This is a genomic window from Pseudomonas syringae pv. tagetis (genome assembly GCF_022557255.1).
Taxonomy (GTDB): Bacteria; Pseudomonadota; Gammaproteobacteria; order Pseudomonadales; family Pseudomonadaceae; genus Aquipseudomonas; species Aquipseudomonas caricapapayae.
The window spans coordinates 3,098,733-3,156,403 of the sequence record NZ_CP092923.1 but is presented as its reverse complement, the minus strand read 5'-3'; the positions used below and the strand labels follow the sequence as shown (position 1 = coordinate 3,156,403).

The following is a 57,671-nucleotide window of genomic DNA, read 5'->3' as shown; positions in this document are numbered from 1 at the left end:
TGCATTGGAGCTGGTCGATCAAACGCAAGCCGTTAACGGAGTGGCAGGATTCTGATGCTAGGGAGTTCATCCGCTTCATCATGCGTCCGCCAATGTCGTGGGTCTCAAGCGGTGGCTGGACACGCTATGTGATGAAAACAAAAACAGATTTCGCGATTAAACCTATTAATGACGAATGGCGGCCGATAGTTAGAAAGTACCTGTCTGAATCGTCTACCGACGCAGGCCTCAGCGCCACTCACCACCGTGACAGTCATCTCAGCCGCGGGAGGGAATTTTTTGCCTATATCATAGAGTCGAAAAGCGTGACGACACCGAATCCCTTTAACGAACTGAGGCGCAAAAATTTCGCGGTGCTGCGTCGGCAGATCAGAACGACCTTTACGCCGGCACAGCTTGAAGATGTGATGAGAACAGCTGTTTCACTGGCAGAGCGAGACGGCCAGTGGCAGCCTTTCCTATTCATGGCTGCCGTAGCGGTCTATTCCGACATCCCCCTGCGCGCATTGGGATCTACGCCTGTGTTGAAGCTTACCTTCTCTCACTTTAAAGCCACAGATGCATGCCCTGATTGGTTTGAAAGCCCCCATTACCCTGGGAAACGCTATCCGCTGAATCCCCAGTTCTGTGCCTATTTTCAGCGCTTCGCCCAGTTCCGCTACGAACGAGATCCGGAGCTGGGCCCTCATAGCTTCTTGCTGCCCCAGGCAGACGGCGCTGACGCGTATGGCGGCCATACGCTAATCGACCTTTTTGCTCGATTCGCAACCAACGTTTTAGCGCAGCTACAGCAAGGGGCTTTCGCATCGAGAAGCTACTGGAAAGGATCTGAGCAGATGCAAGCTGGCGCGGCGCTCACGTTTCTTGAACTAAGGAAGTCCGCCAAGGCTGCCGAATGGGCACCCGCTGCAATGACGTCCCTCGAGCCACTACAAGATGTAAACACATGGCCGAATATTGGGGTTAGAGACAAATTGCCAGCTTCACAATGGCTGCGCAAGCATGCAGGGACAACCTCCAACGGAGCAACACACGGTCAGTGTAACCGCACTTAAGTCGCCGCTTTTGGACGGATATTCAAGACTGCAGGCCCCTGCCCCAATCCTTGGGCTCATGAAGCTGGATCTCAGGACGGCATGATCACTCGGGATTGCAGCTGTTTAGCCTGTTCCTTGCGGCGAAGCCGTTCAACCGCCAGTTTTCTTGCCAGTCACTGGTTTCTCAAATCCTCAAAAAATGGTTGCCGGAATGGCACGCGCGCCAGCGCGCTGACTAACCCGCCTTTAGTGGGCTTCGCCGGTTCAACGAACCAGTAGCAGTGCCGCTTGGCGCGGGTGATAGCCACGTACGCCAGACGTAAAGTCTCTTGGCCCTGTGCTGTATCATAGGGTGTAGGGTCGCCGGGGTTACCTAGCTGTGCTTGCTCATATGCCATGTTCCGATGCGGCGAAGTAGTCATCTGAGCACAATCACCGACAAGGAATACTGCGTCCGCCTCCAGCCCTTTGGAGCCGTGGTAGGTCAGTAGTTTGATGCTGCTTGCTCGCTTAAGCTTTCGTGCCTTCGCCAAAATCGAGCTGAGCTTGATCCGTACTTCCTTCTTGGTGTCATTTTTGCGATACAAGACAAGGACTGTCTGTTCCTGCTCGAAATGCTTCTCCACGAGTTCAGCCAGTTGATTGTCATCGCGATCGAGTACCTTGACTGGAAAGGTAAGATCTTTGACCTTGGGATGTGCCGCGATACCGTGCTTGTCCTTATTGGTGGTGATCGTTTGCACCAGGCTTTCGGCAGCATCAATGACCATCTGTTGGGAGCGGTAATTTTCCTTCATGAGTACGTGAGTAGTACTTGGGGATGGGAAATAGGTTTCGAAATCTTCGAAGAATTTTGGAGAACTCCCCCTCCAGCCATAAATACTCTGCCAGTCATCACCCACCGCCATAAGCGATGCCGGGTAGACCGCGGTTTCTGTGGTAACGCTGAGCCCTCTATGCCGTGCCTCTCGGAAGACGGCTCGAAGCCATGAGATGGTATTGGCCCCACAGTCCTGAAACTCATCTACCAGCAGATGCAGCATAGGCATGAAGACATCATCCGGAAGCTGCTCCAGATTGGCCGCACCTCGCTCGCCGAACATTTCAAACATTTTGTTGAAGGTAAAAATGGGCGGGGATTGCCTAGCTAGGTAATCGTTGAAAGCCGGCCAGAAAATGGCGAGAGCGTGGAAGAAAATCGCATCGGTGCTTTTGGGTTGAAAGCTCATGTGTCGTACGGCATCCGTAACATCGAGCCCCAGATTTTCTAGAAATGAGGCTGCAGAATGGAACGCTTGCATTACGGGCGCCTCCCCCAGCTCCCCGTCGATCTGATAATCAAATTTTGGACACCTGCTTACATGCCCTCGTAGGACATCGAGCGTCGCGGCCGCTTCGGCGTAGTTGTCCAGAAACAAGATGCCCTTATCGCAGTAAACCTGGAAGAGCGTTTTCTTCATGGTGGTCGCGCCAGTCAGCCTCATAGATGGCATGGACTGTAGAGACAACTTTCGGTCGTTTCTACCCACGCCAAGGACGACGTAGGCGTTCAGCTCCTCACAGTAGCCATTAGCGAAAAACTCCAACCCCTTCAGCGTCAGCGGAAGCGGCCCAGGCTCGATTCCCTCTATAGGCCAGGCACCGGCAGCACGCCAGAGGCGCTCGACCGCTTCGGTCAACTCTTCATCTCGCTGGGAGCATTCGCGGATACGACCGATACGTTTCTTAGCTTCTGTCGAGTTAGCGCTTAATGAGGATGGTTCCGCCGAAGCACGTACCAGCTGGGCTATGAGTCCTTGGAAGGTTTGGTCAGTCTCATACACATGTTGGTAAGCTGCATTCATCAGGTCTAGCTGCTCGGACGAGAGGCGGATGTCGAGCGCATTCTCGACCTCGTCGCCCTCCTCCTCGCCGTCACTACTAAGCGAGAAAAACTCGAAAGCAGTCACTTTGGCGTGAGTCTGGCTCCACCGTATGAAGTCGAGAATCCTAGAGTGAAACGTCCTCACGATTTGCCCGGTAACCTCATCCGTGAGCGCTATATCCCACAGCGCAAAAACGTCGGCGAGCTTGCGCCTGAAGTCTTTGCGGGACTCACGGGTGAAGGTCACTACGGCAATTCTTTCTTTGGGTATTTCAAGATACTTATGCAACACCAGGAGGCGGAGCACCATTGTGGTGGACTTCCCGCTGCCGGCACCGGCGACGATACAGGTCGATGGATCCCTTGAAAAAATCATCTCCCATTGATCGGCGGTAGGCTCCTGCCCACTTAGGTATCGGGAAACTTTTTCCCTAACCTCCCGCTCAACCTCGGCAGTTATACGGAAGCGCCAGTTCCCGAACAGGTTCTGGTCGACCATGGGGCCTTGGGCTTTGACGGCACGCCCGGGGCGCAACTCAATGATTCGCTTTCCAGCTTCGATGCCTTCGTTCAGTCCTCGCTGATGACCTTCATGTGCCCCCGCTGCATGCCCTTTTTCAAGACCCTTTTCCAAGCCTTCCTTGTAACCGGCTTGGCTGCCGTCATTTAAGCCATTTACGTAACCGTGCCGAGATCCATGCTCCCACGATGTCTTGTCATGAGTACGCTGAGAGCGCAGGACAGCCGATGCAAGGGCCGACAGAATGCGGGCCCCAATTCCCCGCGCTGACAGGATCCCATCCGCCCCTTCTTGTGGCCTTCCTTGTTCTGCTGATCCCACGCCGTAACCCTATTAAGTGCAATTTTCTATTATACGGAGCCAAGCCATCACCTACCGGAGGCTCTAGCTCGGCGTTCGATGATGATGGTAATGGTAGAGGAAGAAATATACGACCCTAACAGCCTTTGGTGCAGCTGCCGTCATGGTGAGTACAGCAAGGCTCGTTCTCTCTTCATGACGGGCAGAACCTGAGCCACGGGAACACGCTCAGCTAGCGAGTAGATTTAAGCGCCTGTAGCCTGCCGCTGTATCAAGGCACCAATATCGCTGTAAACCAGCTCAACAACCAATTTTTGCGCCATGCATAACGTCGGGTGGACGTGTGTCCCGCTTAGAGTGGGTAATGGTGCGGGTGCGGGTGCGGGTGCAGGTGCCGAATGCGGGGCTGCTCGATCCATGGAGCAGTCATGTATCTGGCTATATCACTGGCGAAAGGCCTGGTTAACCGGAGTAGCTTGAGAAGTTTTCCAAAAGGTGGCATTTTGCCGTAATTGCTAGGGAAGCTCTCATGCCGATTCGTCAGTCCGATCTGTATACCGCCGGCTACAGCCGCTACCTCCAAGGCCAATTTTCTAAACGCAGCGGTCAGCCCACAGCTTTCCTCAGCCACAGCCATACAGACGCCGTACTTGCCTTGGGCCTCCAGGAGCTTTTGAAGAAAGCGGGCTGGGATGTCTACATTGACTGGCAAGACCGTACGATGCCAGAAACTCCCGATGCCGAAACCGCATTCAACATCAAAGTGGCCATCGTTCAAGCTGACTGGTTTCTCTTACTCGCTACTCAACACTCTACCGCCTCACGCTGGTGCCCATGGGAAATCGGTTTTGCGGACGGCAGGAAAGCTCATGACCGCATTGCGATTGTTCCTACTCAAGACAACCAGGGCAATTTCTACGGCAACGAATACCTAAACCTTTACAACAAAATTGACGTGCCTCGGATTACTGGTACCCCCGGCCTCGCGCTTTTTGATACGCGTGGCAACGGCACTTGGGTACGCGGCCTCTAACTCCACTTCTATGGTACTGCAGGAATGAAAAAGGAACATTTACGCCTCATAGACACCCTGTCTACGGAGCTGGAGGAAGGAAACCTCGCGATCTTTGCAGGCGCAGGCTTCTCCCAGGGTGCCGGCTTCGTGAACTGGAAAACGCTACTGCGGCCAGTCGCGGAAGAGCTTGACCTTGATATCGACAAGGAAACGGATTTAGTGGCGTTGGCGCAATATCACGCTAATTCCAACGCTACCAACCGATCTAAGCTAGACCAAATGCTAGTGACTGAATTCTCGGCCAAGGTTAAGCCTACCGACAATCATAAAATCCTTGCGAGGTTGCCGATCCAGACGTACTGGACGACGAACTACGACAAGCTCATCGAAACCGCGCTGGAAGACAACGAGAAGGTTCCTGACGTCAAGTACACCGTTAAGCAGCTAGCCACAACGAAGCGAAAGCGTGACGCTGTGGTTTACAAGATGCACGGAGACGTCGAGCATGCATCAGAAGCGATTTTGATTCGGGATGACTACGAACACTACCACGTCAAAATGCAGCCATTCATAACTGCGCTCAGTGGTGACTTGATCGCCAAGACATTCTTGTTCCTAGGATTTAGCTTCACCGATCCCAATCTTGACTACATCTTGAGCAGAGTACGTATCCAGTACGCGAAACATCAGCGTCAGCACTATTGCATTCTTCGTAAGGTCAGCCAGGAAGAGAATGAGGATCAGGCTGACTTTGAGTATCGCGAGAGAAAGGAGCAACTATTCAAGCAGGAATTGCTTCGCTTCGGAATAAAAGCAATCTATGTAGACGATTTTTCGCAGATCACCGTAATCCTGCACGAGATTGAGCGCCGGCATAAGCGCAAGACCATCTTCATCTCTGGAGCTGCCCATGACTACAGCCCGTGGACACAGGTGGAGTCTGAGCAGTTCGTCTACAAACTCAGCAAAGCGATCAGCGAGCTACAATACCGCGTGATCTCTGGGTTCGGCCTAGGCATCGGCAGCGCTGTGATTACAGGCGTATTAGAACAGACGATTATGAACGGGCATCGTCTGGACAGTGACCAACTGATCCTGAGACCGTTTCCGCAGAGTCAATCCGGTGAGCGCCAGCTACCTGAACTCTGGACTGAATACCGCCAGAACATGTTGGCCCATGCGGGCATTGCACTCTTCTTGTTTGGCAATAAGCTTGACAAAGAGGGCCAACTGGTTCTGTCAAACGGTATGCGCGAAGAGTTCGAGATCGCTGTAGCCAAAGGCATTTTTGTGATCCCGGTCGGCGTTACCGGCTCCATCTCCGCTGAGCTTTGGAACGAGGTCATCCAGACATTTGATGAATCGAAGTACGAGCATGGCAAAAATGTTACCCCCCTGCTACACGAACTGGGCGCTTCAAGCACCACTTTAGGACGCGCTCACGAAATTATCCTATCCCTGCTACCACTCATTTAAGGACGATAAAAATGGCAAGAAAGGTTTTCTTCAGCTTTCAGTACGAGGACGTTCAGCGTGCAATGAACGTGCGTAATAGCAATGTAATCGCATCCGACGACAAGGTAGGCTTCATCGACAAAGCTGACTTTGAAGAAGTGGAGCGTCAAGGTGATGCAGCTATCAAGAAATGGATCAACGATCAGCTTTATGGCACAAGCGTGACGGTGGTGCTTATCGGTGCAACTACTGACAAGAGCAAGTGGGTGAAATACGAGATTGAGCAGAGCGTCGCCCGTGGAAATGGAATATTCACAGTCGATGTCAGCCAGATTGCAGATCTCAAAGGCCAGACGACTACCTGTTGCTCATTACGCGTGCCTGGAGCCCCGCATTACCAGTGGAATAATGGCAAAGGTCGTGAAAACCTCGGTGCATGGATTGAGACCGCAGCCAAGGCGGCCGGAAAACCATAGCCAGTTTTCATGTGGCGCTCCGGCGCCACACTCCTAAGAAAAAGGACTCACGGATGTATTTAGGTTTTGAAATCCAGCAATTTGAATCGCTTAACGGCTACGTTGGTAATCGTATAGACCTGTACGAAGCACAGGCCAAAGGCCGGGTGGGTAATTTAGCGCAGTACATCATCGGCACTTACGCGGGTCGCCAGATACTAGATGCCGAGGCATTGTCCAACCAGATCTTTCCTGAAGCTAAATATGACGTCTTCGTGTCCCATTCCCATGCAGACCAGCGCAAAGCTATTGATCTAGCGATTGCACTAGAGAGTCGCGGCCTGAAGGTTTTCGTTGACTCAACGGTATGGGGCTTTTACCCCGAGTTGGTAAACACGATTGCTTCGGCCGTGCATCCATCTACAGGTGAGACGGCGGATCGACTTAAACTTCGCATTAGCGCGGACGTCCACATGATGTTGACCAGTGCTCTGCACCGTACGATAGCGAAGGCCGAAACTTTCATCTTTGTTCGCACTGAGAAGTCTGTACCTTTAACCTATAGCGCAACTGAAAGAACTCTGTCGCCGTGGCTGTTCTCTGAGCTCCAGTTTAGCTTCCAGGTAAGGCATGCTGCGCCGCAGAGGATTCTGAAGCGTTTGCAAGGCACCCTCCTCGACAGCGTCAAGGGGTTTAACACCATGAGCTTGGAGAGCATGCAATACCTGATGGCTTTCGAGGCCTTCAATGATCATCTGCCCACTGTTTACGGTCATGGGTTACGTGAATGGTTTGCCCAATTGCCGAGCAATGCGCGTGGCGCAGAAGTTCTGGATTCGTTGTACACCCAGTTCAGCTTAGAGAGTGACTACTATCGACGCCGTAGAGAGCTGCACGCTCTATAATTGACTGGTGGAACGAGGAGTTAGCATTAAGGTTGCGCGCATTACTATGATCCGCAGTGCGCCCTGTATGCGCCGAGCATGCTGCAGGGCCCGGGTTACATTGCGCTCATTAGCTGCCTGAAAATCTTCCTCGCAGGCGTGCTGCAAACCCGAAATGATGGAGTTACTTGAGATGTCATCATGCCTGGCCCTCCGGCGAGAATGGAACAGTGGTGCCTAACCTTAGGCTTCGCGATCTTAACGATACACTGGTGTCGGGACTCAATGATTAACTGACCAAATTGAACCAGGTCTCGCACGGCTCCTCTGCCCGCCGATCTAGGTCAAATCCGAGCATTCCTATCGCCCGGCCCGCCCCTGTAGCACTTCAACGATTCGCCCACCGTTGTGATCTGATCACCGAACAGATTCCCTTGGCGATACCTGCAGCGCGGTGCAGATGGACTTATAGATCAAGGGGGCTGACCTTCATTGCATTGATCTGGTATGTGGAAGCGTACCCGTCAATATCCGGAGACGCCTTAAACACCGCAGGCCCTAAGGCTCGCAGAGGTTCGAGCATATGTACTCGGACGCCTCCTGTGTGCAGAAACCTCACGGTTCCAATGCCATCGTGGAACGGTGTGATGCACGCGACTTCACGCCTAGGGCGTCTGCAACGCCCTCAGGCGACCTTAAGCTTCTCTTTGCACGGGAGCTGTGAGCCTTAGGTCTCACCAGACGCCGACGTCTTCTGGCTGGATGCCCAATCGAGTGGCTCACGGCTCACCACGGGACATCCTGCTTCTCTGTGTGTGGTGAGCACGGTTACGCGACCGATTTCGACACTCGCTCATCCCAAGTCTCAAGGACAAACGCCGCGATAGTGTGCGCTGCATGGACGGCAAGCCTTGCATGCCTAGGTTTGAGCTTGTAGGGGCGCTTCACCGATCCGTGTGCTGTGCTGCCGTGAGTACGTAACGCGCCTATCCCATTAACAGTGGCCATGATCCCACTGATGATCTCCTGCAGATCTCGCTCTTCGACGATAGACGCATCCAAGCCGAGGTCGATTTTAACAACCTTCCACACCGCCTGAAGATCCTGCTTGGCAGGCATACTCAGGTGGGTATGTTCCTCGATGTAGATCTTGAATACGGTTTCGAGAATGTTGCATGCAGCGGATACAGCTTCACGGGGACTCGCCGTCACATTTTTCAGTGCTCGGTCGAATTCAAAATCTATAACCTCAATGTTCCGCGCCTTGACCAGCTCTGCCAGAGATTTGGTGGCTATTCCTTGGCCCCGGTTCAATATCCCTCCTGAGCTGTAGGTGAATCCGGCCCTGGCCAAGCTGTCCCGTACCCTCTTCACCCTAGTTTTTTGAGCCTCAATGGCTTCTTCTGTCTGCCAAAAACTGGGACTCGGGTCAGCCGGTTCCATGTATTTTTCGATGATGCGTCCAATGACGGAGAGCGAACGGTCGCCGCACTCTTTATTGATGCGGCGAAGCCATTCAAGTGCCTTCACAGCCTTGCTTCCGTCAGGCGGATCACCGGGTGCCTCGGCATACATGAATAGGCTATCCAAGCTCGCATGCGTCTCTGTCTCGGACACAGCGTCAGCGACAGCAGCCAAAACGTACGCAGGTATCGGGAGCTTATCCATTAGCCAGTTATCTCGTAGGGCGTGCGTTCGATTCTACCTGAGCCGGTGAGGTCACTACCATCGGTGATCGACTGAACAGCCGCGTAGGCCCTGCAGATTGACTTACTGCGCCGTGCGCTGAGGATTCATACATTGAGAGTTGCGCTGACTTTTGCTCCATAGGCACCATGGCAAGAACAAGAATAATAAGGAGCGCATTTCATGTCACAAGCCATATTTACCTTTCGCACAATCACATCACGAAAAGGCGATCATGAAATTGCCGATTACACCCTCGAAAAAAATGAGAGCCGTCACCTCAGCAAATTCCAAGCGCTTGGCTATCTATTGTGCTGGGTCGATGCGCTCACTGAGGATGGATCGGATGCCAGTCGCTCAGTCGGCTCCATGTTTGGTTTTGATGCTGAAGTGGCGGCCTTGGGGTTCGAACCCTATGACCCCGTACACATACTCACCGCGCCCAATTGGAAAACCCGCATGCTTGCCGCCTGGACTATCATCGGCGGCGCCGAGCGAGCCATTGCCGCGCAGCTTGATTACAGCGATGTGCATAACTACTGGCCTAACGCCGACTTTTGCAAACCGGACTGGAATGAAGAGGTCAAGCATTGGGCTTCCTGCTTGAATTCTTACAACGATCCTTCTGAGTTCCTTATCTGTTCTTTGGTAGGACGCCCTCCCCGGCCCGAGTTGGTTTTCAAGCTTTAAAAGCGAACGAGGAGTAGACATCCGGTAGTAGGCGTTTAGCGCTACCGCCAGATGGAACATAGGGGCTTCATAGGGGCGACCATGTAAGCCTAGCGCTTTGATGAGCGTAGCGTGACAGCGCCAAGGTGACGTTGCGCCAGGTTCAAGCCCGAATTCGATGCGATGAGTCTTCAGCGCAACCCAAATCCCATCCGCTTCAGCTCTTCCACAAGCTCTTCCCGTCCATGCAGGCTCGAAACACTGCGAAGCCTATTGATCACCTGCTCTGACCACCCGGAAGCTTTCATCCCCTCGCGCTGATAGAACGTCCCCAAGCGCTCGTCGTATGCAGCCACCGCTTCCACATCTGCGGTCGCCGAATAGGTCTCGTGGTGAAGCACCGCACCTTGCGGCAATCTTGGCTTCACCGGTGCTGGCCGCTCTGCAGAGGGATAGCCGACGCAGAGACCGAAAACCGGATAGACCTGTGGAGGTAACCCAAGCTCCTTGGCCACGCCTTCAATATCGTTTCGGATGGCACCGATGTACACGCTACCTAACCCCAATGATTCCAGAGCCACCACGGCATTCTGGGCGGCCAAGGCAGCGTCGATCGTGCCGAGCAACAGGCTCTCAAGGTAAGGCACTGCTTCCAGTTGTATCTCTTGCTGCTCAGCCACCCGAGCAACCCGGGAGAGGTCGGCAAGCCAAACGAAAAACAGAGGCGCCTGGCGGATGTATGCCTGGTTTCCTGCCAATGCTGAGAGCCGCGACTTCCGATCACTGTCCTGAACAGCGACAACGCTCCATACCTGCAGGTTTGACGAGGTCGACGCTGATTGCGCCGCGGCGACCAAAGTCTCGATGGTGCCGTCGGGCAGTGGCTGATCAGTGAACGCGCGAACACTGCGATGATCGAGCAGTTGGCCGATCGTGTCGTTCCAAGGATTGAAGGGCGATATGTCCGCCGCGCCATAACGGGCAGCCAGTTTCGATTGGGCGTTGTCTGTCATTCGAGATCTCCAGATAGAGACCGAGGCTATCAAATCCCCAGCACCGCGGCACTCGTCCTATTGAAACTTTCATATACCATACACCCCAAGCAGATCCACACAGGGCGTTTAGTTTGTCAGCAAAACCGCTTACCGCCCGCGAGGCCTATCAAGTGCTCCGCGACATTGCCTTAGGCGTTCGCACCATGCGCCGCTTGGGTGAGAAGTCATGGACTGAGATGTACTGCGGCATGATGACTGTTGAAACCGATGGATGGGTCATCACGTTCTACAACGATTGCGAGACGCTGGATTACTGCGATAGCTGCTATTGCCCAGCCGGCCGTGCTTACACCTTTGACTCATCGCAGCAATTTGGTACTGACCCTTTAGAGCTTCTAAGCACCTGGGAGCATGCTCAGCTTGAACAATTGGTCAGCAAACTGTAATCGCCCGCCAGAGGACAACGGGGAGCGTCATCAAAAGTACCGGTGCACGTACTATCAGAAAAACACGTCGCCAATTTCGACCTAGAGACTACGTCCCTGGCTAGTTAACCTGAGTGCACCACCCACAGAGCGCATGCAGCTAGCCTGTAGCGCTCCTCTCAGGAGCTTCACCATGACTAAGAAAACCTCCGGCTCGCAGCAGTCTTCGACCCAACGTACCCAGGCGAACCATCGCTCGGATACCCTGAACGTCAACAGAGGAACGAGCGGGTCAAACATCACCAACTCTCGAGTGCATGGCAATCGGGGCAAGCAACTCAACCCTAACCAGCAATAAGCAATAGCGGCTTTCGGGGCATTATCGATGGAACGACAGTACACCTCCCCTACCCTTGGCGATGTTGCTCAATACGCCGTGGCGGCTTGCGGCGTAATGCCCCGTAAAGCCCGTAACCGAGATGACGAAACAGAGTTTGATGAAAGCACGGCAAAAACATACCAGAAGCGTATGCAGCGGCTGGCGAAGGAGGACTGCAACCTACAAGAAGCCTTTGAAGACATTGCTCAGCTGCTGACCCATTCGTTGGGGCGCTATATTCGTTGCCCCTTCTGGGCCGAGCAGATTCGAGACCTGCTCAATGAGCTGAATTGGTCATACTCGTCCATGGTCAAAAGCATGGGCACCATGATGACTAAACGGGACACCACGCGCTTCTTCCTGACTAGCTATGCCGTTGACGTTGCGGTGAGGTCGCTGGCGCGCAACTGGGTGGTATTCCAAGGCTATATCTATGCAGCTTCCCAGCCTATGGAGCCTTGCTGGTACCTTCCTTCCAACGTCGAGGGCAAGCTTTCAACTTCGTTGGATAAGGTGCTCGGCTGGGCTTACGCTTCTTGTGGTCTCGCGCTAGCCACTTTCCATGATCCAATCGGTGTGGCCGGTGATACGACGAAGCTTAAGCAGAATGAGCGGGCGGTGAGGAGTTGGAAAAACGGACAGCACCTGCCATCTGTGCCGACGCTTGTGAGCATCCTGGGGGATTCGTTCCAGGCCTTGTCGTCGATCGGGAGACCCGTCGAGCGAAGACTTCAAGACGGTATTGTGACCTGCGCCGTTATCGCAAGGATCACCACATGCGTCTCGAAAGATATCAAGGAGCAGCTGGGCACCGAATACCTCACCGATATCCTGAGCCAAACCCGACTCTATTACGGCTGGATAAGGACTGAAATCAATGAGTACATGAGCCAGCTCAACGATGAGGTCGCGTCGAGACTGGCCCATCATCTTGTGGAAGTGGGAACAGATAAAAGAGGTCAGGCCGAAGCATTTGAACGGGTAGAGCTTGGGATAAAGATGGCCCCAGATTTCTGGGCCTTTTTTGAGAGCAAACGCCACAATGCGAGCGAGCTCTTGCTGAGCCATAGAGATGACGACGGCCACCTCCCCAACGACGTCGTTCAATGGATTGAGAGTCACTACGGTGCCTACGCAGCCAGGGTTCGGTCGGATGGCATCTCTCGTTGGAGAATTGATAAGCCTGAACTGTTTGATCACTACCTGCAGCGAGCCCTGGCCATGAGAAATGGCTCAGGCGTGACCCTGTCAGCAGTAGAAACGCTACATGCAGAGATGAAGTCGGCAGGTGTCGCTGAACGTCTCCCTTGGCTAGTGCATTGGCTGAAAGGCATCGTGAGCTATCGAAAAGAGGATTATGACTCTGCATCCAGCCACTACGCTACAGCCTTCCAGCTCGCTAAGTACTCCGCCGGAGACCTGCAGTATTCGCTGGTTAACCAGTACCTGGAGGTAATCGCGAAGACCAAGCAATGGAGACGGTTCAAGCAAGGCGTGCGTTGGGCGAATTATTTAGACATTCCTGTTCGTTGGCTGCGAGATAAGGAACCAACCGAAGAGAACATCCGAAATTCCTACGGCATCCTAGGACTTGAGAAGATTCACTATTTTCTGATGTGATCGAATACACCACGACGTCGGTCGTGAATCAGGCAACCGACTTCGTCGATGTATTGGCCCTTCGGGCCCATGAGCGTGTCTGCGCGCTCCGCTTGCTTCGTTATTTCAGGTCAGGATTGCCCGGGCAGACATCATTTCATGTGTTGCGCCAACGCTCGCTCCACAAGCATCATGAAATAAAACAACAATAATAATAAAGGCAGCGCCCGTGACTTCTTCGACCATTACAATCTTTGCCATCATCCCACAGCTGAACGGAAACCCGAATATTCCGCAGTCCTGTGACAAGCAGGACAGCCAAGGGGTATCCATCTTCCAGGCGATGGGTATCTCTTATTCGATCCTAGACAGGATGATTGCACTCGACGCTGGCTGTGCAAATGCCGCGGCAGAATACTTCGTGACTACCCTCATGAAAGACGGTTGGTCATGGGACACCGCGTTTCTGTTGGTGAATGAAGCTGACTGGAAGAGCAGGATGTATCGCGCATGGCACGTTATAAATGCTCAGAACCGCGCAGACGCCGTCGGACTCGACTATGAGGTGTACCAGAACTATTGGCCTAACCTAGACTTCTGCGCGCATGGATTTGAAGCTGATACGGCATGCTGAATCGCTGATCCTCTGAATGCTCAGAGCGGTAGACAACTTACTTGGGTAGTTACTTTTGCCTCCAGCACCTATGGATGAGTTCGGGCGCCCTACTCTCCTAAGTTTTACGCTCAGGTCGACCGAGATCACTGTGTGGGATACGACCGCGTCGATCGGCCGTAAATACAGGCCCATGAGGCCTTTCAGAACGCAGCAGGGGTGTCGGCCGGATCCACCGATGCCAAGTGCTGAGTCAGCATACGAAAAACTAGCCTATCAACTTGTCTAACGTGACGACTTCGATGTCCTCGAAGGCGTTGCGAAATATCTCGAAGCAGCGCCTCTGGCATTCTCCAACTGGTTTGGTATCACCCCTTTCATTGCGCCGTTTGTTGAGTCCCTCAGTCCCCAAACCCGCCCTTAAGGTGACCGCGTCTTGACTCAATGACCAGCTGCGCGAATTGAACCAAATCCCGCACTCCCCCCCTGCCCGACCTATCCAGATGAAATCCCAACATCCCCACTGCCCTGGGCCCATCTTGATCGCACTTCAGCGAATCGCCCACCATCGCGATTTGGTCATGCTGATCGCCGAACAGGTGCCCAGGCTTCACCTGCAATGCGTTGCAGATGGACTGGTAGATCACGGCGTCCGGTTTCATCGCACCGACTTGATAGCTAAAGGCGTAACCATCGAGATCAGGAAACGCCTGAAGGACAGCTGCCCCATAAGGCTCGCAAAGGTTGGAGCATATGCCCACTCGCACGCCCTCTGCGCGCAACAAAGCAACCGCCTCGACGCCATCCTCGAACGCAGTGATCGATGCGACTTCGCGATCCAGGTCGTCCTGTAAAGCCTTCAATCGAGTTGGCGAGACAATGATTCCCAAATGATCCGCAGCATCTTGCAGCGACCATGGGTTGCTCATCAGTACCCGCACATCATCCGGGCTGGCCCTACGACCGGAAGCGATCCCCTCCTTGAGCAACTGCCGGAAGGGATGCCGTTTGCTTTGGAGGTTGAGCAGGGTGCCGAAGGCATCGAAAACAACGGCTGAGATCATGAATTCACCTGTTCGAATCGTAGAACTGAACTGCTGGAGAGCTAATTCATGGCGAGCAAATGACCGTACCATCGTAGCCAGATTTGTCCAGCGCGAATGTCCGGCAGGAGTACCCTTAGGCAACGTGAGCTTTCGTCCCTAATCCAAGCTTATGCATTCCTTCAATGCATTGATCTTGATCTAAATAGTCACCAGCCATCCGTGAATGTCAGGCCGCGGAAGACCAGCTCTTGTAGTCAACACGCCCTTCCGATAGGCGGTGTGCAGCGGTACTGACATCAGACGATAGCCTGCCAATGAAGAATCCCTACCCCGAAGCGGGAAGAGACGGCCATTCGCTTCTGCGTCATGCGGATGAGGCGCTCTATCGGGCGAAGCGTGCCGGCGGATCGCACATCAAAATCTACGAACCGGACGCCGGTGCCCATTATGCGTGAAGGGAAACACGCGGACTCGCCCCTGTAGTATGGCGAGATGGAGTGCTGGGGGTAGTAGACTTGACTAGTGGAAATGAGGCCCGCAGAAACGTTGAATGCATCAGGGCTTTCCCGCTATTGTGACATCAGAAGACGGATCGGTACTGGAGGTAGTCTGAACACCCCGTCAACCGGGGCCTCACTCAGACAATCGAAAAACATCGAGACTCGGCCCTTAAATAGGGCTTATAAATAGCGCAGTGTGACATACCTACATTCGCCTAGATTTTCGCCGCATCATTCTGGAATCCCCAACGTGCATGTAGCTGACAAAGTCGAGCTGATCCTTGCAAAGCATGGCCCTCAGCTCAGCACCGATGTTGCGCAGAAGCTGGCAGCCATTCATGGAATGTCCAGCGACGCCGCAAGACAAGCAATTAGCCGCTCCTTCACAACAGTGCGTCGGTTGAAAGGCATAGTCTTTCCTCACCGAGCCCGCTTCCTTTACCTCGATACGCACTATGGCATGAAGATGTTCTCCGAGAGGCTTCTCGAAGCACTAAAAGCGTCCAACCATCACTGCTATTCTGGCCTACTGGCGTTGACACAACGCGGCGGCATTCTCCCGCTGGAGCACTTCAAAACCGCTTGTGGCGCTCCTAAGCTGCAGAAGAAGCAGGTAAGCGCCGACCGCTTGATTGAGAACTTGTTAGCAGCCAACCTTGCCAGGTCAGTTGACGTGGACGGCGTTGGGGAATGTATCGCGCTTGGAACACTGCGCGACGATGACATCGATGTCCCTGCGCTGAAGGCTAGGTTGGTAGCCGAATCCCTCGCACTCAGCGCAGTAAAAGAATGGGCCCGCAATCTGGGGGTCGGCGGTTACAACCAGGTGCTCATTCGGGGGGAAGCCGACGATGCCCCAAACGCAGGCCCAAACTACTGGGATCTAGCCGCGCCTTGTTACCTGTTTCCGCTGCTGGGTAAGTCTACGGAGCAGAACAAGATCAAGCCTGGCTCATTTGTTTGCGACATTTATCTAGGGGGTAAACTATCCGAGGCCAGCATTGAGACGTTCATCAAAAAATGTATGAATGTTCGAGGATTTGCCAAGGTTTCGCCCATGCTCCAAATGTTTGTCGCTGACTCATACTCCAGCGAGGCCATGAAACGGATCAAAGCAAATGGGGCTATTGCTGCCACCATTGATACGGCGCTGGGTACAGAGGTTGCCCAGGCGCTGAAGCAACTGACCCAGACGCTGACCTCGACAGCACAGTCCGCTCGTGAACCCGAGAAGCTCGATAGATTGTTCAAGGCTCTTCTCAAAATCGAAGGAGCTGCGAGCACGCTGAGAGGTTGCCTGTTCGAGTACGTGGGCGCCGAGATCGCGCGTGAGTTCTATAATCCGACAGACATCACGCTCAATCGCAAAGTCGTCAGTCAGGTCACAGGCGCCGGGGCCGAGATAGATGTGCTGGTGAGGGTAAGTCGGAAAAGCTTGGTATTCATCGAGTGCAAAGGGCACCGCCCAAATGGCACTGTAGACCACGCCGAAGTTGAAAAATGGCTGAATAAACGCCTGCCCACACTCCGCGATTTTGTTAAAGGACACTCCGAGTACAAACAGTGCGAACTATCATTCGAGCTATGGACAAACGCATCACTGACCGAGGCGTCGAAGGCTCTGATCACGTCGAAGCAGGCACTTACTGACAAATATCGCTTGGCCTACAAGGAGGGTCTGGAGCTGCTATCGATTGCCGAGCAGAGCCACAACAAATCCCTGATCGCCACGTATAAACAGCATTTTCGGAACCATCCCCTCAATACCTAAATGTAGCTGCCGAAATCGATATAGATAAATTCAACGGGCAGCAGATTACCCGCGGGTTTCACGAAACTAAGGAGCAAGGGAATGCAATTTGTAGCTGATGGGCCGGACGTGCCCGAAGAGCTTCTGCAAGCACACGAAGAGGGTCGAGTAGTTTTTTTTTGCGGAGCAGGAATTTCCTACCCTGCGGGATTACCCGGTTTCAAGGGACTCGTTGACCAGATTTACTCAATAACTGGGACTACCCGAAACAGCATTGAGGATGAGGCCTTCAAGCAAGGCCAATTCGACGCGACGCTTGATCTTCTGGAACGGCGAATTCCTGGCCAACGCAAAACTGTTCGAGAGGCCTTGGCTAAAGCATTGAAGCCCAACCTACGACGCAAAGGTGCTACAGACTCACACGCGGCGTTGCTAAGGCTCTCTCGGACTCGGGCTGGTGCACTGAGGCTGGTGACAACGAACTTCGACCGGGTGTTTGACACCGCTGCGCGACGTACCGGCCAAGCATTCCATGCGCACACCGCCCCGATGTTACCTATCCCAAAAAACAGTCGTTGGGACGGGTTGGTTTTCTTACATGGATTGCTGCCGAAAGACGCAAACGAAAGCGCGTTAAACCGGTTGGTCATGACAAGCGGTGATTTCGGGCTGGCTTATCTTACCGAACGCTGGGCCGCTCGGTTCGTCAGCGAGCTTTTCAGGAACTACATCGTGTGCTTCATCGGTTACAGCATCAATGATCCCGTACTGCGGTACATGATGGACGCATTGGCAGCGGATCGCATGCTGGGAGAGAGCACGTTGCAAGCCTGGGCCTTTGGTGATTGCGAGGTTGGCCAGGAGGCTCGCAACACTACCGAGTGGGAAGCCAAAGGCGTCACTCCCATCCTTTACGATGTTGTTCCAGGCAGCCATGATCACTCGGCACTGCATAAAACGTTGCAAGCTTGGAGCGAGACTTACCGGGATGGCATCACCGGTAAGGAACGCATGGTCGGGCTAAATGCTTTAGCTAGGCCCTCAGCGAGTACAAAGGAAGATGACTTCGTAGGGCGAATGCTATGGGCACTGTCTGATAAATCAGGCCTTCCTGCTCGACAATTTGCAGACTTCAATCCGGCGCCCCCTCTGGAGTGGTTGACCGAAGCGTTCTCACAAGCACGGTTCAAACACAGCGACCTCAATCGATTCGGAGTGCCTTCTAAACAAGACGTCGATGCGAAGCTCCAGTTCAACCTTGTGGATCGGCCAACCCCCTACATGCTTGCTCCAAGAATGAGGCTGGCGACCGGAGGCACATCAAATTCCGACTGGGATCAGGTGATGTTCCAGTTATCCCGCTGGCTCACTAGGCATCTGAACGATCCTCAGTTGATTTTATGGCTGGTAGGCCAAGGTGGGCGTCTACACGATCGCCTGGAATGGCTCGTCGATGGGCGCCTGAACGAATTGGGGAAATTTGAACGCGACGGCAAGGTGTCCGAGCTTAGGGAAATCCGTAGCCATTCGCCCAACGCTATCCCCAGCCCGCACATGCGTACGCTTTGGCGAGTACTACTCGGTGGCCGGGTGAAATCGCCGTGGAGAGAAACTGACCTTTACCGATGGCAGGAGCGCTTTAACCAAGAAGGGATGACGCCACTCCTCCGACTTGAGCTGCGCGACCTGCTCGCTCCCAAGCTGCTACTTAAGAAGCCGTTTCGCTGGGATCAAGAAGTCAGCAGCCCAGAAAATCCCAAGCGCGTCCGGGATCTCGTGGATTGGGAGCTTGCATTGGCCTCGGATCATGTCAGATCAACCTTCAAAGATTCTTCGAGTGAACGCTGGAAAGAATCCCTACCGACATTGCTCGATGATTTTGAGCACCTCCTTTCCGATGCTCTGGATCTGCTTCATGTCATGGGTGAGGCCGAAGACCGCAGTGATCGCTCCCACTGGGACTTACCCTCCATCGCACCACACCCTCAAAATCGTGGTTTTCGCGATTGGACAACCTTGATAGAACTGCTCAGAGATGCATGGGAAAGTGAGCGGGAGATAAATCCCATCCGGGCTATCAGGATCGCGGAGACTTGGTTTGGTCGCTCATACCCTACCTTCAAACGCTTAGCTCTATTCGCCGCTAGCCGGAATGGAACTATTGCTCCAAAACTTTGGACATCATGGTTACTCTCCGATGACGGATGGTGGCTGTGGACTGTGGATCTGAAGAGGGAGGTACTGCGCTTGTTGGTCTTGCAAGGCCACGACCTAACTGGAGGAACAGCTGCCCGTTTACAGCAAGCAATTTTGAAAGGGCCGCCCCGTGACATGTACCGGGACGATTTGGAACCAGAGCGCTGGCGAGCAACCGCTGACCACTCCATCTGGCTGCGACTGGCCAAGCTTCAAAGCTCCGGACTGGTTCTAGGCAAAAATGCATCGACGCGCTTCACGGAGCTAACTCAAGCCTACCCCCAATGGAGCCTGTCGGCTAACGAACGCGACGAGTTCTCTCACTGGATGAGCGGCAGCGGTGACGCCGATTACGAGAACAACATCGTTGTTACAGTTGCTCCCACAAGAAGACGAGAGCTGGGGCAATGGCTGAAGCTTGCACCGGAAAATACCCACAACCGCAGCCGAGACACCTGGAGTGACGTCTGTCGTCAGCACCTTCTAAACAGCTTGTACGCCTTGGACGACCTCGCAAAGGAAGAGCTATGGCCGATCAATAGATGGAGCGAGGCACTGAGAGCCTGGATCGATACTCGTCTCGTTGTACGTTCATGGCAGTATGGCGCAGCAATCATCTTGAACCTGCCAGACCATGTGTTGCTTGAACTCGCCCATAGCTTGGCAAGCTGGCTGCAGGAAGTTTCCAAAGCCAACATCGCAGGTGAGGACAATCTTTTCGCGCTGTGTCAGCGCCTGATGGATCTCCAGCTTGACCCAGATACTGGTATGACGCAAAACGGCGCGCCTATCGACCAGCCAGTCACCGAAGCGATCAATCACCCCATAGGCATGGTTGCTCAGAGTCTAACAAACCGGTGGTTCAAGCTGGTGCTGCATGACAACACCGGGCTCTCCCCTACCTATAAGCGGTTCTTCAGCACACTGACCGACACAAGCGTCGCGCGCTATCGCCATGGTCGCGTCATCCTTGGATCAAACCTGATAGCGCTCTTTCGCGTTGATCGACCGTGGACGGAGCGTCATCTTTTGCCGCTGCTGGACTGGGATCAGGATCCGGTAGAGGCGAAGGCGATTTGGGAGGGCTTCTTGTGGTCGCCTCGATTGTACCAGCCGTTGTTAACGGCCTTTAAAACTTACTTTTTGCAAACTGCACGTCACTACCAAGAGCTTGGGGAGCACAAGCAACAGTTTGTGGGTCTTTTTACATACGCGGCACTCGGCCCCACTGATGACTACACCATTGAAGAATTCCAGATGGCTTTCTTGGCTCTACCCCTAGAAGGCCTTGAAGAATCAGCCCAGGCATTATCCCAAGCGCTGGAGGGTGCTGTGGATCAGCGAGAAGAATACTGGGAGAACAGGATCCGACCGTTCTGGCAGCAGATCTGGCCAAAATCCCGAGAGCTGGGAACTGCAAGGATTGCGGAATCACTGATCCAGATGACATTAGCCGCTGGGAGCAAATTCCCTGCGGCACTCAGATCGGTGGAGGCTTGGTTATGCCCATTGGAACATCCACATTATGTGGTGCATTGCCTCGCCGAGTCTAAATTGTCCAGCCGCTTTCCTGCCTTAGCTCTGCAGCTATTGAGCTCCATCATCGACGACCAGCCTTGGGCATCTGAAGAGCTTGAGCAATGTCTGGCGTCAATCATTCAGGCTGATCGAACACTAGAAGAAGATATTCGGTATCAGCAGCTTCGAGAGTACCTCAGGCGCCGGAGGTAGCTCCGCCCGGCCGACGTTTAGTGAGATGGTGGCTTCAGCTCGTCGTGAAAGGATGGCTGATACCACCTCTACCGTGTACTGTATATGCATCCAGTACCACAAGAAATGCTCCTATGAACCTCATCCCCCTACGTCAGATCACCGAATCTGAGCTCCCCACCCTCCTCCAGGTGCTGTCAGGCCGAGCCTCGGGCGGCTTTCCCAGCCCAGCGGCCGATCACTACGAAGCCCCGATCTCCCTGGACCACCTGGTAGACCTCAGAGCTCCGCACGTTTGGCTCGGTGAAACCAAGGGGGACAGCATGTCGCCGGCGGGCATTTTGTAAGCGTCCGGCCAAGTCACCTTCCGAACTCCAGCATCAAGGGCGATGGTGTCCGCGTATTTTAAGCGGACGCGATCGCCCTTATCGCCAATATTTCCATGCGGCCACGAAGCTCTTATCCCAACCGTCCAAGGCCCAGGTGGTTCAGGAATGCCTGCAACCCGGAGCAACCATTTCCAGTGTCGTGTGCGGACGCCTTCAGTCTTCGTAGCTGCAGATGAATTGCTATTCGAGGGCTGCCAGTTCTGGTAGCCCGTCGATATTTATCGGACTGGATTAGGTTTCGATTGGGAAGCCCGTGCCCCCGCCGCCGGAGGATCGATAATTCTGCTTGGCGGTTAGCATGGCCTTGAAGCTGTCGATCAGCTCAATCAGCTTATCCGCGAGTTTTCGATGATCATCATTGACGCTGGGCTTTTCAAAGCAGACTTCCGACTTCCAGCTCTCATTTATATTAGCTTGGGCCACTAGGAGCTGTATCCCACGGTAGGAGTCGCTTCTGTCTTCGTATTGGAGGTAGCGTCCGAACCGATCACTATTTGTTTCGCTGAATGCTTCGAGCAGCAGAGAACCTTTGATTCTGTCGTTAGGCCTGAGCGTTTGGCGCAGTTTGCCCCTAAGACTCTCGATAGCACGCTCTACGTGGCCCTGAATTACATCCTCCCCCTTCGCCAGATCAGGATAAAGGACTGTCATTGCGTGGAAGTTGTAGGTGAGCAATCCAAGGTAGGCGTTGCAGAGGCTTGATAACGGTTGCAGCTGCTGTAGCTCGAAATTGTGTGTATAGCTCTTCAAGTCAATCGCAGCAAGCTCATCGCTCAAGCCTGATTCAAACTTCGGAGCGTCAATTGCGCAGAGCGTGAAAACTTCCTTCAGGAAGCCATCGTCTTGAAGGTGTAGGTAATGCGAATAGAGGTCAACGATAGAGTGGTAGCGCGTCGAAAGCTCCTTTTGCAGCATCTGCCTGGGCAAGGCTTTGAGTGCGTCTATGATCGGTGTAGGGTCAGGGTTTGATACGTTGATTTGAACATTCGTAACCCTAATGCTCCTGAGCAGGTTTTTCGCATAGTCTAGCCTTGGGAGGAACTGCCCGTTAGGCGATCGACTGTAGATCTCTAGCTCCCCAGTTGAGCATCCACCATCTCCTGTGGACGGTATGTCGTTAGCCATAGATTTGACCTCGCAGTGGTGTGGCATTCGTTCTTCTTTTCGAGTGTACCTCATCGCTATGGCCGGCCCTGTACACTCGGGTGGGTACGATGCTGGCAATCGAAGCGCCGAGCTGGTTTGCTCTGGTCTCGCGCTGGTCGTGGTTCTTTCAGCGAGATTTCCCACTAGTTTTCAGGATTAAAAAAGCGTTCATGCGATTCTTTTTGGATACAAACATCTGGAGCTACATAGCGAATGAAGGTGCCGGCGCCGAGCTTGTCACCACTGCCAGGGCGGCAGGTGTGGATATTGTCGTTTCTCCTGCTGTAGTGGATGAGGTGCAGCAACTGCCGGTGCCCGAGGCGCGCCGAAAGGTGCTTCAGCTGCTGACGAGAAAGGACTGGAAGCGCTTGATGCCCGAAGTGTTCAGTGAATGCGCTGAGATAAAGTCCCAGATCATAAAGCTACGCCCTGAATGGGTCATAGCCGAGCCCAACATGAAGGAATTCAATCGGCTCCGATATGACTGGGTAAGGCGAGCTGGTGGGTACTGGGATCGTGCCCGGCGAGAGATCGAAACGCCTCCAACCAATGAAAGTGTCCGAAGGGACGAAGAGGCGCGCCTGGCCGTGGAAGAATCGTTCGCGATAAGACAACGACTGGTGAAAGCCAAGCCTGGGGGGCATACGCACCTAGAGTACATTGGTCATATTCCTGAAGCAGGCACGCCGGGTTGGACTGGCAATCCTGTGCACTACTGGCGGGTACCCAGCTTGCACATGTTCAAGACCGAGCTGCAGGTGTACGAAAGTGCGGTCAGCGAATGGCTAGATTGCGAGATTGACGTGCAGGCAATGCTTTCATCGCCCGAATCGATGAATCGCCTGTGGCTACACGAGTTAGACCCCGCAGCAGTTCCGCGGCAATGGTTGCGGGGATCATTTGAGTTTCTCCAAGCGTGGCACAAGGTAACGCCCGGGACGCCTGGCGACACTCGACTGGCGACTCACCTGGTGGACGCGGACATCATCATATCGGCCGATAAAAATTTCGTCCGGTTTGCAGAGCGCTGTAGGGAAGATGCCCCGTTTAAAATCGGTAAGACGCTTTGTGCTCGGGCTAACCGAGCAGGCGTGGACGATGTGATGCAATGGATTTCCAAGCCCGACACCCTTTGATGAACTGCGTCGTGGATGCGGCATAGATTCACAGCACCAGTGCGGGGTCGAGGCCCTGCACGCATTATCAGTTGAAACGAGGTTACCAGCGTGAACGACCCCAATGATTTCCCTGTTGACCATCCAGACCTTGACAGCTTTCTCCACACGCAGCGAGTAAAATACGAAGAACGCAATTACTGGTTCCAGCATTCACTGGGGGCAGAAAGCCATTGGCTTTTTATTCAGGCATCAGACGCCCTGAGGCATGAGCTTTACCTTCCTGCCTGCACTGGCTTTTTGACAGGGATCGAAGCATCGCTTCGCAATACGATCGCCCAGCTGCAAAAACTTGCCAGCGTCGAGAAACTTGAAAAGTTCTCCACCTTCAGCAATGGGTTGCTGCGACTCGCCCGCGATAGCGGCATCAGCATCGATTGCTTGATCTTTCCCGGCGAGCAGGATTTTGAGGCGAATCTCCTGACTCGCCAGAACCCTGTTCGTCTCGTCAACGTTCGCCACACCCTATGCCACGGTAATATTTTCGAATATGTGGTTACGCCCGAGGGGCTACCGACGATTTTTACGCCGGAATGTTGTCGTGAGCTTGCCCAGACGCTTCATCATATCTCTCGTGAGTGGGTGGCAGGCCTGGGCGCGTTCCGCAGGCAGACATTGGGATTGTAGTGGCTGCCCGTTGAAGATTAGTGGCGTTTCCAGTGGTGGAGCAAAGGAGGCCTACGGTTGAGCAGGACTGCTATGACGGCTATCCGTATGGTCACGGGGAAGCACCATAGTCAGACGACCTGCGACGATCAATTGATTGATCTTTTCGTGTGCTCGCTGCAGCTGATGGTTTTTCTCGAATGGCCGCGGTTGAGTCCTAGGTTCAAGTGTCATAGCTCCTTCCCTTTTCGCTTCGGATGAGCACCCTTCGGTGTCGGTGTGTCCTGGTTCACTGATACAGGCGGCTTGGTCTGAGACGGTGGCTCTTCCCGATCGGGCTGTGTGTCCACGCATTGTTCTAGCTGGATCTTCAAATCAGCCACAAGCTTAGCTAAGTCTGCTTCACGAGCAGCGCTCTGCGCCGCGGAAATATGGAGCGCTTTGAGCTCGTTGCCCAGTTCACTCGCGTTGGTTTTGTGGTGCTCAATGATCGCCCCTGCTCTGGCTTCCGCTAGCGTGAGCGCCTGCACTTGGGCATTCAGTGTCTGTATCTGATCGCTCTGGGAATGCAGGATTTTGACTTGTTGCCGTGATTCCCCGAGCAACCTCTCATTGTCACGGTTGAGTCGTGTGGATTCATCCTGCTTGACCGCCAGCGATTCCCGGAGCTTTCGCTGCTCGACCTGAGCTTCGTGAAGCTGGGATTCATGCCGGCGCTGATCCTGCTCGCGCTGTTCCTTGACGGAATCCCGATAGTGCTCAAGCGCGCCACGCGCATGGACATGCTTCTCCTCGAGGGACTGGATCTGCTTGTCTTTTTCAGCGACCAGAACCTCAAGATCGCCGCAGCGTTGGGCAATCCCTGCATTGCGGGTCAGCTCGGCCTGCAGCGACGATTGGGACGTCTGCAACTCAGCCGTCTGGGCCACAAGGGCTTCTCGTTGGGTAGCCACATCGCGTTGCGATGACGCCAGTTCAGCTTGCAGGTCGGCAACCAACGCTTGCGATGTTGCTTGCTCGATACCGAACTCAGCTCTTGCGCGGTCAGCTACTTGCGCCCCCTCTTCCAGCAATTGATTGAGGAGGCTTTCGACCATGGAGGTCAGTTGGTCACCCAATCTCTTCCCGGTTGACTCAGCGCTTGGCTCTACCGATTCGAGTTCTCTGAGATACCTAGAGATGGTCGTGTTTGAGCCGGTATTGCCGAGCTCGGCGCGCACTTTGTCGATTGTGGGATTGATGCCTCTGACCAGCAATGCGTGGCGGGCTTTCTGCACCACAGCCTTGTTTATACCGCCTCGGGCCATGTCAGCTCCTACGATTTCGTATGGTATTACATCCAATGAAATTACATTCAACGATACGCCGATTTTGAATTGTTTGAAAGTTATAGTTTAAAAGGCCATAATTGATGTTTATAGCCTCTTGACGACCCTGAAAGGCCGAAACCATCCCTGGTCGCCTGTAATAGCCGGGAAGCGGCAAATTTCGAGGTTGAGCATGGTGGGTAAGGCCGATCGGTATCTCACGGCGGGTACGAGGGAAAACACGCGTAAGAGCTATCGCGCTGCGATCGAGCACTTCGAAGTGACGTGGGGTGGTTATCTACCCACGACCGGCGATGGCGTGGTTCGCTATCTGGCCGAGTACGCCGACAAACATGCGATCAGCACGCTCAAGCAGCGGCTGGCAGCGTTGGCTCAGTGGCATGTCACTCAAGGATTCCCCGACCCCACCAAAACCCCGAACGTTCGACAGATGATCAAAGGCATCCGAGTCGTTCACCCGGCCAAGGTCAAGCAGGCGGCTCCTGTCCTGTTGAGGCATCTTGAGCAAGCGATCCATTGGCTGGAGACAGAAGCGAGCGCCGCAGCGCAGCGTGGTGATTACAAATCCTTGTTGCGTCATCGCAGATCCATCGCCTTGGTGCTTATTGGGTTCTGGCGAGGCTTCCGGGGTGATGAGCTGGCCAGGCTCAACGTCGAAGACACCCAAGCGTCCAGCGGAGAAGGCATCACATTCTTTCTTCACCACACCAAAAGTGACCGTGAGCACGAGGGCACCACATTTCATACACCGGCACTCACCAAGCTCTGCCCAGTGGACGCTTACCTCAACTGGATCACTGTGGCGGGGATCTCAACCGGGCCAGTGTTCCGTCGGCTGGATCGGTGGGGGAATTTAGGTGATGGGGCTATCCGACCCCACAGCCTGATCCCAATGTTACGGCGGATATTTGCCGAGGCTGGACTGCCGGAGTCGCTGTACACCAGTCATTCGCTGCGACGCGGATTTGCGACCTGGGCGTCCGCGAATGGCTGGGACATTAAAGGGCTGATGAGCTACGTCGGATGGAAGGACATGAAATCTGCGCTGCGCTATGTTGATGCAAGTGTTTCGTTCGGTGGGCTTTCGGTGCCAGCATCGCGAAAGCAGCTCGAAGGCGCGCGACAGTAAGGTGTCTACAGCCACAGCGTTACTGGCGGCAGGAGCGCATAGCCTGTAGGTGTCAGCTCTATGCCCGAATCGATTGATCCATTGCGCGCCCTAGATCCGCATCGCGTCCAGAGAAGCGTCGCGTAGTGAATCAGCCCCTTTGCGTGACGAACCAGGGTGCCATGAAGCGGGACTCGACACCTTCACTTCACTTTCAGACTGCCACGTTTGGGTTACGCTGCCGCCATATCACGGCATCAAGCTCAGCCAGATTTTTTGCAGGGTAGGTTTTGGCCCGGCTCAGCGCGACCCGAAGCAACCGAGCCGATCGGATATAGTTGGCCCCCTGACTTGCGCCTCTCACCGTATCAACGCCTGTTCCCTGAAGCCATTCCCGGATAGGGCCATTGAGGACATAGTAACGTTTGGGGAAGAACTGGCAGAGCATCTCGGAAAACAGAGCACCTCGAGTGGTTACACCAGCGCTGTTAAGGCGGTCAATTTCGAGTCTGACAACCCTATCTCGCGACATCTCCGTCGCCTCGAGTACCCGCACTACGCTTATGGCCAGCTCCTGGAAATTACTGCTCTTTCCCTGCCGTTCCCAGCCTGCGCCCTGGAACCGATTCCTACGGTAGTAAGACCAGAGACCGTTGAGCTGGTCGTAGAATCTAGTGTCGTCGCTCTCTTCCCATTTCTTTTTATCCGAGGCTTCCCGGAATGCTTTGACTAGATCCGATCGGATCCTGGCGAACTCACGCATTTGGGCTCGACGGCGAGCCAGTACTTCGTTGAGATTGGAAAGGGTTCTAGGGTTCGGTAGCGCCAACTCGAACACGACTTCATCGTCATCCTCATTATGCCGCCCCTGCCGCTTGGGCTTACTTGGCTGTTTAGCTTCTTGATACCCCGCTAGCCAGTTGGCATCCAATGTCACGCAGCTGCTTGCAAGATTCTCAATCCACTTCTCAGCCGTTCGAAACGTTTTCTTCGATATCAGTGAGTATCCATTAGCTTCGTGGTTGGACGAAAACGCGGCTTTTGAGAGATTTGATGAGCCCACTAGCGCATAGCACGATCCATTCAATTCCCGCCAGAATACTGCCTTGGGGTGAAAGCCCACGATACCCTCCGCAACGAGGAACTCCTCGTGCCATTTCTTAGGCAGCCACGTAAGTACCTGCTCGCAGGCAGCTATCCGGGTGATACCAAAGTCCTTGCCGACGATAAATGTGAAGGTCTCGCACTGCTTACCTAACTTTTCCTCGATATCCCAGTGAGTGAGGTAGGCGCTGACGATGTACAGATGGGTTGAGCTCCGTAGGGCACGGAGGTATACGTCAGCAAGCTCTGCTTTTGAGCTTTGAGGGAGCAGCAATAAATCCATTACGTGAACATCCGTCCTGAGAAAAGGAGTTGGGGAACCTGCCCATGCGACTAGAGAGTTTCGGCGCGCTTTTGCCGGCTTTTTTTCGTTGGTTTAGCAGCCGCACAGACAGGAACATTGCCGTCCAGGATATACTGCCACATCGCCAGCACTTGCGCAGTCCGAGGGGTGACACGCCGCGCCGGCTAATTCATACGAGAGTCAGCTTTCGCCCTAACCTGAACAACGCATCATCCAGCCAGTGCTCGAACGCACCCTTGCTTGCTGGGATGAGCAGCTGACGCTCCTGCAGGGTTCGCTCTGGACGGTGGGGAATGGACATGCTTGATACCGAGGCCGTAGGTGGCTCGAGGAATACCTTGTTGTCCATACCGTGGAGGGCAAGCTGAAACCAGCCATGCCGGCCCTGCCCCATCAAGTTAAAAGCAGCAAGAGCCGCGGATCGAGCTCTAGAAGGTGACACGTAGTAGGAAGCGAACATATCGTTCCTGTTCCCTGGCACCGTGAGCGCTACGGATACCCATTGAAGCCCGTCATCCTGGACGCGCCATTTGACGCCGTTGGTATCCAGCCCCAGTACATCAGGTTGGTCAAACGCCTTGAAGCCATCCCTGATCTGACAAAGCCCCGCCTGAGACATCTGGACGAAGATGTCATCTCTCTGCTTATCGGAAACTCGCATCGCGCCAGATAGCGTGGGTTGCGTGAGGAATGCAAGCTCAACCGTAGCGTCCTGAGTGTAGCCACCCCATCTCGATTCATTGCTCGATGGACGAGCAGCCAGGCGCTGTTGAAACTCCGATTCGTTTATGGCCGTAGAAGACTGTTTCAGTCGGCTTAGCCCTTGGACGATACCATCGGAGAGCTCGCCAGCGTTCGCAAACGTGACACGAAACAGTCCATCCACATAGTCGGAGACCTCTCTTCTGAATGCCACCTGCTTGCCCGATGCGGGTACAGATTCGAGGAAATTAATATCGAAGCTGTTCGATATCGGTTCATCAGCAACTGGTTCGGCTGCCTACAGGTAGATGTTGGAATCGGTGGCCGGCCACCGCCCGGAGCGCCAATGAGTGCGAGGTTTAACGCTACCTAGGTCGAGCTCAAAGCCTTCGCCTAGCGTTCATTGATCGAGCGACCGCGGCGGGCTTTTAGATATCTAATCGATGTATCTGTCACGACCGCCAAGTACGGAAAATACAACCTGAAGCCACGCTGCTACTAGCGCCAACGGCGCGTTCCAAGCCCTATACAAGCGATGCAGCCAGCCATCCATAAACAGCGCTAAACTCCCCTAGCCATAACCCACACATTGAGCCATCGCTGATAGAGAACCAGCTGGCTAATGATCAAGAGCACGAATACCAAACAATGTCAGGCAAGTGACCATGGACATGCCAGCACCTAGCTTAAAACGGCTCGTCTGCAGCAAACGCTACGTCGTATCGGCTGGGGGCATGCATGCACGTTGTCTTCCCTTGAACTCTCCTTCACAACACTATAAGTACCCATGACTGAAAATCTAAATATCTCTGCTATTGGCCTGATCAGAAGGATGGTGAAGGACATTACCTCACGCCCTATAGCTGTCGGCACTGTCCTGACGGGCCTTGGCTCGATCCTGACTTTCTGTGTGCTCTTCACGTATCTGCACGCTATTGGATATCCGGTCTTGCTAGGGGCCGCGCTCGGCACTACCACAGCGCTCATCCCCTGGATCGTCATCGCCACCCTCACACTTGCGCTGTACTTCGCAGGCTTGATGGCCACCTCTGCGTTCTATGCGTCGGCGCTCGCGTTCTTCAACCGTACCCCGGGTATACAACCGTACATGGCGACTATGCTCGTCCTACCAGCACTGGCTGGGATCACGACCATGGTTACCTCAATCATACTCGGACAGCATCGTAGTGCATTCTTTGCGCTGTCGACATCAGGCATCACCGTAACAGCGACCCTGCTCGCCATGCTTCTGATACACCGCTTCAAGGCAGCAATCGATGGATGTGCACGACAGGAAGGCGACTCGGCACCGGCTACCAAAGCCACTTGGGTAGCAAAATTCGTCGGCCTTGCAGGAGCTATCTGGGGATCTGCGATCTCGGCAATGTTTCCAATGTTCCTTCTAATAAATAGCTACATGTGGCCTACCGATCGCTTTGGCTTATACAGGTTCGCTGGTATTTGCATCATCACCGCCGTACTTGGTCTGCTACCAGCTGCCGCATTTTACATCTGGAAGGACGAGCAGACGATGCGCACCCGCCACACAATAGGCGGCATTGTATTAGCTATTTCCGGTGCGCTCTTTTTCGCCCCGGCAACCATACCCATGGTGGTTGACAGTGCCGCCAGCGTGATCGGCATCAAGGATCTTCAGGTAGCCTCCTACATGGTTAAAGACACCACCTACGCCGTCGAAGACTTCGATTCACAGTGGGGTAAGCCACAGGCACTTAGGGGGTTTCCCGTCGTGGAAGCATTTGCATTATTCCGCCTGGGTGACCTCCTCTTGTTGTGCCCTCAATCGCTATCAGGTACCAAGCTTGTGGAGTGGCCATCGCTGAGCAAAGCATGCTTGGTGTTGGATGCGAAACTGATCAAACGAATGCCAATGAAGGTCGATCAGGACTGAGCCGGGAGAGTGCAGGAGCTCGCCACTTGACGCCGCGACTGCTAGATCACGTGGGCGCCCAATGGGCCGAGTTTTCTCTCTTTCAGATAGCCAACGTGTTTTGAGATCACAGCCCCAGGTCAGCGGCGAAATAATCGTCACGCATGGCCTGACTGGCTTGTCCGTCCTCGATGAGCGATTGCTGGAGGCGACGCTTCAAAAACCAATAAAGCCCTGACCGCAGTTCGACAAACCCCCAGTCTCGAACCGTTACATAGCGTTCGCTTGCTGTCAGCGCCCTCTCCAGCGCTTTAAAGCCTGAAACCCCAAGGCTGGATGGATACAGCCTCACCAGATGCTCCAAACCAGGGTGCCGACGATACTCCTTGAGCATGGCCTCCAGCATCGACTCCAGCTGGGCGTCGTATCGCTGGGCCGCGACCGACCAAATCTCGAAATCCTGTGTGTTTATCAAAATCTACACTCTTCGCACTGGTCTTAATCATGGCCCGCACAAGTAGGCATCTCTCACACAGCCATGGAAGGGCAAGATCTGCTTAAAGCTGGCCCTTGAGGCCGCCGCTGTGCATTCAGAGGCTGGCCAGGATATGTGTCACCTCCGGCAAAAGCCATGCGCAGCCAGATCGCGCCTCGACCAGTAGCAGTCAAATATCCATCTAAAGCGATTCGCCAGACGATCCGTCAAGGCTACCAGCCAAGGAAATGTAGCGGCCGTCTTCCCTCTCTACACTTCAGACGGAGTTATCCCGTTTAGCCTTTGGCCGTTAGGCTTGAAATTTTTTCACCCTAGTTTTGTTTTTTGCCAGCAAAGAAAAGTCGGCGGCGAGCCGCCGAATGACCGCCTCCCCTGCCCCCCAGCCGCAGGCCGATCACAAGGCCGGCGTGTCAACCTCAGCGACGAGAGCAAGCACACAGCATTCTGTTTGAAGGGCGTTTTAAGAGCACGTGATCGTACGAGTATGACCCTTGTGCGGAGAGCGCCCAGGGGCCATGCTTTTTCTTTGCCTACAAATATAGAACTCCGTCTCGCTTGAAATTTTTCAAGGGGGTGGGGTAACCAAGTTGTCGCTTCAATATAAATAATATCGCTTTGGAGCAATCTTGTCCGCGCCTGACCGAGGGTTTGCTGATATCGTCGAGTCCAATAGAGATATCGGCCAACCGGTTTCCAGCCTGCGGACAAGGTCGCCAGGGCCCGCTGCTCGGTCGATGTAAACCTAGATTTTTATCTGTTAACCGCGATGGTTAACAAGTTGTTTTTTGGGTTTACAGATTTCTGTTGTTTTCCTAGCGCCGTCCCTCGCGCGCTTGGGTCAAGATTACGACCTCACTGAGGTCAGAATAAATCCTCTGCATGCTACGCAGAGCGTTCACTTTGCCGTGCGGTGACGCGCAGCGAAACGCGATCGGCTTTAGGAATGGGCATTACTGACGGCTTTTCTCCTGTGCCCGCGGCAGGTAGAGGTCTGCGATGTGTGGAGTTTGAAGTACTGGGGCTGAGGACAGCAAAAGATCGCCCTGATGTTAGACAGCTTACACACAGCCACCCTGGAGTGATTGCGTTTTGATATCATGGTTTCTTTATGTGTATCCAGGACGCAAATGGACAGCTACGTTGCTCGATATCTTAAGGACAAGAAAGATGATCTGCCAGCACTCTACAACTGGACGTTTGACCAAACCTTCGCCAGCGCCCAGTTCGGAATTGCGTTCATAGGTCAAAACGCGTTTGATCGAACCCTGGAACTGAAGGCAGGGCTTCGCGCCCTCGTCAACTCAAGCACCTGTGACATTGAAGACGGGCGCGTGGCCACCTACTTCATCAAGGTATGGGGTGGTATCACTCGGTTTTCCAAGGTCGATGAGACGCTAGGGCTTTTCTCATCTTTAAAGGGAATCGCCGAGATACCTGTGGGCTTCCAGCCACGCTTCCAGCAAATTAGCAGCTGGTCAAAATGGGCATCGATCGTGTGCCCAGACTGGGCCTGCATCTACGATGCACGAGTTGCATACTCCCTTAATGCTATCAACTATCTGATGGGTGCTGAACATCCTATTTTTCCAATGCCTGAGGGCCGGAACACCCGCCTGAAGATGCTCGATGTGACCACGCTAATCCTGGGTGAGCGTCTGCTTCCCGGCGAGAGCACCGACCCGAAGGATTTGAGAAAAAAGCACTTCATTTCAGAGCGTGCTGCTTATCCGCGTTACGTCTCGCTCGTGCGCAACGTAAGCATTGAGCTTTGGGGGAATCCGCATCACATCCATGAGGTTGAGATGCTGCTCTTCTCCCTTGCTGACGGCCAGATTTACCAGGATGTGTTTAACCGCCTCTCCAGACGGTAAGCATGCAAACGCCGTGTGGCTGTAGGGCGGACTTCATTTGCGCGTGAGGACGCAGGTGCACCGTCCGACCAATGATGTACCTTCCCAGATCCGATCCGCGTCCTTTAGGGGGCCAGCAACTCGTCATCACCTGTTGCGCCCCCGACTCGCCTGGTTAACCTGTAGGTTGTTACCGCATGACGTCCGCTCGCTTGCTCCGAAGAGTGAAATCAAACAGCTCGGCAGGTGTGGCCGCTTGAGTGATAGCCATAAACCAGTGGCCCGCAATGCGTTCGTGGCCAATACTGGCCACTCTTTTCAGGTGGTTCAAAAGGATTTGTGAATTATGGCATTGGATGTCGCCTACAGCGTTGAAGCTGACGATTTTGTCGATCCTGACCGTGCGTACGACCTGTTTTGGTCTGGCATTATTACCAATAAGCGCGCATTCGTTTGTCCCGCCGCGGACTGCGCCGCTCAGGTGACATGCGCAAATCTGGACAAGGACGTCCAAAACATGCGAGTCGTCCCGCACTTCAAGGTCTATGGAACCCACAGTGAGACTTGTGGAATTGCGCATGGCGAGCCGGTGGATATTGAAATCCAGCCAGCTGAATTGGACGGGCAGGAACACAGCACAGTCGACCAGTCTATCGTGGACGTCTTCAAGCTTGAACGTCCTGGCTCGTATTATGACGAGCATGCCGTCGAACCAGGCGCGGATGTCCAGGTTGCGAAAAAGCGCGCTAGAAGCATTCGACCCTACACCCCTCGGTTGGGAGAATCAGGTCTCGTAGGGCCCATCTACTCCGTTCGATCGGTGGTCAGCAGATACATACGATATCGCTCCGACAAGAGCCTTGAATTTCGCCGACTGAATATCGCTGGACAGGACGTGCCCTATGCCAGCATTTTCAGCTGCATCTGGGAGCAGGATCTGGACGACCTCCCCACCCACCCCATCATTTACTACGGATGGGCGTATGTAGACCGTACGAAGACAGATACCTGTAGTGGTCAACTGATCCCGGACACGACGTTAAGGTTTTTCTCGTACTGAGCGGGTGCCAGTCCATCATTGAACTGGTGTGGCCGAACCCAGTTGTAGCGATGCATCAGATAATGACTGATATCCCGCTGTGCCTCTTGGGCCGTCATGTAGCCCACGGCGGGTATCCACTCGGTTTTCAAGCTGCGGAATACACGCTCCATCGGCGAGTTGTCGTAGCAATTACCTCGGCGACTCATGCTCTGGCGCATGCGGTATCGCCAAAGCCGCTGGCGAAACTGTCGGCTCCCATATTGGGAGCCCTGATCTGAGTGAAACAGCAGGCCCTGAGGCTTGCCGCGTTGCTCATAAGCCATGTCCAGCGCCTTGATGACCAAGTCCGTGTCCGGTTTGTTTGAAAACGCCCAGCCCACCACCCGACGCGCATAAAGATCCATAACCACCGCCAGGTAATGCCATTTTCCTTGCGCCCAGATGTAGGTGATGTCGCCACACCAGACCTGATTGGGCGCGGGTACATCGAACTCCCGATTCAAAATGTTCGGAATGTCAGGCCTCTCCACTGTTGCTTTTTTATAAGCATGAGAGCCAGGTTGCTTGCTGATTAATCCCAGTTCCCGCATCAGGCCACGTACCTTGAACCGACCAATTTGCTCGCCATCTTCCTGCAATATCGAAACGATACTGCGGCTGCCTGCAGCGCTTCGACTTTGCCCGAACAGCTCATTGACTCGACTGAGTAAACGAACCCGCTCAGCGTCTGGAGCCCGACGCCGCTGGCAATGGTCGTAGTAGCACGAGCGAGGTGTCTCGAACACCTCGCACAGCAATTCGATCGGCTCATGGGCACCTAGCTGATCGATCAGCGCAAGCGCTCGTGTTCTTCCGACATCAAGAGCGCGGTAGCCTTTTTTAAAATGGATTTCTCCCGCTCAAGACGAGCGATCCGCGCTTCCAGCTCCTGAATTTTCTGCTGCTCGGGCGTCAGGGCTTTGCTCTGAGGCGTTACGCCATTGCGCTCCTGCTGGAGCTGGCTCACCCAGCGACGCAGCGCAGACTCGACCACCCCTAGTGAGCGGGAGGCCTCAATGTGGCTATAGCCCTGATCGAGCACGAGGCCTGCGGCCTCACGTTTGAATTCAGCAGAGAAGGTACGGCGTTGTTTGGTCATCAGACACCTCTATCTGGCGATATTCTCGCCTAAATGAGTGTCCGGAATCATTAGACCACTGCATCACATCGCCGAGGACTTTCTCAAAAACCCAGAAGAGTACAAATGATCAAGCCACGCGGGGCCGAGCAGATGCTTAGCGTGAGAAAGGGACGATGCGTCTAGTAAAACAGACCAACGAGCCCCCTGAACTCTATAGGGCATTTCTTTCCATATGCTCATAACCGTGCCAAGCAGTGCAACAACCCCAAGCCCACCTGACGCACTCATCAAACTTTGTTCTAAGCAAAAAACTGAATACGACTAGAGCCGTCAGCATAGCGATTCGCCACCAGTCGCCTATGCTTAATCTTCCGCAGTATTTTCAAGGAGAGATCTCGATGGCTGTTCCGAATGTAAATGGATTGGGCGCGCCCGTTACCGACGACTTTGAAGCTTGGCTCGGCGAAAGAAACCGGTGGTTGCAGACAGCTGCAAAGAATCTAATCGAGTCCAAGAAGCCCCCTACAGATGACCAGATCACAGAGCTTGCTCGCCTCTGCATCATCGAATCAAAGAAGGAACAAGACCCAGGCTTCAGCACTGTAACGCCAGGGTCTTTGGCCCTCGCTGCGAATCGTCCTGCCATCAGAATTGACGGAATATCAGAAGTCCACGGATTAAATGCCATCAAATCCGGAGCGTCGCTGCCTTTCGGCCCCGGCAACATTACAGTCTTCTACGGCCAAAATGGATCAGGAAAAAGCGGGTATGCACGCCTCCTGAAACAAGCATGCGGCTCAAGATCGAAAGATGAGATTCACCCCAACGTCTTCATCGAAGAGCTGGTGGCCTGCAGCGCTAAATTCCAGGTTTCAGCGGGAGAGAATAAGCGAACCATCGACTGGACGCTTGTCCAGGGTGCAGACCCTCTACTGCGCCACGCCCAGATCTTCGACACCAAAACGGCTACCCAGTACATGGGTAAAAGCGAGGCCAGCTACGAGCCGAGCCAGATGAAATTCGTGGCGTCATTGATCTCTGTGTCAGACAAGGTTAACCAACACCTCACAACGTCGAAAAATGCATTGCTCAGTGCATTGCCGCAATTTCCTGCGGATCTCGGAGCGACTGACGAGAGCCGCTGGCTTGCCAGTCTTAAGCAGGCGACCACTAACGCTGCCATCGACAAGACGTGCTTATTCACCGAAGAACTCGATGCCGATCGAATCGCAACCGAAGGTGCGCTAGCCCAGAAGGACATCGCTGGAAGATTGGCCTCAATCAACAAAGAAAAGCAGGGTCTAACATCTGTTCGTTTAGCTATGACTCAACTCAAGGAAAAGCTTTCTGACGACGCAGCAAAGATCATCGTGAGTGCTCACTCCGAGGCAAAGCTAAAGCGCCAGGCCGCCCAGAAATCTGCTCAGCAGCTTTTTGCTGAGACACCACTTGAGGGCGTAGGCGAAGCTATATGGCAGCAGCTGTGGGCACAGGCGCGGATGTTCTCTCGAGCCCACGCCTACCCCGACCAACAATTCCCTGTTGTTGGCGAGGACGCCAAGTGCGTGCTCTGTCAGCAGGAGCTCAATGAAGACGCGAGCACGCGATTGCTGCACTTCGAGCAGTTCGTTACCGAGGGGTTGGAGCGGGCAGCCAAAGAGGCCGAGAGCCAATATCAGCAGTTGCTCCGAGCCATGCCCCCGTTGCCAGATGAACAAGGATGGCAAGCACATATGTCTCTGCTCAAACTGGAACAGCAGCAGGCCAATGATCTGTACGCAGACTTGTTGAAAAGGCGCACCGAGCTTGACACAGCTGACCAAATCGAAAAGATTTCCGTGTTCGACTGGACACCGGTGGATCAAGCTTTAGCCGTACAAACCGAGCAACTCGCCATCGAAGAAAAATCGTTGAGTGACCTGCTGCAGGACGGCAAACGGCAGCAGATGGAAGACAAAGTTCGTAAGCTGAAAGGCACACAATGGCTGGCTCAAAACAAACCCGCCATCTTGGCCGAACGTGACCGGCTGTTGGCAGTTGACCAGTACGGTAAGGCCATCCGACTTACCGCAACCAACACGCTAACGAGCAAGAACAACGAACTGGCGAAATCCGAGGTAGAGGCCGGCTACCAGACTCGCTTTGCGGCAGAGCTCAAACTACTAGGCGGCTCGAGGTTGCCTGTAGCTCCCCAAAGCAAGACAGTCGGTAAAGGCAGGACGACGTTCGGGCTGACGCTTGTCGGGGCGATAGGAAGCCGCCCGCCCGAGCAAATTCTCAGCGAAGGTGAGACAAGGATTGTCGCGTTGGCTGCATTCTTGGCCGATATCACCGGCTCGAACCAGGTAGCGCCGTTCATCTTTGACGACCCGATCTCCTCGCTCGACCAAGACTTTGAGGAGCGAGTTGTTGCGCGCCTGGTCGATTTAGCACAGACCCGTCAGGTCATCATCTTCACCCACAGGCTATCTCTGGTCACCCTGCTGGACGGCGCTGTGAAAAAAGTGAAAGACCATCCAGATCTTCCAGACGTGCTACACGAAGTGCAGACGCTTCGACGCCTAGATAAAACATCCGGAATTTTAACCGGGCAAAGTGCTCGCGACTCGAAACCAAAATCCGCCATCAACAAGCTGCTGAAGGAGACTCTGCCCCGTCTCAAAAGGCACCAAGCTGAAGGAGATGTCGATAGCTACGACATCATGGCCAAAAGTGTTTGCAGTGATTTCCGGATCATCGTGGAGCGCACTGTTGAGGTAGTGATGCTGAACAATGTCGTACTGCGATTCCGCCGCGAGGTGATGACCAAAGGGCTCCTCCGACAACTGAGCAACATCACTCAGAACGACTGCGATCTCATCGATGACCTAATGACCCGCTACTCGGTGTACGAACATTCGCAGGCAGATGATCTCCCGGCCGTGCCACCCGAGCTCATTCAGCTGGAAGCTGATATGCAGTCGCTTGCGGACTGGATGGAGGATTACGCTAAGCGAGTGGCTTGACGCTCACCGTCAAAGCTTCCGAGTATCGAAGACCTCTGAGCTAGGCGAGGCGGCTGCAGTTGCCGGAGCGAAGTTACACATCGTTCCGGCCACCGTATCAGTAGGCGGCGCACCATTTACGGTAAACATACCGCCCAAAATCGCGTCGTTAGTCGATAGGTCGCCGTTACCAAGAAGAAATGCACGCCTCACCAAGTCTTCACTCAGCCTTGACGCCACTGCTCTGAAGCTTCAGCCCAGCACGTCCAGCCTTTGCAAACTCAAGCCAGCCATCACAGTAAATTTCACCCGTTTCTTCAAATTCATCGGCATCTTCAGGGTCTGAAAACGTCCCCAGATGCCGGCCATCCATCGTGTCGAAAGCCTCAAACTTCCACCGGTCTACCGAACTCCATACCGACCCGCTGACTGACCATCGATCATCAATTTCGACCCAGTACGGTGGAGAATGACCCTCATTACCTTATGCGACACAGTTCAGGATCATCTGCAACAACACCCGGAACCCCACCCGGTAACGCTCGGCAGATCAAATCCAAATTCGGATAGCTCCATTTCTATTACGAGGGCGGGGATGACTACTGCCGGGGAGCAGTAGACGCAGTGATCCAGCTTCCGCTGAACACGTATTCAGTCTGTGGAGCACCAGGAAAACAGCCCGCCTGTAGATGGGTCAGTACCTTGTGCTCGCAGCACAATCGTAGTGGTCGGCCAGAATCTGAGATGTGATATGACCGCCTTTAAGGCTACGATTGGCGAGTGCTGCCACATGCAGTCCATGCCCTGAGCTGTAGACCAAGGAGGAATGAATGGGAAGCAAAATCCCTGAGGCTAGGAACGCTCTTGGAGCAAAAGCCAGTGCACTGCAATATGAAGGGAACCCTGTAGGACAATTATTTTGCCCATCCAACGGGTGTGAAGCGCGGCTATCTTTCGTCAAGCGACATGACAGACGATACGCCACCAAGACGATTGAGGTGGCTCCTTGCTTCAGGCTGAAGAAGCGGTTCAACCACGATGCTAACTGCAAATACAATCTTGGGGGACAGCTCAGCATCATCGCAAAAGGATCGTCTTCAGATCTGTTTTCGGCCATCTCAGCGTCGAAATTTGAGTTTCGTCTTCACATACTGATCAAAGCCCTTTGGGAGCTTGATGACGAAGAAGTGGATGCTCGTGGGCGAGGCTGGGGATCCTCTGAATCGCAGAACAAAAGCTATGGAAACAAGGGCCGCCTTTCCAACTATCTGAAAACCTTGGGTCAGATACTCGAGCTGAGGGCATTGTGTGAAGACAATGACGAGCTCAAAAACCTCGTTACGCTGAAATCCAAGGAAACCACCATCCCTTGGAGTAAATTCTACTTCGATCACAGCAACCTTTGCGACTTCACTCGCTACTACGGTACGGGCACCCTGACAATTCCATTGGCTATTGCCGGGTATGTTCAAGACATTCGTCCACCTAGCGAGCGCTTCCCGTATCACGTGGCAGAGCTCACCTCTCCCTATGTTGAGCCCGACAAGGACGGCATCGTCCGCAAGACCGTGCCTCAGGTGATTTTAAAGCAGTCCACCCTCGCCTCCCTGCTCAAACGCCAACATGAATACATCTTCTTTGGGCAGTGGAAAGCTCGTCTCCGCAGAACGAGCGGCCGAGGGGAAAATTCTAACCAAACCTGGCTCTTCGAAAACATCGAAATGTACATTGACCAAGCGGATCATTTCATCGAGTGCTGAACAGGCGTCATTCTGTCCAGCGCATAAAACAGCAAGCGGAGCGCGCAGGCCACCGGTCGTAGGCGCGAGGATGGAAGCCCATCGGGCCGAGACACGGAGTGGCTCGGTTTACGACAGCCGTCCGCAGAGCGGCACGTCCAATGCCCAGACAACGTACGACGCCCTCGCAAAAAAACCGGGCCTCGGCAAATGAAAATTGAGGAAAGCAGCGATGCCCATTACCCCAATTGCAAAGCACCTTCGGGTAGCCAAACACGTCGTGGTTTTTACAGGCGCCGGCGCATCAGCAGAAAGTGGTATTCCGACATTCAGAGATGCACTGACTGGCCTTTGGGAAAACTTCGATGCGTCGAAGCTCGCGACAGCCGAAGCGTTCCGCGCAGATCCAGGCCTTTGCTGGGGATGGTACGAATGGCGTAGACACAAAGTCATCCAGGCCCAACCTAACGGGGCACACTATGCAATCGCCCAGCTCGCCAACCACGTGCCCAAATTGACGGTCATCACTCAGAACGTGGACGACCTCCACGAGCGAGCAGGAAGTTCCGCAGTGGCTCATCTCCATGGAAGTCTGCATTCGCCTCGATGCATCGACTGCAGCGCCGCACACGAGGCCCCTCTCCCTTCTGAGCCAGTACCAGAAGCCGGGATTCGCATCGAACCACCACGATGCACCAGGTGTAACGGGTATGTGAGACCAGGTGTCGTATGGTTCGGCGAAATGCTTCCGGATGACGCATGGGCGAATGCAATGACTGCCGCAAAAGACTGCGACATGTTCATATCGATAGGCACATCCGGGATCGTTTATCCTGCCGCAGAATTGCCATTCGCAGCTTTAGCGAATGGCGCAAAGGTCGTGCACATCAACCCAGCACGCTTTGCGATTAGCAGTCAGGAGTTTTTCGTAGAGGGCACCGCAGCGCATAGCATGACGGCCTTGGTTGAAAGGGCATTTCTCTAAACAGTACAAAGCTTAAGCGTCGCATCTACCAGAGCGAAACGAGCGCGCGAGCAGTAGCCGTTGAGGCAAGTCATCTCCCCATGGGTACTGCCCTTAATCAATAGGATCACATGCATGGCAGCTAAAAAACCGCCACACCCTTTACGAGCAAGCGAAATTGAACGTTTCGAACGAAATCTTGCGAACTGGCTGAAACTGGACGCTGCGGATGCGATGTACCACCGATTCCAAGGGATACTGTAAAGCCAAATCACGACTCTACAAATCTGTGGAGTAATCACCCGCCAAGGAGCGGTGAATTTGCTGATGCGCATGGGTGAAGCGAGGCGAGAAAAGGATGCAGCCGCCGACATCGACACACCCGGTGGCTTGAGATTGGTTTGAGACGTCGGAGGCCACACGTCCATCCGTATCGTCTCAACCATGCGTGACTCGAGCCTGGTAAACCACCCTTGCTCGTCGCTCGGGCCGTCGGTCGATCCGTGCTCTAGAGAGACTCACCGCCGCTGCGCTGGTACTTGAGGCCAGCCCGCCCCGCCTTGGAAAACTTGACCCAGCCACAACAACGGATTGCGTCCGCCGGCTCAAGACCCTCATCGTCGGAGTCAGCACGATCATCCATTCCATGGACTGTGCCAAAACCAGATACTTCCCAGGTATCAGAAGCACCCCAAAGCGGCTCGCTGAACGATCTTCCCTCCTCCAGCTCGACCGAAAATAGCTCAGATCCTGCCGCAGCGATGACACCCTCATCCGAAAGAATCACATCCCGAAGCTCTTGTTGAACATAACCATCGAGAAACTCGGGCAGATCTGAAAACACACCATCGCGAAGGGTAGGCACCTCACCCAGATGTAGGTCAGCACGAGCTCTAGCCTTTCCGGATTTGACGAAAGGCTGAACCCAGTCAAGGGCGGTAGCCAGTTAGCTTTCCGGCAACCTCAATGATGGTCAGCCTTGAATCCTTACTGATGTCCCCAGGATTCGACCCAGGCTCTCCATCAGGCACCTCCATCCCAAACTGGCGGTAGTAGGCCGTCCACGCTGGAAGAATCTCTCCGGTGAAAGGGCTCCTGAAGCTCATGGGCTTCTCCGGAAAAAAGACTTCATCTGCATTGGCGTAGCGGAACATATCGACCACCAGCTCGCTGCAGTAAAGCGCAGATGCATCGGTAAGATAGAGCTCATCATAGGGAATGTTTCGACGGTTGAGCCCATACTCTACAGCTGGGGCTATCAGCTTGGTATACGGCTCATTCAGCCTTGCGCAGATGTATCTGGGCTTCATCTGAACATCCTGCGATCTCTTCAGGTGCACATCGACTTGGGTTACGCGCACCTCGGGTGGGAAAGCCTCAAGCACAAAAGTCCCTTTGTTGTTGATGAGGATAACTCCGACGTGGTTTACCCTTGCGCCACGGTAGCCCTCCGTAACGGCTGAGATCGCGTTGTCCCCAGCGCCGATCTGTGTAAAGAGCAGATCTCCATGTGAAAACATCTTCAATCCCTATGTTGAGCTGATTGGGTCATTCAGTTTTATAAACGAAAAGTGGCTTAAACTTTCTAGGCCGCCCTCTCGCATCTTAGGCGATCTCTGGCTCGGGTCAAACGTACGCGAAATACACCTTGCGCATGTCAGCCCGACATCCACTGACCGGGCAAGAGTTGATCAATTCCACTGGCTTTTCCCGTCGAGACTGGAACGACCTGTCGATGATTAGAAGTCTATATAAATCAATGGAATAGATGATTCTACTGCTTTCGCAAACGTATCATCATCGTCTTCGATAATCAGTGAGTCAGAACCTACAGATTTTGTGGGGCTGGCCGATATAGAATAGATGATACGTTTTGCTACATTTCCGTACCGATGGCGTACTGCGGGCATTTCATGAGGCATACACGTTGAACATCTCCACTCAGCTCTCCAATTTCAGCTTCACGCCCACGGTCGTCCCTGCGTCCAGTCCTGACACTGGCAAGGTTACGGATGAGTCGCTTGAGTCGTCCTCTGCAGCGTCAATTGCGGTTCCGGCCGAAGGGGTAAAAGTTTCATTGTCCAGTGCGGGCATTCAGAAGTCTGCCGACGACAATAAGCCAAAGTCGAATGCCGATATCGAATCAAGCGGCTTACCAGACCAAACGCAAAAAACCCTCAAGATGATTCGTGAGCTGAAGCGACAGATCGAGGAGAAACAGCAAGAGTTGCAGTCACTCATGGCGGATCAGAGTATGGATCCCGAAATCAAAAAATCCAAAATTGGCGCTTTGGTTACGGAGATCTCAACCCTGACCGCTGGTCTGGCGACTGCCAACAACGCCTTGGTAAAACAGGCCCGCGCACACAAGATTTCACCCGATCAGTTGCAGCAGGCCCAACAACTCGCGGCGAAGTAATGTTGCGAAGTCCTTACCGTTGAGCGCAATGACCAATCCGTCCACGAGAAAAGCACGCTCTGCGGGCTTTCTCGAAGCCTTTGGAAGAGGATGAACGCGAGGGCAGACGTAAGGGAGATGTGAAGCCTTAACTTCAGCAATTCTACACGCCAACGCGGGCCTGCCCTCCTCCTCTTGCAGCAGATAAAAATGTGGAACCGAAGTTTCGGTGGCCTGGACTGTAGATCTTGCGCACTCTCGCGCAATCGTTGGCTACTCTTTGGCTACTGCGCCGCCACTGCGCGCGCCATGTCCTTCAAGTTTATCATCACTTTTCCCCATTAAAAACCGGACTGCTCGATAGTGATTGACGAGTGATGTTACAGCGCATCTTCGAAGACAATGCATGAGTCGATCAGATAAGCGTTATGAACCCTCAACACGTTGTGGGCAAGGTCATTCTGATTTATGACGGGGTGATAAAGGCACATCAGTGCAGCGCGGTGATGAAACTCAGGGAGCACTGCTGAGCCCTGCTCATGGCTTCATTCTGAAAATCCCGGTTATCAGCCGAAGTCCAGTGCCATAGGCTCCAACCCTGAGAGGTCCAACAACAAATGTTCACACAGCACATTGCCAATTAAATGCAATGCGCCTGAAAGGATCATGCAAGAGCATCCGGCTTCAGCCACCCGAGCCGCTAGTTAATGGAGACGTTGATGAACACTGGAAAACCCACTACGGCCGACGCCGGGATTGAGCTGTCCCGGCGACAGGTTCTGATCGGCACTGCGGGTACTGCAGCCACAGCATTGTTCGCGAAGGTCGATGATGCTCAAGCGGTTGCCAGGATCAAGTCCGCACCCCACAGCCCGCCGGTCAGCCATGTAACGTTCATCCTCAACGGTCGACGATTTGCTCTGGATGTAGACAACCGCACTACTCTTCTCGACGTCCTTCGAGAAAGGCTGCATTTGACGGGCACCAAGAAGGGCTGCGACCACGGCCAGTGCGGTGCCTGTACGGTGATTGTAAAAGGTAGACGAATCAACTCATGCCTTACGCTTGCAGTCATGCACGAAGGCGACAGCATCACCACCATCGAAGGGCTCGGCACGCCGGATAATCTGCATCCTCTGCAAGCGGCATTCATCAAACATGAAGGTTATCAATGCGGTTACTGCACGCCTGGACAGATTTGTTCGGCAGTCGCGATGCTCGAAGAGATAAAAGCCGGAATACCCAGCCACGTAAGTAATGATTTGATCGCCAAGAGTCCCGTCACCGCTGCTGAAATACGCGAGCGCATGAGTGGCAATCTCTGCCGATGCGGCGCGTACTCCAACATCGTCGATGCCATTCATGAAGTGGCCGGAGGTGAGGCATGAAATCTTTCACGTACGAACGGGTGACATCTGTACAACAAGCGGTGAACGCTGCCGCCAATAATTCGGGCTTCCGATTCATCGCCGGCGGTACCAGTTTGCTCGATCTGATGAAGCTGGAAATAGAGACCCCTCAGCACCTTATTGATGTAAACGGACTGGCGCTCGACAAAATCACCCCGACCGAGGACGGCGGATTAAGGATCGGCGCCCTGGTGCGCAACACCGACCTGGCCAGCGCGCCACAGATTCGCCGAGACTATGCCGTACTGTCTAAAGCGCTGCTTGCGGGAGCGTCAGGGCAACTGCGCAACAAAGCCACAACGGCAGGCAATCTATTGCAACGCACGCGATGCGCCTACTTTTACGATACCAATCAGCCGTGTAACAAGCGTCGCCCGGGTGCTGGCTGCGCTGCGATGGGTGGTGCGAGTCGGCAACAAGCGATCATTGGTGTCAGCGATGCCTGCATTGCCAGCCACCCCAGCGATATGGCCGTGGCGATGCGCGCATTGGGCGCGTCGATAGAGACACTTGATTCGAACGGCCAGGTCAGGACGATTGCAATCGATGATCTTTACCGGGCTCCCGGAGATACCCCGCATATAGAAAATACATTAACTGATGCCGAACTGATTACTGCTGTGACCCTGCCTAAACCTATAGGCGGCAAGCATATCTACTACAAGGTTCGTGACCGTGCCTCCTACGCATTTGCGCTGGTTTCGGTCGCGGCGATCGTGCTGCCAGAGCAGAAGGGGCAACTGGCCCTGGGGGGCGTGGCCTACAAGCCTTGGCGGAGCGAGGATGCCGAAGTGTACTTCCCTGACGGCGCGAGTGCCTTGGCTACACGTTTGCTGGCTGGTGCCAATCCTACTGCGCAGAACGCTTTCAAAATCAAACTGGCAGAACGCACGATTGGTCTTGCTCTTTCCAGCGCGTTTTCCTAAAGACAATCACCGGCATTGCACGGCTGCGGTCGACTGACCAGGAGTAAGCCTCATGAAGTTTGATACGCCTGCGAGCACCAATCCGATCGATCAAATGAAGGTGATTGGTCAACCCAAAGATCGCGTTGAAGGCAAACTGAAAACAACCGGCACGGCGACCTATGCTTACGAACAACAGGCTACTGTCAGCCCCCCTGCTTACGGCTACGTAGTGGGTTCTTCAATCGGCAAGGGACGCATCACCTCAATTGATTCAAGCGAAGCGCGCCAAGCCAGCGGCGTCATCGCAATCGTCACCCATGAAAATGCGGGTCAACTCGACAGGGGCGAATTTTACGTTGACCGCGCACTTGCCGGCCCTCAGGTTGATCACTATCACCAGGCCGTGGCAATCGTCGTCGCGCAGACGTTTGAACAAGCCAGGGCCGCTTCGGCTTTGCTTCGCGTCTACTACGTAAGAGAGTCTGGAGCCTACGACCTGGGAGCACAGCGAGCGTCTGCCACAACCCCTCCACCGGGTGCCTTTGGCCCTCCTCCGCATACTGCCGTCGGAGATTTCGACGGGGCGTTCAAGAAGGCTGCGTTCACGCTCGACGGCCACTACACCACACCGGATCATGCACACGCGATGATGGAACCCCACGCGACCATCGCTCAGTGGCAGGGAGAGAAACTGACCTTATGGACGTCTATTCAGCAGATGAACTGGGGCGTCAGGGACCTTGCCAAAACACTGGGTATTCCCCAAGACAACATTCACTTGATCTCGCCTTACATTGGCGGCGGCTTTGGTGGCAAAGGCACTATTCTGTGTGACGCCGTATTGGCTTCACTTGCGGCCAGAGCAGCCGGGCGGCCCGTTAAAGTTGCACTCCCCCGCCCGCTCATGTTCAACAACCTGACGCACAGGCCAGCGACGATTCAAAGAATACGACTCGGCGCCGATCCGGACGGCATACTCACTGCCATCGGCCACGAGAGTTGGTCGGGCAACCTGCGCGGTGGTCGCACTGAGGCGGCCACCGCATCGACCCGAACGTTGTACGCGGGCGCGAACCGCATGACCCGTTTGTACCTTGCCAAACTCGACCTTGCTGAAGGCAGCGCCATGCGTGCGCCTGGTGAAGCGCCAGGCATGATGGCGCTGGAAATCGCTATGGACGAAATGGCTGAAAAGCTGGGTATGGATCCTGTGAAATTTCGCGTCATCAACGATACCCAGGTCGACCCTGAGCAGCCTGATCGCAGCTTTTCCCAGCGCCAGTTAGTCGAGTGTCTGACCACCGGAGCTGATCGTTTCGGCTGGGCTCGACGCGACCCCCTTCCCGGCAAGAAACTGCATGACGGCTGGTGGATCGGAATCGGGATGGCTTCCGCGATCCGAGGCGCACCTACGACGAAGTCCGCTGCCCGCGTCCGGCTTGACCGCAAAGGTCTGGTCACCGTCGAAACAGATATGACTGATATTGGAACCGGCTCATACACAATCATTGCCCAGACTGCTGCTGAAATGCTGGGCGTTGAAATGGACAAAGTGAACGTCTACCTGGGGGATTCAAGATTTCCGGAGTCTTCAGGTTCCGGCGGTCAATGGGGCGCAGCTTCATCCACGGCGGGTGTCTACGCTGCGTGCGTGAAACTCAGGGAAGTTATTGCTGCGAAGGTGGGCCTTGATCCAACAAATACCGAATTTGTCGGTGGCTACGTTCGCGAAGGTTCGAAAAACCTTCCGTTGGAAGAAGCGACAAAGGATGGCGACCTATTGGCCGAAGACGTCATGGAGTTCGGCGACCTGGCAAAGCAGTACGCCCAGCAGACCTTCGGTGCGCACTTCGTCGAGGTTGGCGTAAATGCCGCCACGGGGGAAATTCGCATTCGCCGTCAGTTGGCGGTCTGCGCAGCAGGCAGAATACTCAACCCCAAAACAGCTCGCAGTCAGATCATTGGGGGAATGACCATGGGCGCGGGTGCGGCGCTTATGGAAGAAATGATTGTGGATCATCGCCTCGGTTTCTTTGTTAATCACGATCTGGCCAGCTACGAAGTGCCGGTTCATGCCGACATTCCTCATCAGGAGGTCATTTTCCTGGATGAAGTAGACCCCTATGCAACGCCTCTTAAAGCTAAAGGCGTAGGCGAGCTCGGTATTTCCGGAGCCGCCGCAGCAATCGCCAACGCTGTCTATAACGCTACCGGCATAAGGGTGCGCGATTACCCGATCACGCTCGATAAACTCATTGATCATTTGCCCGCTCTGGGCTGACGTTTCCCACAACTAACTGTTTCAGCTTCGGAGTGACAAATGCAGCTAAGCCGCACGAATTTGGCAGACATTGTTTATTTCCTCGCCATCGCTCGGCATCAAAGCTTCAGAAAGGCTGGTCTGGAGGTAGGTATCAGTGCGTCGGCGCTGAGCCACGCCATGAAAGGACTTGAGACGCGGCTTGGCGTTCGACTGCTCAATCGCACTACCCGAAGCGTGACCCTGACGGCCGCTGGTGAGGAGTTGCAGGGCCTCATCAGCGCTCCGGTCAATGATATAGGCCAAGCACTGGAGACGCTGAATCGGCTACGCGATGAACCCGCAGGGCGTATCCGGCTGAACGTCTTGAGCGACGGCGCAAAACTGCTATTGGGCCCCGTACTGCCTGTCTTTGTTGATCGCTATCCGGATATCGAGGTCGACCTGACCGTAACCAATAAAATGGTCGATGTTATCGGCGACGGTCATGATGCAGGCATTCGTTTCGGTGGGACGGTTCCCGAAGACATGATCGCTCAACGACTATCTCCCGATGTAGCCTGGGCAGTCGTCGGCGCGCCTGATTACCTTGAGCGATATGGCACCCCGATACATCCAGAAGATTTATACCAACATCGTTGTTTACGCGTACGCCTGGGTAGTGCATGTATCTACCATTGGCAATTTTCGAAAGACGGTCAACAGATGGAGATTGACGTCCCTGGAGCCATCACGATCGATGAAGCACGCGTTGGTGTAACGATGGCCATGCGCGGCGCTGGATTGATGTACGTTCTCGCCTCAGTAGTCGAGCGACAGATCGCGGAAGGCTCACTGAAGCGAGTGCTTGAAGACTGGACTCACTACGACCCAGGGTTTCACATCTATTATTCAAGTTTCAGACAGGTTCCTGTTGGCCTTCGTCTCCTCATTGAGCTTATCCGCGAGCTTGAACCCATGGGCCCACTCCCCTGACGGATTTAGCTGGGTTGCCGCTGGGTGAAGACATCGTTAAACGCTGGCACTGCCGAAAATGCGTTAGGCCAGCCAGCATAGAAGGCAAGGTGTGAAAGCAGTTCGGAGGCTTCGGTCTGCGTCAGGCCATTGTCCATAGCACGATTGAGGTGATAACCGATCTGAGCAACCTGACCATTGGCCACTAACGTTGTGACGGTAATCAGGCTGCGGTCTCTGGGGGCAAGACCAGGTCGAAGCCATAGATCATTGAATAACGCGCTGGTGGTGTACTGCACTAGCCCAGGCGAAACCGGGCCAACCGATTTGTTGACACTCGCTACGCGTGCATCTTCGGCAACCTGATCAATAGGCAAAAGGACGGGCGACACTGGAGCCAGTTGATCAGGGGATATGCCGTTCCTGCTAAACACCTCATTGGCGATCGGCGCTGCTCCAGCAGCATTACCCCACCCCGAGTAAAACGCAAGATGATTGATTGCTTCGGACAACTCCAAAGGCGTCACACCATTTTTCAGCGCCAGATCGAGGTGGGCGGCCAGCTCTGCTGTCTGACCTCGCGCAATCAGCACGGCAACTGTTGCCAAGCTTCGATCACGGGGAGACAACGCTGAGCGTTTCCATACTTCACCAAGGAGTAAAGTGTCGGTGTTGTGAGCCATTGCTGGTGAAATGGCGCGCACATCGGCGGAGGCTGGCATGTGAGAATCTTCCTCGGTCATTGCCACATTGGAGGTGGCGAATGCAGACAAACATATCGCTAAGCTTGCTGCTGAAAATGTGCGAATAATCATGACGAAGCGCCGTACTGTGCTTCAGTGACAGGCTCAAGCCACTCGACACCTTCGTCGTCAAGCGCCTCTTGAATGGCCATGTGCGTTACGCCAGTCGTGCTCGTTGCGCCATGCCAATGCTTGACGCCGGGAGGAGTCCATATCACGTCTCCGGGCTTAATGACCTGTTTGCCAGCGCCCTCCTGCTGAACCCAGCCGGCACCCATTGTGACGACCAACATCTGTCCCAGCGGGTGGGTGCGCCAATTGGATCGCGCCCCCGGTTGAAATGTTACATAGCCTGCCGACACCCTCGACGGTGCCCGTACAGCAAAAAGGGGGTCGACTCGTGCGCTCCCCACGAAGTTCGAGGGCGCTCCAATTATTGATGCCTGCTCACCGTTTCTCACAATGCTCATGATTTGCCGGGAGGGGGCATCGGCAGCGCTGGCGTTGAGTACGGTAGTAGCCAGTACGGCGAATACTGGCAAGGATGATCTGATGCGCATCGGTAGCTCCCTGCTGAAGGTAGACACGTTCAACCAACCTAAAGCATGACCTCACGTTGAACTACCTGCTGTTCGATTGATGAACAGATGAGCCGTACTCAATAATTCATGATCCATTCAAGCGTCTGCCTCTAGCGCGGCGGTATCCACTTCAATTCCGATTTCTGCCTAATTGCCGTGAGGCGACTGGCGCCGAACAGTTGAACCGCCTGCCACATCCTCAATGAGATGTGTGTTTATCGAGCCCACGTACCAACCTTGCCTGCGCTTCCGAACTATCACATTATGCCAATGCCCACTACCCCTCTAACCAGCGCAGCATGCACGAGAGCGTCATATGGAATACGACGAAGGCCGAGAACTTACCAGACTGATTGCCGAGGAGATGATCGCTGTAGCCAGTGGCTTCCCAAGCATTCCTTTAGAAATGATTACCCTCCTCGCCGGCTTCCATTTGATCAATGGGCTCACGCTAGAAGGCAGGTACCGCCGGGTATTTGACGAAGCGTATTCGGAGGTCGCTGATCAATGCTTGAAAGATTACGACGATACCGATATAAGCGCTGTCTTCAACGCCAAGTTGGAAGAACTTCATGACGAACTCGCCTTGCCGCTGGATCGAGAGATCAGGGTAAAAACGGCTACATACCTGATTGATCGTTACATCATGGACAATTACCAAATACCTTATGACCACCCAGCAGTCGTAGGTGCATTGGTCGGAAGTATCCACCTGAGCTTGCGTTCGCCAGTGATCGAGTTCGCACCGATCACAGGAGAGCTGTCGATGGCTATGGACAAGACTCAGACCGCCGTCACGATGCTGTATCCGTCCTCCAGAGCGTTAAAAGCCTTGATTACGCTCAAGCTCATTATCAACAAAGTCTTTACTACCTTTGTGCATGGGCAGATTCCGGACGTACTCGCTGGTTCGCAGCCCAGTTATTTGTTTGATTCGGTGTCGCATATCAGTTTTGTGACAGCCACCGGCATGACCAGCATGTCATCATTTGCGAGCAAATATTCTCAACCTGCTCGATTCATGGTCATTATTCCCTCGGCCAGAGCTCAGCTTGGCAGCCTGCTTAAAGAGTTGTCACCCGCCCTGCAGGAAGGCTTACGGTTGGATACTGCCATCTGTTTTAGCATCAGTGAAGGCCGGGGCGCCAAGAGCGATCAGATCCTGCTCGTATTCAGTCAGGGGATTCACCTGATGCATAAGCCTTATCTCTATATTGACGTGTCCTCGGCAAACAAATCGCTTGAGCAGCTGGATCTCCAAGAGCGAGCGATTCTTGCCGGCCAAATCTTCAATATTCATGAGTCACGTGAGGGGCATGATCATCGGAAGAACCTTCCACCGAAGGTCTCAACCATCATTAATGCGCAATTTGGGGATGGATACCGAAACGTTAAGACGTTGTGTATCGAGGATGAAGCCCTACCTTGGAAACCTCTGAAAATATACTCACCCAGGAATTTCATACGCGCCAATAGCACTGAAGGCACCACGTTTAATGCTACTGCAAACCCTCAATCCATTCTGAAATTGCTGAACGATGCTTTTGAGCCTGTGTGTATTTATATCATTGGTAATAATGGTGCAGGCAAAACGCGGCTGCTGTGTGATCTCATAGAGCGAGTACGTGGTATGGATCGCAGGGCGGTCGGAATTTCTACAGGTGTCCATGATCGGTTCCCGTTCGGGCGTTCAGGTCAAGTCGGTCACTTCGAATACCAAGGTGCTCGCAGCACGGCTGAGACGATTTCACCTTCCAAACTGAGGAAAACCGTTACCGCCCGTGCAGCGCAAGTCCTGGGTGACCAGCGTATGCTCGAAGCCCTCAAGGAATGCCAGCAGTGCTTGGGGTTTGCCACGCGATTCTACTTCATGCTCAAGCCTGAAATGGCGCTTCACAATGACCCTCGGGATATACGGCTGATCAGAATGTCGGACAACGCCGCTGACAACCACGTGCCAGAGCCCTTGTCCCACTATGAGTTTGGCGTTGTACGCCCTGGCAATGAGGAACACAGAGAGCGCATCGTCTCATATTCCTCCTTGAGTTCTGGTGAGCAGAACATCAACCAGATGCTGCTCAGTATCATCACGACGGCTGAACGCAATACCGTTTTCCTTGTGGACGAGCCGGAGATCAGCCTGCACCTGAAGTGGCAGCAAACGTTACCTCGGGTCTTCCATCTTCTTTCTCAGCGGTTTGGCTGTTCATTCGTCGTGGCCACGCATGCTCCCACGCTGATCAGCAATGCTAACGACTTGGGCAGCCACAGCTTCATGTTGGATCTGGGCAAGCTCCCGGAACTGAGTGCGAAACAGCGCTATTCCGTCGAGTCGATTATTTTGGGTGGCTTTGGCACTTACACCCCCCATAATCGTGCAGTTCATGAGGCCTGTGCACGCATCGTGGCGAAGACCATGGAAGCGCAAGGTAACCGTCAAGCTGAAGCATTCTCCCCTTTGGAGGAACTTGACGACATGCTTGAAAAAATGAGGGTCAGCCAAGGTGCGTATACCCCGCCAGGCCTGCAAGAGGACATCGACCTCATCAACAAAGCCTCTACGGCTGTCCAACTGCTACTCAAAGACCAAGGCTTGGTAGATAGCGCCAGCAGCAAGGCAGGCAAGTAAATGACTGAATATTTCGTCCTGGACGAGGCAGACCTTTTGCCTCGGTATGAGGAGTACAAATCGCTCTGCCACACTGAAGAGCGGTTTCATAAGGTCATCATGTTCAACCTCCTGCGCTACCACGCCACAACACTTCGCCGCTTCGCGAAAAGGCTCGGCGGCGAGACAGTCGAAGCTCGCAACCTGTGGAATGAGTTCTCAAACCCTGCAAAGAAAAAAAGTGATGCACAGAACGTTGCTACCCCAGCGAAGGCCGCTGCGGCTGGAAAACCTGCCGTGAAGCCTAAGCGCAAACGGGGCAAAGCTAAACCGTTGATCAGCGATATCAAGGGCGCGTTCAGAAGCTATATCGAGAAGCAGCAGCATAATCGCTGCTGCTATTGCCGCCGCTGGCTGTGCAACAGCGGATATTCCAAACCCATCGAGCACATTCTGCCTCGCAAGACGTATGAGCAGTATTCATTCCACTTCTGGAATCTGTCCGTCGCCTGCGTCGATTGTAACGGGCTCAAGAACGAGACGGACTGGGCAAGCCCGGACAAGCATGGCGCAAAAGATTATCCTTTACCCAGCGCGTTCACTGAGATGTTCCACCCACGGTTTCACCGCTTCGACGAACATGTACGCTTTATACGTGTGCAGACTAACGACCACACCATCACGCTTTACAGGGGTATTACCCCTCAGGGGAAGAAGCTGTGCGATGACTTGCTCACCACCATCGCCGGCAAGGAAGTGCTCGTCAATGCTAACGCGGCGCTTAAAAGCTCCATGGAGACGATCGAACGATTCGATGTGAAAGAAGGCAGTGATCTGGAATCAGCGCTTAAAAGTCTCGTGGGTGCGCTGTCTGAGCGATCGATCGACCTGCTGAAACACTGACAAACAGGCCGAGAGGGCCAGTGATATGACGCCCAGCTTTTGGAGGGGCTGGCACGTCATTGCTTTCCTTATACTGATTCATTTTTGGGAACTGGGTGATTCGGCTTATTGCACCCGAAAACATGAAGGCGATCTGCCTGACATCGATTACAAACGTGGTCGTAATCGATGTCAGGAGTATCCTCGCGCATATTCAAGCGCTTCCTACTGCGACGCTCTATGGCTTTACCACTCATCCTTTAGGCAAGCGACGTTGATTCTTTGCGAAACCAGCGATGCAACAGCCTTTCAAGATCATCGATATACGTAAACGCTACAGGCACTACCAGCAGGCTCAGGGCGGTTGAAGTCATCAAACCTCCTATTACGGCGATGGCCATGGGTTGGCGGAAACTGGCATCTGCTCCGAATCCCAAGGCAATGGGCAGCATGCCCGCGATCATTGCCAGGGTGGTCATGACGATGGGCCGAACACGTTTGTGGCAGGCGTTGACCAGTGCTTCAAAAACAGACAACCCCTGCTGTTGAATACCCATGACTGCATACTCCACGAGCAAGATGGAGTTTTTGGTCACGATGCCCATCAGCATCACAAGACCTATCATTGAGGGCAGACTCAGCATGCCCCGTGTCACCAGCAGTGCGACAAAAGCCCCCCCAACCGAAAGCGGAATGGCGAAGAGAATGGTCATCGGTTGAAAGAAATCACGGAACAGCAGCACCAATACACAGTACACGCAGAACAGACCGATCACGATGGCCATACCGAATCCCCCCATCAGTTCCACCATGATTTCCGCGTCGCCGGTTTCGATCAGTTTGACGCTCGAAGGCATTGCCTGAATGGCGGGCAACGCTTTAGCCAGATTCAACGCTTGCCCTAAAGGCATACCGCCCAGATCAGCAGAGACAGTGGCATACCTGCGGCGGTCATAGCGATCAATTTGGGTGGGGCCACTTTCCAATGTCAGGTGAGCGACGCTGGATAATGGAATTAAACCATCGCGGCCGCGGACCCGAAGATTGGATATTGCTTGCAAATCCTGCCTTGAGAAATCCGGAATGCGCACCTGGATTGCGACCTGGCGATTATCCAGATTGAGCTTGGCCATTTTTGCATCGAAGTCTCCGTTAGTGGCAATGCGCACGGTTTCACCAATGGTTGCCGTAGTGACTCCGCGCTCTGCCGCCAGTTGGGTGTCCGGTCGGACTATAATCTCGGGCCGCTCCAGGCTTGCAGTCGAGGTGATATTGGCAAGCCCCGGGACATCGCGCAATTGCCGTTCGAGCGCCTGCGCTGTCGTTTTGAGCGCCTCCTTGTCGTCACTCGATAGAATCAGCGAAAGTTTTTCTCCCAGGCCACCTGAGCCCATTGAAAATCGGGCACCGGGTACTTCGCGCAGCGCCAGACGCACCTGGCTCTCGATTTTGACTTGAGCTGGTCGTGTGCCGCGAGCGGAAAATACAAGCGTCATAGTGGCCCTGCGCAACTCTGCAGCCTGTGTCTGACCGCGTCCAGCCGGTTGGGAGACCCCCACGGTGGTCATGACATGTTCGATTCCGGGGATACTTTCAATCGCATGGCTTACAGCTTCTGTTGTCGCTTGGGTAGCTGCCAGATTGCTGCCAGGGGGAAGCTCTATATTAATGTTGCTGTAACCCTTGTCGGAAGCTGGCATCAGCCCTGTCTCAAGCATGGGCACTACCGCTATCGACGCAGCGAAAACGAGGACGGTACCCAACAGTGTGAGGCGGCGATGAGCAAGGCACCAGCGCACTGCACCGAGGTAACGCGTCATCAACATGCCGTCACCGGAATCCGTATGACCGCTATGTGTCTTGAGCAGGTAGGCCGCCATCATTGGGGTCAATACCCTGGCGACCAGCAATGACGAAAGCACCGCGACCACCGCTGTCCAGCCGAACTGTTTGAAGAACAAACCGGGTATGCCACTCATCATGGCGGTTGGTAAAAACACCACGACGAGGGTCATGGTGGTTGCCATGACCGCCAGAGCAATTTCCGTTACAGCATCACCTGCTGCCTGTTTGATGGGCTTGCCCATGCGACTGTGACGTTCGATGTTTTCTATTTCGACGATGGCGTCGTCCACCAGAATGCCTACGATTACCGCCAGCGCGAGCAACGTGAGGGTGTTGAGTGAGTAGCCTAGCCAATTCATTACCAGAAACGTAGGCAAGATAGACAAGGGCAACGCAGAAGCAGAAATCAGCGTTGCACGCCAATCGCGCAAGAACCACCACACCACCAGAACGGCCAGCAGTGCACCTTCGTAGAGCATGTGCATCGAACCTTCATACTGCTCACGCGTGTAGTCGACCGTTCCGGAGACTTTGGTAAAACTCAGGCTCGGATCGGCACTGTGAAGCTTGTCGAGTGTCTCTGCCACACCGGCCGCCATGCGCGTCTCATCAAAGTCCTTGGCACGAAATATCCTGAATCCGACTACCGGTTTGCCGTCCAGAGTTGCGATTTGAGTCCGATCCGCATAACTGTCCTTGACCACGGCGACCTGGTCCAGGTTGACACGTCGCCCACTGTCGAGCACCACAGGCAGGCTTCTCAGCTCAGCGGCCGTGCGGACGGTTGCGATGGTACGAACCGCCTGCTCGGTTCCACCCACCTGCCCCTTTCCGCCGGAGGACTCTTGCTCAACGGTTTTCAGTGCCCGTGATACATCTGCCGCTGTTGCCCCCATCGCAGCCAGACTCGACGGGTCCACTTCCACCAGCACCTGACGCTGGACGCCCCCTACCCGTTCGAATTTACCAATACCCGGGATTCCCAGAATGGTCTTGTTGATACTGTCGTCGACAAACCACGACAAGGCTTCCTCGTCCATTCGCGAAGACGCCACAGCGTAAAGCAGGGTTGCCTCATCACCGCCAACCCTGACCGCACTGATCGATGGTTGCTCAAGATCGGTTGGCAAATCGGAGCGAACCTTATCCACTGCGTCTTTGGTTTCAATCAACGCATCGGAGAGTTTTTTCTCAAGGATGAACTCAACGTTAATCGTCACCAGACCGTCCACTATGGAGGTACTGATGTGTTTGATACCTGACAACGTCGCCAGAGAGTTCTCGACCTTGCGTGCGACTTCGGTCTCCATCTGGGCCGGAGCGGCTCCGGGCTGGGTGAGCGTGATGACGACAGTAGGAAGATCAATGTCGGGCATGTTAGCGATGGGCAGAGTGCGAAAACCAAGGATTCCTGCGAGTGAAAGCAAGATAAAAAGCAGAATCGAGGGAATCGGATTGCGGATCGACCACGTGGCAAAGTTCATTTTCTACTCCTGCACTGCAGCAGGCGCTGCAGCGACATGTACCAGGTCACCGTCGTTCAGGAAGCCCGCGCCCTGCACGACCACTTTGTCCGTCACTGCGATGCCGGAAACGATTTCTACTTCGGTGTTTTGGCGACGTCCCACCGTTACGGGCTGCATGCCTACACGATCACCCTCAAGCAGTTTGGGCACATAACTGCGACCGTCCCGGATCACAACACTCGTGGCAGGTACGACCAGAGCGGCACGTTCAGGCAGGAGAACCTTGCCTTTCGGGTACATGCCTGCGCGAGCCGTACTGCCGGGTTCGATGTCCGCATAAACGATGCCCAGGCGGGTCTGGCTATCCAGGCCAGGTGCCAGCTCTCTTACCATTGCCTTGGCAAAAGTCCCGTCTGGCAGCTCCAGGCGGACAGATTGACCGGGTTTGACCTGAGACAGTTGTACAGCAGTCAGCTCACCTCTCCATTCCAGGCGGCTTTGTCGAATCATCCGAAATAATTCTTGTCCGGTGCTGTACACGGCACCCACTGTGGCGCTTCGAGCGCTGATG

The 57,671-nt window shown here is 54.2% G+C and carries 45 protein-coding genes and 1 pseudogene (2 of these 46 cut by a window edge); 30 read left to right on the top strand and 16 right to left on the bottom strand.

Annotated features, from left to right (window positions below):
* On the top strand, positions 1-1,055 hold the 3' portion of the coding sequence (locus MME58_RS13940) for a hypothetical protein (RefSeq protein WP_055005059.1). It extends 241 nt beyond the left edge of the window; the window shows 1,055 of its 1,296 coding nt (coding positions 242-1,296); the start codon falls outside the window, past its left edge; it ends in the stop codon at positions 1,053-1,055.
* A gap of 155 nt (positions 1,056-1,210) precedes the next feature.
* On the opposite strand, the gene MME58_RS13935 is transcribed toward MME58_RS13940, so the two are convergent.
* Positions 1,211-3,535, bottom strand: coding sequence for a UvrD-helicase domain-containing protein (locus MME58_RS13935; protein ID WP_055005060.1), 2,325 nt, complete (start codon positions 3,533-3,535; stop codon positions 1,211-1,213).
* A gap of 715 nt (positions 3,536-4,250) precedes the next feature.
* On the opposite strand from MME58_RS13935, the gene MME58_RS13930 reads away from it, so the two are divergent.
* From MME58_RS13930 to MME58_RS13915, 4 genes are read left to right on the top strand one after another with little or no spacing between them, the layout of a single operon-like run.
* Positions 4,251-4,754, top strand: coding sequence for a toll/interleukin-1 receptor domain-containing protein (locus MME58_RS13930; RefSeq protein WP_055005061.1), 504 nt, complete (start codon positions 4,251-4,253; stop codon positions 4,752-4,754).
* Positions 4,755-4,778: 24 nt separating this feature from the next.
* The gene (locus MME58_RS13925) at positions 4,779-6,212 is read left to right on the top strand and encodes an SIR2 family protein (RefSeq protein WP_055005062.1); all 1,434 of its coding nucleotides are present in this window, start codon (positions 4,779-4,781) and stop codon (positions 6,210-6,212) included.
* Between the two features lie 11 nt (positions 6,213-6,223).
* Positions 6,224-6,667, top strand: a complete 444-nt coding sequence (locus tag MME58_RS13920; protein WP_055005063.1) for a TIR domain-containing protein — start codon at positions 6,224-6,226, stop codon at positions 6,665-6,667.
* Positions 6,668-6,720: 53 nt separating this feature from the next.
* A complete protein-coding gene (locus MME58_RS13915) occupies positions 6,721-7,551 on the top strand; it encodes a toll/interleukin-1 receptor domain-containing protein (protein ID WP_055005064.1) in 831 nt (276 codons plus the stop codon).
* Positions 7,552-8,358: 807 nt separating this feature from the next.
* On the opposite strand, the gene MME58_RS13910 is transcribed toward MME58_RS13915, so the two are convergent.
* A complete protein-coding gene (locus tag MME58_RS13910; RefSeq protein WP_233591034.1) occupies positions 8,359-9,060 on the bottom strand; it encodes an abortive infection family protein in 702 nt (233 codons plus the stop codon).
* A 339-nt stretch (positions 9,061-9,399) separates the two neighbouring features.
* Between MME58_RS13910 and MME58_RS13905 the strand changes: the two genes are divergently transcribed.
* A complete protein-coding gene (locus tag MME58_RS13905) occupies positions 9,400-9,906 on the top strand; it encodes a hypothetical protein (RefSeq protein ID WP_055005066.1) in 507 nt (168 codons plus the stop codon).
* A 170-nt stretch (positions 9,907-10,076) separates the two neighbouring features.
* Here MME58_RS13905 and MME58_RS13900 read toward each other — a convergent pair whose 3' ends face one another.
* Positions 10,077-10,898, bottom strand: coding sequence for an NADPH-dependent oxidoreductase (locus MME58_RS13900; protein WP_055005067.1), 822 nt, complete (start codon positions 10,896-10,898; stop codon positions 10,077-10,079).
* A gap of 113 nt (positions 10,899-11,011) precedes the next feature.
* Here MME58_RS13900 and MME58_RS13895 point away from each other — a divergent pair, with 113 nt between their 5' ends.
* The 4 genes from MME58_RS13895 to MME58_RS13880 all read left to right on the top strand — a co-directional run bounded on the left by MME58_RS13895 (position 11,012) and on the right by MME58_RS13880 (position 13,917).
* Positions 11,012-11,326, top strand: a complete 315-nt coding sequence (locus MME58_RS13895) for a DUF7693 family protein (protein WP_055005068.1) — start codon at positions 11,012-11,014, stop codon at positions 11,324-11,326.
* A gap of 172 nt (positions 11,327-11,498) precedes the next feature.
* The gene (locus tag MME58_RS13890) at positions 11,499-11,663 is read left to right on the top strand and encodes a hypothetical protein (protein ID WP_082427110.1); all 165 of its coding nucleotides are present in this window, start codon (positions 11,499-11,501) and stop codon (positions 11,661-11,663) included.
* A 27-nt stretch (positions 11,664-11,690) separates the two neighbouring features.
* Positions 11,691-13,304, top strand: coding sequence for a hypothetical protein (locus tag MME58_RS13885; protein ID WP_055005069.1), 1,614 nt, complete (start codon positions 11,691-11,693; stop codon positions 13,302-13,304).
* 208 nt (positions 13,305-13,512) lie between these two features.
* Positions 13,513-13,917, top strand: coding sequence for a hypothetical protein (locus tag MME58_RS13880; RefSeq protein ID WP_055005070.1), 405 nt, complete (start codon positions 13,513-13,515; stop codon positions 13,915-13,917).
* 380 nt (positions 13,918-14,297) lie between these two features.
* Here the strand turns inward: MME58_RS13880 and MME58_RS13875 are convergent, their stop codons facing one another.
* Complete coding sequence (locus MME58_RS13875) at positions 14,298-14,960, bottom strand: HAD family hydrolase (protein ID WP_055005071.1); 663 nt, start codon at positions 14,958-14,960, stop codon at positions 14,298-14,300.
* 296 nt (positions 14,961-15,256) lie between these two features.
* Between MME58_RS13875 and MME58_RS13870 the strand changes: the two genes are divergently transcribed.
* The 4 genes and pseudogenes from MME58_RS13870 to MME58_RS13855 all read left to right on the top strand — a co-directional run.
* Positions 15,257-15,397 carry a hypothetical protein gene (locus MME58_RS13870; RefSeq protein ID WP_158506042.1) on the top strand — a complete coding sequence of 47 codons (141 nt, stop codon included), beginning with the start codon at positions 15,257-15,259 and terminating at the stop codon, positions 15,395-15,397.
* Between the two features lie 295 nt (positions 15,398-15,692).
* On the top strand, positions 15,693-17,213 hold the full coding sequence (locus tag MME58_RS13865) for a hypothetical protein (protein ID WP_055005072.1): 1,521 nt from the start codon (positions 15,693-15,695) through the stop codon (positions 17,211-17,213).
* Between the two features lie 81 nt (positions 17,214-17,294).
* Positions 17,295-21,119, top strand: coding sequence for an anti-phage defense-associated sirtuin Dsr1 (dsr1, locus tag MME58_RS13860; protein ID WP_055005073.1), 3,825 nt, complete (start codon positions 17,295-17,297; stop codon positions 21,117-21,119).
* Between the two features lie 113 nt (positions 21,120-21,232).
* Positions 21,233-21,442: pseudogene (locus MME58_RS13855) on the top strand (LexA family protein); the annotation flags it as partial.
* Positions 21,443-21,718: 276 nt separating this feature from the next.
* Here the strand turns inward: MME58_RS13855 and MME58_RS13850 are convergent.
* The gene (locus MME58_RS13850) at positions 21,719-22,612 is read right to left on the bottom strand and encodes a hypothetical protein (protein WP_147479891.1); all 894 of its coding nucleotides are present in this window, start codon (positions 22,610-22,612) and stop codon (positions 21,719-21,721) included.
* Between the two features lie 89 nt (positions 22,613-22,701).
* Here MME58_RS13850 and MME58_RS13845 point away from each other — a divergent pair, with 89 nt between their 5' ends.
* On the top strand, positions 22,702-23,769 hold the full coding sequence (locus MME58_RS13845; protein WP_233591033.1) for a hypothetical protein: 1,068 nt from the start codon (positions 22,702-22,704) through the stop codon (positions 23,767-23,769).
* 90 nt (positions 23,770-23,859) lie between these two features.
* On the top strand, positions 23,860-24,435 hold the full coding sequence (locus MME58_RS13840) for a hypothetical protein (RefSeq protein WP_082427112.1): 576 nt from the start codon (positions 23,860-23,862) through the stop codon (positions 24,433-24,435).
* Positions 24,436-24,644: 209 nt separating this feature from the next.
* On the opposite strand, the gene MME58_RS13835 is transcribed toward MME58_RS13840, so the two are convergent.
* Positions 24,645-25,721 carry a DNA-binding protein gene (locus MME58_RS13835; protein ID WP_055005076.1) on the bottom strand — a complete coding sequence of 359 codons (1,077 nt, stop codon included), beginning with the start codon at positions 25,719-25,721 and terminating at the stop codon, positions 24,645-24,647.
* 193 nt (positions 25,722-25,914) lie between these two features.
* Here MME58_RS13835 and MME58_RS13830 point away from each other — a divergent pair, with 193 nt between their 5' ends.
* Positions 25,915-26,871 (top strand): tyrosine-type recombinase/integrase, encoded by a 957-nt coding sequence (locus tag MME58_RS13830; RefSeq protein WP_082427114.1) that lies wholly within the window; start codon positions 25,915-25,917, stop codon positions 26,869-26,871.
* 193 nt (positions 26,872-27,064) lie between these two features.
* On the opposite strand, the gene MME58_RS13825 is transcribed toward MME58_RS13830, so the two are convergent.
* Both MME58_RS13825 and MME58_RS13820 read right to left on the bottom strand, forming a co-directional pair.
* The gene (locus MME58_RS13825; protein ID WP_055005077.1) at positions 27,065-28,237 is read right to left on the bottom strand and encodes a phospholipase D family protein; all 1,173 of its coding nucleotides are present in this window, start codon (positions 28,235-28,237) and stop codon (positions 27,065-27,067) included.
* Between the two features lie 190 nt (positions 28,238-28,427).
* Positions 28,428-29,174 carry a hypothetical protein gene (locus tag MME58_RS13820; protein WP_055005078.1) on the bottom strand — a complete coding sequence of 249 codons (747 nt, stop codon included), beginning with the start codon at positions 29,172-29,174 and terminating at the stop codon, positions 28,428-28,430.
* A 573-nt stretch (positions 29,175-29,747) separates the two neighbouring features.
* Between MME58_RS13820 and MME58_RS13815 the strand changes: the two genes are divergently transcribed.
* Entirely contained in the window at positions 29,748-30,872 is a 1,125-nt protein-coding gene (locus MME58_RS13815) for a hypothetical protein (RefSeq protein WP_055005079.1), read from the top strand.
* Between the two features lie 106 nt (positions 30,873-30,978).
* On the opposite strand, the gene MME58_RS13810 is transcribed toward MME58_RS13815, so the two are convergent.
* Positions 30,979-31,326: a hypothetical protein gene (locus MME58_RS13810; protein WP_241409101.1), complete on the bottom strand. Its 348-nt coding sequence runs from the start codon at positions 31,324-31,326 to the stop codon at positions 30,979-30,981.
* 1,148 nt (positions 31,327-32,474) lie between these two features.
* Here MME58_RS13810 and MME58_RS13805 point away from each other — a divergent pair.
* Positions 32,475-33,218, top strand: a complete 744-nt coding sequence (locus MME58_RS13805; RefSeq protein ID WP_055005081.1) for a hypothetical protein — start codon at positions 32,475-32,477, stop codon at positions 33,216-33,218.
* A 325-nt stretch (positions 33,219-33,543) separates the two neighbouring features.
* Positions 33,544-34,257 carry a ring-infected erythrocyte surface antigen domain-containing protein gene (locus MME58_RS13800; RefSeq protein ID WP_241409100.1) on the top strand — a complete coding sequence of 238 codons (714 nt, stop codon included), beginning with the start codon at positions 33,544-33,546 and terminating at the stop codon, positions 34,255-34,257.
* Here the strand turns inward: MME58_RS13800 and MME58_RS13795 are convergent.
* Positions 34,215-35,377 (bottom strand): IS3 family transposase gene (locus MME58_RS13795; protein ID WP_103715205.1). Its coding sequence is split into 2 segments (ribosomal slippage): positions 34,215-35,122 and positions 35,122-35,377, totalling 1,164 coding nucleotides; the frame shifts between segments, so codons are not numbered across the junction. The genes MME58_RS13800 and MME58_RS13795 overlap by 43 nt on opposite strands.
* A gap of 380 nt (positions 35,378-35,757) precedes the next feature.
* Between MME58_RS13795 and MME58_RS13790 the strand changes: the two genes are divergently transcribed.
* From MME58_RS13790 to MME58_RS13780, 3 genes are all read left to right on the top strand, one after another.
* Entirely contained in the window at positions 35,758-38,364 is a 2,607-nt protein-coding gene (locus MME58_RS13790) for an AAA family ATPase (RefSeq protein WP_055005789.1), read from the top strand.
* 809 nt (positions 38,365-39,173) lie between these two features.
* Entirely contained in the window at positions 39,174-40,103 is a 930-nt protein-coding gene (locus MME58_RS13785; RefSeq protein WP_055005788.1) for a hypothetical protein, read from the top strand.
* 211 nt (positions 40,104-40,314) lie between these two features.
* The gene (locus MME58_RS13780; RefSeq protein ID WP_055005787.1) at positions 40,315-41,067 is read left to right on the top strand and encodes an SIR2 family NAD-dependent protein deacylase; all 753 of its coding nucleotides are present in this window, start codon (positions 40,315-40,317) and stop codon (positions 41,065-41,067) included.
* Between the two features lie 487 nt (positions 41,068-41,554).
* Here MME58_RS13780 and MME58_RS13775 read toward each other — a convergent pair whose 3' ends face one another.
* A complete protein-coding gene (locus tag MME58_RS13775; protein WP_147479849.1) occupies positions 41,555-41,890 on the bottom strand; it encodes a hypothetical protein in 336 nt (111 codons plus the stop codon).
* Positions 41,891-41,975: 85 nt separating this feature from the next.
* On the bottom strand, positions 41,976-42,566 hold the full coding sequence (locus tag MME58_RS13770; RefSeq protein WP_055005785.1) for a YiiX/YebB-like N1pC/P60 family cysteine hydrolase: 591 nt from the start codon (positions 42,564-42,566) through the stop codon (positions 41,976-41,978).
* 407 nt (positions 42,567-42,973) lie between these two features.
* On the opposite strand from MME58_RS13770, the gene MME58_RS13765 reads away from it, so the two are divergent.
* From MME58_RS13765 to MME58_RS13745, 5 genes are all read left to right on the top strand, one after another.
* Positions 42,974-43,465 carry a hypothetical protein gene (locus MME58_RS13765; RefSeq protein WP_233590956.1) on the top strand — a complete coding sequence of 164 codons (492 nt, stop codon included), beginning with the start codon at positions 42,974-42,976 and terminating at the stop codon, positions 43,463-43,465.
* A gap of 698 nt (positions 43,466-44,163) precedes the next feature.
* Entirely contained in the window at positions 44,164-44,832 is a 669-nt protein-coding gene (gene paoA / locus MME58_RS13760) for an aldehyde dehydrogenase iron-sulfur subunit PaoA (RefSeq protein ID WP_055005784.1), read from the top strand.
* Complete coding sequence (locus MME58_RS13755; RefSeq protein ID WP_055005783.1) at positions 44,829-45,779, top strand: FAD binding domain-containing protein; 951 nt, start codon at positions 44,829-44,831, stop codon at positions 45,777-45,779. The genes paoA and MME58_RS13755 overlap by 4 nt, the downstream gene beginning before the upstream one ends.
* Positions 45,780-45,831: 52 nt before the next feature.
* Positions 45,832-48,042, top strand: coding sequence for an aldehyde oxidoreductase molybdenum-binding subunit PaoC (gene paoC, locus MME58_RS13750; protein ID WP_055005782.1), 2,211 nt, complete (start codon positions 45,832-45,834; stop codon positions 48,040-48,042).
* Positions 48,043-48,081: 39 nt separating this feature from the next.
* Positions 48,082-48,996, top strand: a complete 915-nt coding sequence (locus MME58_RS13745; protein WP_055005781.1) for a LysR family transcriptional regulator — start codon at positions 48,082-48,084, stop codon at positions 48,994-48,996.
* 5 nt (positions 48,997-49,001) lie between these two features.
* Here the strand turns inward: MME58_RS13745 and MME58_RS13740 are convergent, their stop codons facing one another.
* Together MME58_RS13740 and MME58_RS13735 are read right to left on the bottom strand one after the other, a co-directional pair.
* Entirely contained in the window at positions 49,002-49,790 is a 789-nt protein-coding gene (locus MME58_RS13740; RefSeq protein ID WP_082427311.1) for a carboxymuconolactone decarboxylase family protein, read from the bottom strand.
* On the bottom strand, positions 49,787-50,278 hold the full coding sequence (locus MME58_RS13735; protein WP_055005779.1) for a (R)-mandelonitrile lyase: 492 nt from the start codon (positions 50,276-50,278) through the stop codon (positions 49,787-49,789). The genes MME58_RS13740 and MME58_RS13735 overlap by 4 nt, the downstream gene beginning before the upstream one ends.
* Positions 50,279-50,615: 337 nt before the next feature.
* On the opposite strand from MME58_RS13735, the gene MME58_RS13730 reads away from it, so the two are divergent.
* The gene (locus tag MME58_RS13730) at positions 50,616-52,928 is read left to right on the top strand and encodes an AAA family ATPase (RefSeq protein WP_055005778.1); all 2,313 of its coding nucleotides are present in this window, start codon (positions 50,616-50,618) and stop codon (positions 52,926-52,928) included.
* Entirely contained in the window at positions 52,929-53,810 is an 882-nt protein-coding gene (locus MME58_RS13725) for an HNH endonuclease (RefSeq protein ID WP_055005777.1), read from the top strand.
* 239 nt (positions 53,811-54,049) lie between these two features.
* Here the strand turns inward: MME58_RS13725 and MME58_RS13720 are convergent, their stop codons facing one another.
* Complete coding sequence (locus MME58_RS13720) at positions 54,050-57,118, bottom strand: efflux RND transporter permease subunit (RefSeq protein WP_055005776.1); 3,069 nt, start codon at positions 57,116-57,118, stop codon at positions 54,050-54,052.
* 3 nt (positions 57,119-57,121) lie between these two features.
* Positions 57,122-57,671 carry the 3' portion of an efflux RND transporter periplasmic adaptor subunit gene (locus MME58_RS13715; RefSeq protein ID WP_055005775.1) on the bottom strand. It continues 539 nt past the right edge of the window, so the window shows 550 of its 1,089 coding nt (coding positions 540-1,089); its start codon lies off the right edge, out of view; it ends in the stop codon at positions 57,122-57,124.

Coding starts and splice junctions, on each gene's coding strand:
- MME58_RS13930 (WP_055005061.1), top strand. CDS start 4,251: ATGCCGATTCGTCAGTCCGATCTGTATACCGCCGGCTACAGCCGCTAC.
- MME58_RS13925 (WP_055005062.1), top strand. CDS start 4,779: ATGAAAAAGGAACATTTACGCCTCATAGACACCCTGTCTACGGAGCTG.
- MME58_RS13920 (WP_055005063.1), top strand. CDS start 6,224: ATGGCAAGAAAGGTTTTCTTCAGCTTTCAGTACGAGGACGTTCAGCGT.
- MME58_RS13915 (WP_055005064.1), top strand. CDS start 6,721: ATGTATTTAGGTTTTGAAATCCAGCAATTTGAATCGCTTAACGGCTAC.
- MME58_RS13905 (WP_055005066.1), top strand. CDS start 9,400: ATGTCACAAGCCATATTTACCTTTCGCACAATCACATCACGAAAAGGC.
- MME58_RS13900 (WP_055005067.1), bottom strand. CDS start 10,898: ATGACAGACAACGCCCAATCGAAACTGGCTGCCCGTTATGGCGCGGCG.
- MME58_RS13890 (WP_082427110.1), top strand. CDS start 11,499: ATGACTAAGAAAACCTCCGGCTCGCAGCAGTCTTCGACCCAACGTACC.
- MME58_RS13885 (WP_055005069.1), top strand. CDS start 11,691: ATGGAACGACAGTACACCTCCCCTACCCTTGGCGATGTTGCTCAATAC.
- MME58_RS13875 (WP_055005071.1), bottom strand. CDS start 14,960: ATGATCTCAGCCGTTGTTTTCGATGCCTTCGGCACCCTGCTCAACCTC.
- MME58_RS13870 (WP_158506042.1), top strand. CDS start 15,257: ATGAAGAATCCCTACCCCGAAGCGGGAAGAGACGGCCATTCGCTTCTG.
- dsr1 (WP_055005073.1), top strand. CDS start 17,295: ATGCAATTTGTAGCTGATGGGCCGGACGTGCCCGAAGAGCTTCTGCAA.
- MME58_RS13850 (WP_147479891.1), bottom strand. CDS start 22,612: ATGGCTAACGACATACCGTCCACAGGAGATGGTGGATGCTCAACTGGG.
- MME58_RS13845 (WP_233591033.1), top strand. CDS start 22,702: ATGCTGGCAATCGAAGCGCCGAGCTGGTTTGCTCTGGTCTCGCGCTGG.
- MME58_RS13835 (WP_055005076.1), bottom strand. CDS start 25,721: ATGGCCCGAGGCGGTATAAACAAGGCTGTGGTGCAGAAAGCCCGCCAC.
- MME58_RS13830 (WP_082427114.1), top strand. CDS start 25,915: ATGGTGGGTAAGGCCGATCGGTATCTCACGGCGGGTACGAGGGAAAAC.
- MME58_RS13825 (WP_055005077.1), bottom strand. CDS start 28,237: ATGGATTTATTGCTGCTCCCTCAAAGCTCAAAAGCAGAGCTTGCTGAC.
- MME58_RS13815 (WP_055005079.1), top strand. CDS start 29,748: ATGACTGAAAATCTAAATATCTCTGCTATTGGCCTGATCAGAAGGATG.
- MME58_RS13805 (WP_055005081.1), top strand. CDS start 32,475: ATGGACAGCTACGTTGCTCGATATCTTAAGGACAAGAAAGATGATCTG.
- MME58_RS13800 (WP_241409100.1), top strand. CDS start 33,544: ATGGCATTGGATGTCGCCTACAGCGTTGAAGCTGACGATTTTGTCGAT.
- MME58_RS13790 (WP_055005789.1), top strand. CDS start 35,758: ATGGCTGTTCCGAATGTAAATGGATTGGGCGCGCCCGTTACCGACGAC.
- MME58_RS13785 (WP_055005788.1), top strand. CDS start 39,174: ATGGGAAGCAAAATCCCTGAGGCTAGGAACGCTCTTGGAGCAAAAGCC.
- MME58_RS13780 (WP_055005787.1), top strand. CDS start 40,315: ATGCCCATTACCCCAATTGCAAAGCACCTTCGGGTAGCCAAACACGTC.
- MME58_RS13770 (WP_055005785.1), bottom strand. CDS start 42,566: ATGTTTTCACATGGAGATCTGCTCTTTACACAGATCGGCGCTGGGGAC.
- paoA (WP_055005784.1), top strand. CDS start 44,164: ATGAACACTGGAAAACCCACTACGGCCGACGCCGGGATTGAGCTGTCC.
- MME58_RS13755 (WP_055005783.1), top strand. CDS start 44,829: ATGAAATCTTTCACGTACGAACGGGTGACATCTGTACAACAAGCGGTG.
- paoC (WP_055005782.1), top strand. CDS start 45,832: ATGAAGTTTGATACGCCTGCGAGCACCAATCCGATCGATCAAATGAAG.
- MME58_RS13745 (WP_055005781.1), top strand. CDS start 48,082: ATGCAGCTAAGCCGCACGAATTTGGCAGACATTGTTTATTTCCTCGCC.
- MME58_RS13740 (WP_082427311.1), bottom strand. CDS start 49,790: ATGATTATTCGCACATTTTCAGCAGCAAGCTTAGCGATATGTTTGTCT.
- MME58_RS13735 (WP_055005779.1), bottom strand. CDS start 50,278: ATGCGCATCAGATCATCCTTGCCAGTATTCGCCGTACTGGCTACTACC.
- MME58_RS13730 (WP_055005778.1), top strand. CDS start 50,616: ATGGAATACGACGAAGGCCGAGAACTTACCAGACTGATTGCCGAGGAG.
- MME58_RS13725 (WP_055005777.1), top strand. CDS start 52,929: ATGACTGAATATTTCGTCCTGGACGAGGCAGACCTTTTGCCTCGGTAT.
- MME58_RS13720 (WP_055005776.1), bottom strand. CDS start 57,118: ATGAACTTTGCCACGTGGTCGATCCGCAATCCGATTCCCTCGATTCTG.